The sequence below is a fragment of the Comamonas sp. A23 genome (assembly GCF_004522605.1).
GTDB classification, from domain to species: Bacteria; Pseudomonadota; Gammaproteobacteria; order Burkholderiales; family Burkholderiaceae_C; genus Comamonas; species Comamonas thiooxydans.
Map to the genome: position 1 here is coordinate 680,845 of NZ_RSDT01000001.1, position 55,464 is coordinate 736,308.

60 protein-coding genes (1 of these 60 only partly in view) are annotated in these 55,464 nt (G+C 60.6%); 30 read left to right on the plus strand and 30 right to left on the minus strand.

Annotated elements, in window-relative coordinates; genetic code table 11:
- Nucleotides 1–1,010, minus strand: partial view of an AI-2E family transporter gene (locus tag EIC84_RS03150; RefSeq protein WP_057092194.1) — the 5' portion only. It extends 166 nt beyond the left edge of the window; 1,010 of the gene's 1,176 nt are visible here — the first part of the coding sequence; it begins with the start codon at nt 1,008–1,010; its stop codon lies beyond the left edge, outside the window.
- Between the two features lie 220 nt (nt 1,011–1,230).
- Here EIC84_RS03150 and EIC84_RS03155 point away from each other — a divergent pair, with 220 nt between their 5' ends.
- From EIC84_RS03155 to EIC84_RS03175, 5 genes are all read left to right on the plus strand, one after another.
- Nucleotides 1,231–4,110, plus strand: coding sequence for a 2-oxoglutarate dehydrogenase E1 component (locus EIC84_RS03155; protein WP_003055529.1), 2,880 nt, complete (start codon nt 1,231–1,233; stop codon nt 4,108–4,110).
- 63 nt (nt 4,111–4,173) lie between these two features.
- Nucleotides 4,174–5,418 (plus strand): 2-oxoglutarate dehydrogenase complex dihydrolipoyllysine-residue succinyltransferase, encoded by a 1,245-nt coding sequence (gene odhB, locus EIC84_RS03160; protein ID WP_003069881.1) that lies wholly within the window; start codon nt 4,174–4,176, stop codon nt 5,416–5,418.
- An 81-nt stretch (nt 5,419–5,499) separates the two neighbouring features.
- Nucleotides 5,500–6,927 (plus strand): dihydrolipoyl dehydrogenase, encoded by a 1,428-nt coding sequence (gene lpdA / locus EIC84_RS03165; protein WP_003069884.1) that lies wholly within the window; start codon nt 5,500–5,502, stop codon nt 6,925–6,927.
- 151 nt (nt 6,928–7,078) lie between these two features.
- Nucleotides 7,079–8,176: a cell division protein ZapE gene (gene zapE, locus EIC84_RS03170; protein WP_003069887.1), complete on the plus strand. Its 1,098-nt coding sequence runs from the start codon at nt 7,079–7,081 to the stop codon at nt 8,174–8,176.
- A gap of 67 nt (nt 8,177–8,243) precedes the next feature.
- On the plus strand, nt 8,244–9,005 hold the full coding sequence (locus EIC84_RS03175; protein WP_034363215.1) for a hypothetical protein: 762 nt from the start codon (nt 8,244–8,246) through the stop codon (nt 9,003–9,005).
- A gap of 106 nt (nt 9,006–9,111) precedes the next feature.
- Here the strand turns inward: EIC84_RS03175 and EIC84_RS03180 are convergent, their stop codons facing one another.
- Nucleotides 9,112–9,885 carry a PP2C family serine/threonine-protein phosphatase gene (locus tag EIC84_RS03180; protein WP_003069894.1) on the minus strand — a complete coding sequence of 258 codons (774 nt, stop codon included), beginning with the start codon at nt 9,883–9,885 and terminating at the stop codon, nt 9,112–9,114.
- Nucleotides 9,886–10,020: 135 nt separating this feature from the next.
- On the opposite strand from EIC84_RS03180, the gene EIC84_RS03185 reads away from it, so the two are divergent.
- On the plus strand, nt 10,021–12,090 hold the full coding sequence (locus EIC84_RS03185; protein ID WP_050789009.1) for an ATP-dependent DNA helicase: 2,070 nt from the start codon (nt 10,021–10,023) through the stop codon (nt 12,088–12,090).
- 65 nt (nt 12,091–12,155) lie between these two features.
- On the opposite strand, the gene EIC84_RS03190 is transcribed toward EIC84_RS03185, so the two are convergent.
- Nucleotides 12,156–12,947, minus strand: coding sequence for an outer membrane protein assembly factor BamD (locus EIC84_RS03190; RefSeq protein ID WP_003069900.1), 792 nt, complete (start codon nt 12,945–12,947; stop codon nt 12,156–12,158).
- 240 nt (nt 12,948–13,187) lie between these two features.
- On the opposite strand from EIC84_RS03190, the gene dnaE reads away from it, so the two are divergent.
- The 3 genes from dnaE to clpA all read left to right on the plus strand — a co-directional run bounded on the left by dnaE (nt 13,188) and on the right by clpA (nt 19,672).
- Nucleotides 13,188–16,721 carry a DNA polymerase III subunit alpha gene (gene dnaE / locus EIC84_RS03195; protein ID WP_012838217.1) on the plus strand — a complete coding sequence of 1,178 codons (3,534 nt, stop codon included), beginning with the start codon at nt 13,188–13,190 and terminating at the stop codon, nt 16,719–16,721.
- Between the two features lie 198 nt (nt 16,722–16,919).
- Entirely contained in the window at nt 16,920–17,285 is a 366-nt protein-coding gene (gene clpS, locus EIC84_RS03200) for an ATP-dependent Clp protease adapter ClpS (protein WP_034349666.1), read from the plus strand.
- 62 nt (nt 17,286–17,347) lie between these two features.
- Nucleotides 17,348–19,672: an ATP-dependent Clp protease ATP-binding subunit ClpA gene (clpA, locus tag EIC84_RS03205; protein WP_003069911.1), complete on the plus strand. Its 2,325-nt coding sequence runs from the start codon at nt 17,348–17,350 to the stop codon at nt 19,670–19,672.
- Between the two features lie 351 nt (nt 19,673–20,023).
- On the opposite strand, the gene EIC84_RS03210 is transcribed toward clpA, so the two are convergent.
- From EIC84_RS03210 to cyoA, 9 genes are all read right to left on the minus strand, one after another.
- The gene (locus EIC84_RS03210; RefSeq protein WP_003069914.1) at nt 20,024–20,275 is read right to left on the minus strand and encodes a hypothetical protein; all 252 of its coding nucleotides are present in this window, start codon (nt 20,273–20,275) and stop codon (nt 20,024–20,026) included.
- A 150-nt stretch (nt 20,276–20,425) separates the two neighbouring features.
- A complete protein-coding gene (locus tag EIC84_RS03215) occupies nt 20,426–20,854 on the minus strand; it encodes a hypothetical protein (RefSeq protein WP_003069917.1) in 429 nt (142 codons plus the stop codon).
- A gap of 156 nt (nt 20,855–21,010) precedes the next feature.
- The gene (locus tag EIC84_RS03220; RefSeq protein WP_003069919.1) at nt 21,011–21,547 is read right to left on the minus strand and encodes a response regulator transcription factor; all 537 of its coding nucleotides are present in this window, start codon (nt 21,545–21,547) and stop codon (nt 21,011–21,013) included.
- 15 nt (nt 21,548–21,562) lie between these two features.
- On the minus strand, nt 21,563–22,864 hold the full coding sequence (locus EIC84_RS03225; protein WP_134737296.1) for an ATP-binding protein: 1,302 nt from the start codon (nt 22,862–22,864) through the stop codon (nt 21,563–21,565).
- A gap of 121 nt (nt 22,865–22,985) precedes the next feature.
- A complete protein-coding gene (locus tag EIC84_RS03230) occupies nt 22,986–23,768 on the minus strand; it encodes an SURF1 family protein (protein WP_003067191.1) in 783 nt (260 codons plus the stop codon).
- Nucleotides 23,769–23,776: 8 nt separating this feature from the next.
- Nucleotides 23,777–24,202 (minus strand): cytochrome o ubiquinol oxidase subunit IV, encoded by a 426-nt coding sequence (cyoD, locus tag EIC84_RS03235; protein ID WP_003067192.1) that lies wholly within the window; start codon nt 24,200–24,202, stop codon nt 23,777–23,779.
- On the minus strand, nt 24,203–24,835 hold the full coding sequence (gene cyoC, locus EIC84_RS03240; RefSeq protein ID WP_003055501.1) for a cytochrome o ubiquinol oxidase subunit III: 633 nt from the start codon (nt 24,833–24,835) through the stop codon (nt 24,203–24,205).
- Nucleotides 24,828–26,834, minus strand: a complete 2,007-nt coding sequence (cyoB, locus tag EIC84_RS03245) for a cytochrome o ubiquinol oxidase subunit I (protein ID WP_003067194.1) — start codon at nt 26,832–26,834, stop codon at nt 24,828–24,830. The genes cyoC and cyoB overlap by 8 nt, the downstream gene beginning before the upstream one ends.
- 62 nt (nt 26,835–26,896) lie before the next feature.
- On the minus strand, nt 26,897–27,952 hold the full coding sequence (gene cyoA, locus EIC84_RS03250) for a ubiquinol oxidase subunit II (protein WP_034362470.1): 1,056 nt from the start codon (nt 27,950–27,952) through the stop codon (nt 26,897–26,899).
- A 338-nt stretch (nt 27,953–28,290) separates the two neighbouring features.
- Between cyoA and EIC84_RS03255 the strand changes: the two genes are divergently transcribed.
- Nucleotides 28,291–29,631 (plus strand): MFS transporter, encoded by a 1,341-nt coding sequence (locus EIC84_RS03255; RefSeq protein WP_003067197.1) that lies wholly within the window; start codon nt 28,291–28,293, stop codon nt 29,629–29,631.
- Nucleotides 29,632–29,748: 117 nt separating this feature from the next.
- Here EIC84_RS03255 and EIC84_RS03260 read toward each other — a convergent pair whose 3' ends face one another.
- Complete coding sequence (locus EIC84_RS03260) at nt 29,749–30,747, minus strand: tripartite tricarboxylate transporter substrate binding protein (protein WP_003067198.1); 999 nt, start codon at nt 30,745–30,747, stop codon at nt 29,749–29,751.
- 188 nt (nt 30,748–30,935) lie between these two features.
- On the opposite strand from EIC84_RS03260, the gene EIC84_RS03265 reads away from it, so the two are divergent.
- Nucleotides 30,936–31,847 (plus strand): LysR family transcriptional regulator, encoded by a 912-nt coding sequence (locus tag EIC84_RS03265; RefSeq protein WP_003055493.1) that lies wholly within the window; start codon nt 30,936–30,938, stop codon nt 31,845–31,847.
- A 145-nt stretch (nt 31,848–31,992) separates the two neighbouring features.
- On the opposite strand, the gene EIC84_RS03270 is transcribed toward EIC84_RS03265, so the two are convergent.
- Nucleotides 31,993–32,781, minus strand: a complete 789-nt coding sequence (locus tag EIC84_RS03270) for an IclR family transcriptional regulator C-terminal domain-containing protein (RefSeq protein ID WP_003067200.1) — start codon at nt 32,779–32,781, stop codon at nt 31,993–31,995.
- Nucleotides 32,782–32,961: 180 nt separating this feature from the next.
- Here EIC84_RS03270 and pobA point away from each other — a divergent pair, with 180 nt between their 5' ends.
- Together pobA and EIC84_RS03280 are read left to right on the plus strand one after the other, a co-directional pair.
- Nucleotides 32,962–34,137 (plus strand): 4-hydroxybenzoate 3-monooxygenase, encoded by a 1,176-nt coding sequence (gene pobA / locus EIC84_RS03275; protein WP_003067202.1) that lies wholly within the window; start codon nt 32,962–32,964, stop codon nt 34,135–34,137.
- A gap of 197 nt (nt 34,138–34,334) precedes the next feature.
- Nucleotides 34,335–35,114: a 2OG-Fe dioxygenase family protein gene (locus EIC84_RS03280; protein ID WP_003067204.1), complete on the plus strand. Its 780-nt coding sequence runs from the start codon at nt 34,335–34,337 to the stop codon at nt 35,112–35,114.
- Nucleotides 35,115–35,347: 233 nt separating this feature from the next.
- Here EIC84_RS03280 and EIC84_RS03285 read toward each other — a convergent pair whose 3' ends face one another.
- From EIC84_RS03285 to EIC84_RS03355, 15 genes are all read right to left on the minus strand, one after another.
- Nucleotides 35,348–35,983, minus strand: a complete 636-nt coding sequence (locus tag EIC84_RS03285; RefSeq protein WP_003067206.1) for a phage virion morphogenesis protein — start codon at nt 35,981–35,983, stop codon at nt 35,348–35,350.
- Entirely contained in the window at nt 35,980–37,173 is a 1,194-nt protein-coding gene (locus EIC84_RS03290) for a phage minor head protein (RefSeq protein ID WP_003067207.1), read from the minus strand. Before EIC84_RS03290 ends, EIC84_RS03285 begins: the two co-directional genes overlap by 4 nt.
- A gap of 8 nt (nt 37,174–37,181) precedes the next feature.
- A complete protein-coding gene (locus EIC84_RS03295) occupies nt 37,182–38,711 on the minus strand; it encodes a DUF935 domain-containing protein (protein ID WP_100086412.1) in 1,530 nt (509 codons plus the stop codon).
- Nucleotides 38,704–40,116: a terminase large subunit domain-containing protein gene (locus EIC84_RS03300; protein WP_003067211.1), complete on the minus strand. Its 1,413-nt coding sequence runs from the start codon at nt 40,114–40,116 to the stop codon at nt 38,704–38,706. The genes EIC84_RS03295 and EIC84_RS03300 overlap by 8 nt, the downstream gene beginning before the upstream one ends.
- Complete coding sequence (locus EIC84_RS03305) at nt 40,113–40,373, minus strand: hypothetical protein (protein WP_003067212.1); 261 nt, start codon at nt 40,371–40,373, stop codon at nt 40,113–40,115. The genes EIC84_RS03300 and EIC84_RS03305 overlap by 4 nt, the downstream gene beginning before the upstream one ends.
- On the minus strand, nt 40,373–40,915 hold the full coding sequence (locus EIC84_RS03310) for a phage protein Gp27 family protein (RefSeq protein WP_034362472.1): 543 nt from the start codon (nt 40,913–40,915) through the stop codon (nt 40,373–40,375). The genes EIC84_RS03305 and EIC84_RS03310 overlap by 1 nt, the downstream gene beginning before the upstream one ends.
- Nucleotides 40,916–40,918: 3 nt before the next feature.
- Complete coding sequence (locus EIC84_RS03315) at nt 40,919–41,236, minus strand: hypothetical protein (RefSeq protein WP_003067216.1); 318 nt, start codon at nt 41,234–41,236, stop codon at nt 40,919–40,921.
- Entirely contained in the window at nt 41,233–41,583 is a 351-nt protein-coding gene (locus tag EIC84_RS03320) for a hypothetical protein (protein ID WP_003067217.1), read from the minus strand. The genes EIC84_RS03315 and EIC84_RS03320 overlap by 4 nt, the downstream gene beginning before the upstream one ends.
- The gene (locus tag EIC84_RS03325; protein ID WP_003067219.1) at nt 41,573–42,124 is read right to left on the minus strand and encodes a DUF2514 family protein; all 552 of its coding nucleotides are present in this window, start codon (nt 42,122–42,124) and stop codon (nt 41,573–41,575) included. Before EIC84_RS03325 ends, EIC84_RS03320 begins: the two co-directional genes overlap by 11 nt.
- Nucleotides 42,125–42,341: 217 nt before the next feature.
- Nucleotides 42,342–42,884 (minus strand): lysozyme, encoded by a 543-nt coding sequence (locus tag EIC84_RS03330; RefSeq protein WP_034362475.1) that lies wholly within the window; start codon nt 42,882–42,884, stop codon nt 42,342–42,344.
- A 99-nt stretch (nt 42,885–42,983) separates the two neighbouring features.
- On the minus strand, nt 42,984–43,514 hold the full coding sequence (locus EIC84_RS03335) for a hypothetical protein (RefSeq protein WP_003067224.1): 531 nt from the start codon (nt 43,512–43,514) through the stop codon (nt 42,984–42,986).
- Nucleotides 43,515–43,542: 28 nt separating this feature from the next.
- Nucleotides 43,543–43,926, minus strand: a complete 384-nt coding sequence (locus EIC84_RS03340; RefSeq protein WP_003067227.1) for a hypothetical protein — start codon at nt 43,924–43,926, stop codon at nt 43,543–43,545.
- Nucleotides 43,923–44,492 (minus strand): hypothetical protein, encoded by a 570-nt coding sequence (locus EIC84_RS03345; protein WP_131361348.1) that lies wholly within the window; start codon nt 44,490–44,492, stop codon nt 43,923–43,925. Before EIC84_RS03345 ends, EIC84_RS03340 begins: the two co-directional genes overlap by 4 nt.
- 18 nt (nt 44,493–44,510) lie before the next feature.
- Entirely contained in the window at nt 44,511–44,921 is a 411-nt protein-coding gene (locus EIC84_RS03350) for a hypothetical protein (protein ID WP_003067228.1), read from the minus strand.
- 22 nt (nt 44,922–44,943) lie between these two features.
- Nucleotides 44,944–45,408, minus strand: coding sequence for a helix-turn-helix transcriptional regulator (locus EIC84_RS03355; RefSeq protein WP_003067230.1), 465 nt, complete (start codon nt 45,406–45,408; stop codon nt 44,944–44,946).
- A gap of 94 nt (nt 45,409–45,502) precedes the next feature.
- Between EIC84_RS03355 and EIC84_RS03360 the strand changes: the two genes are divergently transcribed.
- Nucleotides 45,503–45,754, plus strand: coding sequence for a DNA-binding protein (locus EIC84_RS03360; protein ID WP_003067232.1), 252 nt, complete (start codon nt 45,503–45,505; stop codon nt 45,752–45,754).
- A 96-nt stretch (nt 45,755–45,850) separates the two neighbouring features.
- Here EIC84_RS03360 and EIC84_RS03365 read toward each other — a convergent pair whose 3' ends face one another.
- Nucleotides 45,851–46,096, minus strand: coding sequence for a hypothetical protein (locus EIC84_RS03365; protein WP_003067234.1), 246 nt, complete (start codon nt 46,094–46,096; stop codon nt 45,851–45,853).
- A gap of 156 nt (nt 46,097–46,252) precedes the next feature.
- Between EIC84_RS03365 and EIC84_RS03370 the strand changes: the two genes are divergently transcribed.
- From EIC84_RS03370 to EIC84_RS03430, 16 genes are all read left to right on the plus strand, one after another.
- On the plus strand, nt 46,253–46,723 hold the full coding sequence (locus EIC84_RS03370; RefSeq protein ID WP_003067236.1) for a hypothetical protein: 471 nt from the start codon (nt 46,253–46,255) through the stop codon (nt 46,721–46,723).
- Nucleotides 46,720–47,034, plus strand: a complete 315-nt coding sequence (locus EIC84_RS03375; RefSeq protein WP_003067238.1) for a transcriptional regulator — start codon at nt 46,720–46,722, stop codon at nt 47,032–47,034. The genes EIC84_RS03370 and EIC84_RS03375 overlap by 4 nt, the downstream gene beginning before the upstream one ends.
- A 32-nt stretch (nt 47,035–47,066) precedes the next feature.
- A complete protein-coding gene (locus tag EIC84_RS03380; protein WP_003067240.1) occupies nt 47,067–47,963 on the plus strand; it encodes a DUF3102 domain-containing protein in 897 nt (298 codons plus the stop codon).
- Between the two features lie 9 nt (nt 47,964–47,972).
- A complete protein-coding gene (locus EIC84_RS26275) occupies nt 47,973–48,470 on the plus strand; it encodes a hypothetical protein (RefSeq protein ID WP_237704473.1) in 498 nt (165 codons plus the stop codon).
- Nucleotides 48,471–49,745 carry an integrase gene (locus EIC84_RS03385; protein ID WP_237704474.1) on the plus strand — a complete coding sequence of 425 codons (1,275 nt, stop codon included), beginning with the start codon at nt 48,471–48,473 and terminating at the stop codon, nt 49,743–49,745.
- A gap of 146 nt (nt 49,746–49,891) precedes the next feature.
- The gene (locus EIC84_RS03390; RefSeq protein WP_003067242.1) at nt 49,892–50,791 is read left to right on the plus strand and encodes an ExeA family protein; all 900 of its coding nucleotides are present in this window, start codon (nt 49,892–49,894) and stop codon (nt 50,789–50,791) included.
- A gap of 2 nt (nt 50,792–50,793) precedes the next feature.
- Nucleotides 50,794–50,943 (plus strand): hypothetical protein, encoded by a 150-nt coding sequence (locus EIC84_RS25915; protein WP_160162816.1) that lies wholly within the window; start codon nt 50,794–50,796, stop codon nt 50,941–50,943.
- Nucleotides 50,940–51,107, plus strand: a complete 168-nt coding sequence (locus EIC84_RS25920; RefSeq protein WP_003067248.1) for a hypothetical protein — start codon at nt 50,940–50,942, stop codon at nt 51,105–51,107. Before EIC84_RS25915 ends, EIC84_RS25920 begins: the two co-directional genes overlap by 4 nt.
- Nucleotides 51,104–51,688, plus strand: a complete 585-nt coding sequence (locus EIC84_RS03395; protein ID WP_134737297.1) for a hypothetical protein — start codon at nt 51,104–51,106, stop codon at nt 51,686–51,688. The genes EIC84_RS25920 and EIC84_RS03395 overlap by 4 nt, the downstream gene beginning before the upstream one ends.
- Nucleotide 51,689: 1 nt before the next feature.
- A complete protein-coding gene (locus EIC84_RS03400; RefSeq protein ID WP_134737298.1) occupies nt 51,690–52,082 on the plus strand; it encodes a hypothetical protein in 393 nt (130 codons plus the stop codon).
- 24 nt (nt 52,083–52,106) lie between these two features.
- Nucleotides 52,107–52,724, plus strand: a complete 618-nt coding sequence (locus EIC84_RS03405) for a DUF3164 family protein (RefSeq protein WP_003067255.1) — start codon at nt 52,107–52,109, stop codon at nt 52,722–52,724.
- Nucleotides 52,721–53,029, plus strand: coding sequence for a hypothetical protein (locus EIC84_RS03410; RefSeq protein ID WP_100086414.1), 309 nt, complete (start codon nt 52,721–52,723; stop codon nt 53,027–53,029). The genes EIC84_RS03405 and EIC84_RS03410 overlap by 4 nt, the downstream gene beginning before the upstream one ends.
- On the plus strand, nt 53,026–54,015 hold the full coding sequence (locus EIC84_RS03415) for a recombination-associated protein RdgC (RefSeq protein WP_003067261.1): 990 nt from the start codon (nt 53,026–53,028) through the stop codon (nt 54,013–54,015). The genes EIC84_RS03410 and EIC84_RS03415 overlap by 4 nt, the downstream gene beginning before the upstream one ends.
- Before the next feature lie 17 nt (nt 54,016–54,032).
- On the plus strand, nt 54,033–54,503 hold the full coding sequence (locus EIC84_RS03420) for a hypothetical protein (RefSeq protein WP_034362493.1): 471 nt from the start codon (nt 54,033–54,035) through the stop codon (nt 54,501–54,503).
- Nucleotides 54,500–54,934 (plus strand): regulatory protein GemA, encoded by a 435-nt coding sequence (locus tag EIC84_RS03425; RefSeq protein WP_003067267.1) that lies wholly within the window; start codon nt 54,500–54,502, stop codon nt 54,932–54,934. The genes EIC84_RS03420 and EIC84_RS03425 overlap by 4 nt, the downstream gene beginning before the upstream one ends.
- Nucleotide 54,935: 1 nt before the next feature.
- Nucleotides 54,936–55,364, plus strand: coding sequence for a Mor transcription activator family protein (locus EIC84_RS03430; RefSeq protein ID WP_003067270.1), 429 nt, complete (start codon nt 54,936–54,938; stop codon nt 55,362–55,364).
- Nucleotides 55,365–55,464 lie beyond the last annotated feature (100 nt).

Consider the following 55,464-nt stretch of genomic DNA (forward strand, 5'->3'; position numbering starts at 1 on the left):
ATGAACAGGGCGGCAATGGCGGGACCGAGCACAAAGCCCGAAAGACCGAACAAGGCCATGCCCCCCAGGGTGGAGATCAGAACCACATAGTCGGGCATCTTGGTGTCCTTGCCGACCAGCAGGGGGCGCAACACGTTGTCCACCAGGCCGATGACCAGCACACCATAAGCGGCAAGGATCAGCCCCTTGGTGACGGCGCCCGTGGCCAGAAAGTAGATAGCCACCGGCCCCCAGACAAGGCCTGCCCCCACTGCTGGCAGCAGCGACAGAAAGGCCATGACCACGGCCCAGAGTACTGCGCCCTGAATGCCCAGAATCCAGAAAATCAGCCCACCCAGCGCGCCCTGGGCGGCTGCAACGGCCAGATTGCCCTTGACTGTGGCCCGGATGACGGTAATGAACTTGATGGCCAGTTCGCGCTTGTGTTCGGGTGCGAGCGGCGTGGCTGCCCAGATGCGTGCGACCAACTCCTTGCCGTCACGCAGCAGAAAAAAGATCAGGTAGAGCATGACGCCAAAGCCCACCACAAAGCCCAGGGTGTTCTGACCCAGCCCCACAGCCTTGGTGGCGGCGAGCTTGCTGGCCTGCAGGGCGATGTTGGAGAGCTTGGTCTGGATTTCCTCCAGAGTGCCCAGGTGCAGTTTTTCCATCCATGGCGTCAGCCAGGATGGCAGTGCATTGAAGACTTGCTCCACGTAGCTGCCGGCGGACAGGTTGCCGCTGCTGATTCGATCGTAGATGGCGGCAGTCTCCTTGATGAGCGAGAGGCCTATCAGAGACAGCGGCAAAATGACCATTACCAGACTAATTAGCAAGGTTGCCAACGCGGCCAGCGTGGGCTTGTTGGGCATGCGCATCAGCAGCTTGCGGTGCAGGGGGGCGAAGACGATGGCAAACACCACGCCCCAGAAGATGGCTACGGCATATTCCTCTAGAACCAAGCCGAATCCTGCGGTTACTGCTATTAAAAGAAGAATGAATGCACGTTTGTGAAGCGGCAAAAGCGGCATGCGAGTCCTTGTTTATGGAGTTCCCGCAATGTAAGCGACTCCCAGGGGTGTAAACATCTTGTCTTTTATAAGACCAAGACTTTGAACAGTGGCACAATGGCTGCCGCAACTCAAGGCCCTTCCCCAGCCACAGTCGCATCCGCCAATCGGTACAGCCGTGTCGCGGGAGGTTCTACAAACCAGCTAATGCTTTCCGAAGGAAAGCGGAGGTCAGCGAGATATGAGCGATCAGTCAACGATCTATCAAGCCTATCAAGGCAACACCTATCTGTTCGGCGGCAATGCGCCTTATGTCGAAGAGATGTACGAGAACTACCTGGCCAACCCCGGCAGCGTTCCCGATTCCTGGCGTGAATACTTCGATGCCCTGCAGCATGTGCCTGCAGTCGACGGCACCGACAACAAGGACGTTCCCCACCTGCCCGTGATCAATGCTTTCGCAGAGCGCGCAAAGCAGGGCGGTACCAAGGTGGTGGTGGCTTCCGGCGCTGACTCCGAGCTGGGTCGCAAACGCACGGCCGTGCAGCAGCTGATTGCAGCCTACCGCAACGTGGGTCAACGCTGGGCCGATCTGGATCCTCTGAAGCGCACCGAGCGCCCCGAAATTCCCGAGCTGGAGCCTTCCTTCTACGGCTTCACCGACGCCGACCAGGAAGTGGTGTTCAACACCAGCAACACTTTCTTCGGCAAGGAAAGCATGACTCTGCGCGAGCTGATGAATGCTCTGCGCGAAACCTACTGCGGCACCCTGGGCGCCGAGTACATGTATGCCACCAATCAAAATCAGAAGCGCTGGTGGCAGCAACGCCTGGAATCGATCCGCTCCAAGCCCGTCTTCAATGCGGACGAGAAAAAGCGCATCCTGGACCGCCTGACCGCTGCTGAAGGTCTGGAGCGTTATCTGCATACCAAGTATGTGGGCCAGAAGCGCTTCTCGCTGGAAGGTGGCGAGTCCTTCATCGCCGCCATGGACGAGCTGATCAACTCCGCCAGCGCCAAGGGCGTGCAGGAAGTCGTGATCGGCATGGCTCACCGCGGCCGTCTGAACGTGCTGGTCAATACCCTGGGCAAGGCGCCCAAGGATCTGTTTGCCGAGTTCGACCACACCGCTCCTGAAGATCTGCCTGCCGGTGACGTGAAGTACCACCAGGGCTTCAGCTCTGACGTGTCTGCCAAGGGCGGCCCCGTTCACCTGTCGCTGGCCTTCAATCCCTCGCACCTGGAAATCGTCAACCCCGTGGTGGAAGGTTCGGTGCGCTCGCGCATGGACCGTCGCGACGACCCCATGGGCAAGCAAGTGCTGCCCGTGCTGGTGCACGGTGACGCAGCCTTCGCCGGCCAGGGCGTGAACCAGGAAACCCTGGCACTGTCCGAAACCCGTGGCTACACCACCGGCGGTACGGTTCACATCATCATCAACAACCAGATCGGTTTCACGACCTCTGACCCTCGCGACCTGCGTTCCACGCTGTATTGCACCGACATCGTCAAGATGATCGAGTCGCCCGTGCTGCACGTGAATGGCGATGATCCCGAAGCCGTGTGCCTGGCCATGCAGCTGGCCCTGGAATTCCGTATGGAGTTCTCCAAGGACGTGGTGGTCGACATCATCTGCTTCCGCAAGCTGGGTCACAACGAGCAGGACACACCTGCACTGACACAGCCTCTGATGTACAAGAAGATCGCTGCCCACCCCGGCACGCGCAAGCTGTACGCAGACAAGCTGGCGACGCAGGGCCTGGGCGACACGCTGGGCGACGATATGGTCAAGGCCTATCGTGCCGCCATGGACGAAGGCCGTCACACCCAGGACGTGGTGCTGACCAACTTCAAGAGCAAGTACGCAGTGGACTGGAGCCCCTTCGTGGGCAAGACCTGGACCGACGCCGGCGACACTGCCATCCCTCTGACCGAGTGGAAGCGCCTGGCCGAGAAGATCACGACCCTGCCTGCCAGCGTGAATCCTCATGCTCTGGTCAAGAAGGTGTACGACGACCGCGCAGCCATGGGCCGCGGCGATGTGAACGTGGACTGGGGCATGGGTGAAACCATGGCCTTCGGCTCCCTGGTCGCTTCCGGCTATCCAGTGCGTCTGTCGGGTGAAGACTCGGGTCGCGGCACCTTCACGCACCGTCACGCCGTGGTTCATGACCAGAAGCGTGAAAAGTGGGACGAGGGCACATATATTCCTTTGCAGAACGCTGCCGAGAATCAGGCTCCGTTTGTCGTGATCGACTCCATCCTGTCCGAAGAGGCCGTGCTGGGCTTTGAATACGGCTATGCATCGAACGATCCCAACACCCTGGTGGTGTGGGAAGCCCAGTTCGGCGACTTCGCCAACGGCGCCCAGGTGGTGATCGACCAGTTCATCGCATCGGGTGAAGTGAAGTGGGGTCGTGTCAACGGCCTGACACTGATGCTGCCTCACGGCTATGAAGGCCAGGGCCCCGAGCACAGCTCGGCGCGTCTGGAGCGCTTCATGCAGCTGGCTGCCGACACCAATATGCAGATCGTGCAGCCCACAACGGCCAGCCAGATCTTCCACGTGCTGCGTCGCCAGATGGTTCGTGGCCTGCGCAAGCCGCTGGTCATCATGACTCCCAAGTCGCTGCTGCGTAACAAGGACGCCACGTCGCCCCTGTCCGAATTCACCTCTGGTGGTTTCCAGACCGTGATCCCCGAGCAGGACGAAACCATCGTCAAGAACGCTGCCAAGGTCAAGCGCATCATCGCCTGCTCGGGCAAGGTGTACTACGATCTGGTCAAGAAGCGTGCCGAGAAGGAATCCAAGGACGTCGCCATCATCCGCGTCGAGCAGCTGTATCCCTTCCCCCACAAGGCGTTCGCCGCCGAAGTGAAGAAGTACGCCAACGCTACTGACATCGTGTGGTGCCAGGATGAGCCTCAGAACCAGGGTGCCTGGTTCTTCATCCAGCACAACATCCACGAGAACATGCGTGAAGGCCAGAAGCTGGGCTACTCCGGTCGCGCTGCGTCCGCTTCGCCCGCCGTTGGCTACGCACATCTGCACCAAGAGCAACAAAAGGCACTGGTGGAAGGCGCATTCGCCAAGCTCAAGGGCTTTGTCCTGACCAAGTAATACAGGCGACACCCCCTGTCCGAGGACAGGGGGCACAAGAAACATCTTTGGAAAGAATTCAAAATGGCAATCGTTGAAGTTAAAGTCCCCCAGCTGTCCGAATCCATCACTGAAGCCACCATGCTGACCTGGAAGAAAAAGGTCGGCGAGGCCGTGGCCGTCGATGAAATCCTCATCGAAATCGAAACCGACAAGGTCGTGCTGGAAGTGCCCGCTCCTTCGGCTGGCGTGATCACCGAAATCCTGCAAGGCGACGGCGCAACCGTGGCTGCCGAGCAAGTGATCGCCAAGATCGACTCCGAAGCCGTCGCAGGCGCCGCTGCTCCTGCTGCCGCCCCCGCTGCTGCTGCTGCGACTCCTGCTGCTGCCCCCGTGGCCGCCGCTCCTGCCAGCGCCGACAAGAGCGGCGTGGCCATGCCTGCTGCTGCCAAGATCCTGGCCGACAACAACCTGTCCGCTGCCAACGTGGCCGGCACAGGCAAGGACGGCCGCGTGACCAAGGGTGACGCTCTGGGTGCCATCAAGGCTGGCGCAGCCATCCCCACCGGCGCTCCCAAGGCGGCTCTGCCTCAGGTGGCAGCTCCCGTGACCAAGGAAAACCTGGGCGACCGTCCCGAGCAGCGCGTGCCCATGACACGTCTGCGCGCCCGTATTGCCGAGCGTCTGCTGCAATCCCAGGCCACCAACGCCATCCTGACCACGTTCAACGAAGTGAACATGGCTCCCGTGATGGAACTGCGCAAGAAGTTCCAGGACCAGTTCACCAAGGAACATGGCGTGAAGCTGGGCTTCATGTCCTTTTTCGTCAAGGCTGCAGTGCATGCCCTGAAGAAGTTCCCCGCAGTCAATGCCTCCATCGACGGCAACGACATCGTCTACCACGGCTACTTCGACATCGGTATCGCTGTGAGCTCGCCTCGCGGCCTGGTGGTGCCCATCCTGCGCAATGCAGACCAGATGAGCTTTGCCGACATCGAAAAGAAGATTGTCGAATTCGGTCAGAAGGCCAAGGAAGGCAAGCTGGGCATTGAAGAAATGACCGGCGGCACCTTCTCCATCTCCAATGGCGGCACCTTCGGCTCGATGATGTCCACCCCCATCATCAACCCCCCTCAGTCCGCCATTCTGGGCGTGCACGCCACCAAGGATCGCGCCGTGGTCGAGAACGGTCAGATCGTGATCCGTCCCATGAACTACCTGGCCATGTCCTATGACCACCGCATCATCGACGGCCGCGAAGCCGTGCTGAGCCTGGTGGCCATGAAGGACGCGCTGGAAGATCCTTCTCGCCTCCTGTTTGATCTGTAATTCAGCAGATCGAGCTTCTACAAAGCCCACCACCAAAAGCGGTGGGCTTTTTTCGAGTTAAACAGAGAAAAGATTCAAATCATGAGCAAGCAATTTGACGTCGTCGTGATCGGCGCAGGCCCCGGCGGCTACATCGCTGCCATCCGCGCTGCACAACTGGGTTTCAACGTCGCCTGTATCGACGAGTGGAAGAACGCCGCTGGCGGCGCTGCCCCCGGCGGCACCTGCACCAACGTGGGCTGCATTCCCTCCAAGGCGCTGCTGCAGTCTTCCGAGCATTTCGAGCATGCCAAGCTGCACTTTGCCGACCATGGCATCTCCACCGGCAAGGTCGAGATGGACGTGGCCAAAATGATCGCCCGCAAGGAGGCGATCGTGAAGCAGAACAACGACGGCATCCTGTACCTGTTCAAGAAGAACAAGGTCACTTTCCTCCACGGCCGCGGCTCCTTCGTCAAGGCTGTCGAAGGCGGCTATGAAATCAAGGTTGCCGGCAAGGAAGAGGAAGTCATCACCGGCAAGCAGATCGTGGTGGCCACTGGCTCCAACGCCCGTGCCCTGCCCGGCGTGGCTTTCGACGAAGAGAACATCCTGTCCAACGACGGCGCTCTGAGCCTGGGCAAGGCTCCCAAGAAGCTGGGCCTGATCGGTGCCGGTGTGATCGGTCTGGAAATGGGCTCGGTCTGGCGCCGTCTGGGTACGGAAGTGACCGTGCTCGAAGGCATGGACAAGTTCCTGCCCGTGGTGGATGAGCAGATCGCCAAGGAAGCCAAGAAGGCTTTCGACAAGCAAGGTCTGAAGATCGAGCTGGGCGTGAAGATCGGTGAAGTCAAGTCCGGCAAGAAGGGCGTGACCGTTGCCTACACCAACGCCAAGGGCGAAGCCCAGACCCTGGAAGTGGACAAGCTGATCGTGTCGATCGGCCGTACCGCCAACACCATCGGCCTGAACGCAGAAGCCGTGGGCCTGGCTCTGGACGAGCGCGGCGCCATCGTGGTGGACGATCTGTGCAAGACCAATCTGCCTGGCGTGTGGGCTGTGGGCGACGTGGTGCGTGGTCCCATGCTGGCGCACAAGGCCGAGGAAGAAGCCGTGGCCGTGGCCGAGCGCATTGCCGGCCAGCACGGCCATGTGAACTTCGCCACTCTGCCTTCGGTGATCTACACCAGCCCCGAAGTGGCATGGGTGGGTCGTACCGAGCAGCAGCTCAAGGCTGAAGGCGTCAAGTACAAGGCTGGCTCCTTCCCCTTCCTGGCCAACGGCCGCGCGCGTGCACTGGGCGACACGACCGGCATGGTCAAGTTCCTGGCCGACGCCGAGACTGACGAAATCCTGGGCGTGCACATGGTAGGTCCCATGGTGTCCGAGCTGATTTCCGAAGCCGTGGTGGCCATGGAGTTCAAGGCATCGAGCGAAGACATCGCCCGTATCTGCCACGCTCACCCCTCGCTGTCCGAATCCACCAAGGAAGCGGCTCTGGCTGTGGACAAGCGTACCCTGAACTTCTAAGTTTTTTCAGTCTTGCGCGCAGGTTTTGACATGGCTGTGAAGTGCCCGCGCGCAGGCTGAGTTTCTTTTAGAATTCAGAACAAAATGGCTGCTAACGCTTAGTGCATAAGCGGTAGCAGCTATTGTTTTTTGAGCATCTGGAGACAAGACGGTGAATGTAAGACAAGCCTACGAGGCGGAACTGGCCGCCAAGGGTTTCAAAAGCGATCCCGCGCAGTTGCGTGCAGTCGATGCGTTGCAGCGCTGTGCCGACGAGTGGGCCGTGTACAAGGGCAAGCGCTCCAATGCTCTCAAGAAACTGATCAATCACCCCGATCTGCCCAAGGGCGTCTATATGTACGGCGGGGTGGGGCGCGGCAAGAGCTTTCTGATGGAATGCTTCTTCAATGCCGTGCCCCTCAAGCGCAAGGTGCGACTGCACTTTCACGAATTCATGCGCGAGGTGCACCGCGAGATGCATCTCATGCAAGGCACGCAGAATCCGCTCGATGCCCTTGGCGCCAAGATCGCCAAGAAGTACAAGCTGATCTGTTTTGACGAGTTTCATGTCGCCGACATCACCGATGCCATGATTCTCTACAAGCTACTCGAGTCGCTGTTTGCCAACGGCGTGGGCTTTGTGACGACCTCCAACTTCGAGCCTGACGGTCTCTATCCTGGTGGTTTGCACCGCGACCGGATCCTGCCTGCGATTGCCCTGCTCAAGGAGCGCATGGAAGTGGTGAATGTGGATAACGGTACTGACTATCGTCGCCGCACTCTCGAAGATGCCAAGCTCTATCATTGCCCGTTGGGCCCGGACGCCGATGCTGCGATGCAGGAGACCTTCGATCGCCTGGCCGAAGCCCATGACGAAGAGCCGGTGATGCAGATCGAAACCCGCAAGATTGCAGCCAAGCGCCGTGCTGGCGGCGTCGTGTGGTTTGACTTCCGCGAACTCTGCGGTGGCCCGCGCTCGCAAAATGACTATCTGGAAATTGCCACGCAGTTTCACACCATCTTGCTGTCCGATGTGCCCGAGCTGCATGTGAACATGGCTTCGGCCGCACGGCGCTTTACGCTGCTGGTGGACGTGCTCTACGATCGCCATGTCAAGCTCATTCTGTCGGCTGCCGTGCCGCCCGAGAAGATCTATACCGAAGGTCCTCTGTCCCACGAGTTCCCGCGCACCGTTTCGCGCCTGAATGAGATGCGCTCCAAGGAATATCTGGCGCTTGAGCGCCGCGTGGTGGACACCAGCTTGACCTGATCGCCTGCGGGCAACTGCCTGCGGCCTTAAGATGCCAGCCTGTACTTCGAGTTCTGAGTTGATGACGATGCCCACTATCCTTGCCCAGCCGATCCGCCACCGCATTGCAGGCTTTGCACTGGCGCCCCTGGCCGCCATCTGGCTGGCTTGTGTGCCGGCAATGGCCCAGGTAAAGGTGGATTCGGCGCAGCAGATCGACAAGCAGGCGCAGAAGGAAGTTGCCGACAAGGCGCGCCAGCAATTGCACCAGCAGCGCGAAGCCGAGCGCGACGAGATTCTCGGCAAGCGCGCCGTTATCGAGCAGCAGCGGGTGGCTGATGAAAAGCTCTGCTACCAGAAATTTGCCGTGGAGGGCTGTCTGGCCGATGCCCGCAGGGCGGCACGTGAAAAAGATGCGCCGCTGCGTGCGCGCGAGCTGGAAATCAACGACGCGGAGCGCAAGGAAAAGGCGGCGGCCAAGCTGCAGGCCATTGAAGAGAAAAAAGCCGAAAACGCTGCCGTTCCCATGAAGTCTCAGCAACGCGAGAAGAATGGCAAGAGTCAGCCCCAGCCCACCGGCCCGGGTGCCAAACCTGCGGTTGACGAGCAGGCGGCGCAGGCACAGCGCCAGACCGAGGCTCAGCAGCGTGCCAGCAAACAGGCCGACTATGTGCGCCGCCACGAGCAAAACCGTGCACAAGCCGATCAGGGGCGAGCCGAGCGTGAAGCCAAGGCCCGGGCAGATCATGAGGCCAAGCTAAAGGCTGCAGCCGAACACAAAGCCAGGGCTTTGCAGCAGGCCAAGGAGCGCGGTCAGACGGCGGCGCCGCTGCCAGCACCTGCTCCCTGATACATTGAGGATCGACAGTGCTCTACAGCAGGGTGCTGCCGGGAGAATGGCTGCAAGCGCCTGTTCCCAAGGCGCTCAAGCAGTCTTGGCTGGACTGAATAGCTCTTCAAGCGTTTGCCGCTGCGGCTGAGGTGTCCAGCTTGAGTATTGCCAGCGAGAGGTTGTCACCACCCCCGGCCGCGCGCCGCCTGGCTTTTTCAATCAGAAATTGCGAGGCTTCGCGTGGCGAGAGTCCGTCGAGCACAGTGCCCAGCTCCTGTGCGGTGAAGTAATGCCACAGGCCGTCCGAGCAGGCCATCAAGCTGTCGCCCGGCAGCAGTTTCTCAATCATGTGGTGGCTCATGGGCGGCGGCGGCGCGGCACCCAGGCAGCCCAGCAAGATATTGGACTGTGGGTGGTGCTGAGCCTCGGTTTCGGTGAGCTCGCCGCGGTCGACCAGTGCCTGTACATAGGAGTGATCAAGCGAACGGTGCACGAGGGAAGAGCCGCGAAAATGGTAGAGCCGTGAATCGCCGGAGTGCATGAAGTGGCAGCGACTGTCGGGCAGGACCACAAAGACCGCGATGGTGCTGTGGGGCTCCTGTTCCGCTGCTATGGCGGTAAGGCGAATGACGGTGTGGGCATCCTGCACAATGGTGCGCAGCATGCGTGTGCAGTCTTCCTTGGCGGGCTCAAAGCGCTCGAAAACCTGGCGGGCCGTCAGCATGACCTGATCGGATGCCTTTCTCCCGCCGCTGCGCCCGCCCATGCCATCGGCTACCACGCCGAGAATGCAGCCCTTGGCATAGGGATGCGCCATGAGCAGAACCTGGTCCTGCTGGTATTCTCGGTCACCGCGATGAATGCCGGTGGCCGCCTGAATGCGGTAGCTGGATGACATGAGTGTGTGCGAATGCGCTCGCGGAGCGAGATTTAACGTTGCGTTACATTTTATCGGGCGGAGGCTGGGCCTCGGCGAATATTTGCGATCTTATGTGAGCTTGCGCTGACTTGGCTTGTTGGAAGGTGAAACGGTTTGACTCATTTGCAGGAAGCGGTCGCGCAGGTGTTTGCACAGCAAGGTGCGCTCTCGCTGGCTGAGCCCGCATTCACGCCGCGCCCAGGCCAGACCCGCATGGCGCTGGCGGTGGCTCAGGCCATAGAGGAGGGCGGGGTGCTGGTGGTGGAGGCCGGCACGGGTGTTGGCAAGACCTACGCTTATCTGGTGCCTGCCTTGCTCAGCGGTCAGCGCGTGCTGGTGTCCACGGCCACCAAGGCGCTGCAGGACCAGTTGTTTGCCCGTGATCTTCCGCGCCTGGTTCATGGTCTGGGCCTGCCTCTGCGCATGGCCAGGCTCAAGGGGCGTTCTTCCTATCTATGTACGGAGCGACTGGAGCGTGTGCGCCAGGGTCGCACGGCTCCCCAGGATCCGCAGGTGCTGCGCGCCGTGGCCGATGTGGAGCGATGGGCCAGGGTCACGCGTACCGGTGATCTTGCCGAGCTGACGGCGCTGGATGAGCGCTCCCCTGTGATGCCCTTGGTGAGCTCCACCAAAGACAATTGCTTGGGGTCTGACTGCCCGCACTGGCAGGGCTGCCATGTCAATCAGGCGCGTCAGCAGGCGTTGGAGGCCGACGTGGTGGTGGTCAATCATCACCTGCTGTTTGCCGACCTCGATGTGCGCGACAGCGGCATGGCTCATCTTTTGCCCAACACCGGCGTGGTGGTGATCGATGAAGCCCATCGGCTCAACGACATCGGCGTGCAGTTTGCCGGAGAGGCTCTGTCCAGTCAGCAGTTGGTGGGGTATGCACGCGATGCCCTCAGGCTGACGCAGGAACATGCACGCGGCATGGCCGACTGGCTGGTGCTCTGTGCCACGCTGGAGCAGGCCATGCGTGAGTTGCGCCTGCAGGCCGGCAAGCCTCCGGTCGGAGGACGGCTTGCGTGGCAAGCGGTGACCCCGCAGGGACTGGATGCGGTGAAATGGCGTGCGGCACTGGTGCGGCTGGGGCAGAGCCTGCGTGCCTTGTTGATTCCACTCTCAAGCCTGGAGGGGGCAGGGGCAGAGCTGCAGCGTCTGTATGAGCGCGGAGCAGAGTTGCTCGCGCGACTGGCACGCTTTGCTGCTCCTGCAGATGATGAATGCGTGCGCTGGCTGGAGGTCGGGGCGCAGTATCTGCGCATGCTGGAGTCTCCGCTGTCGATTGCCCGCATCATGCAGCAGCGGCTGCTTCAGCGCTCGCTGGAGGATGCCGGCACTGACAAGGGCGAGGAGCCCGATTCTTCAAGGAAGAAGGCCTGGATCTTCACCTCGGCCACGTTGGGCAATGACGCCCAGCTGAGCTGGTTTGTCGAGTCCTGCGGCCTGCGCGGAGCACAGGTGCTGCAGGTGGAAAGCCCGTTTGACTACCATCGGCAAGCCGGTGTCTATGTGCCCCAGCCCTTTGCTGCGGCCGGCAGCGCACAGCACAGCCAGCAGGTCGCCCAACTGGTGCTGGATGCAGCGCAGCGCATAGGCGGCCGCACCCTGGTGCTGACTACCACCCTCAAGGCCCTGCACGCGATCAGCGCATCGCTGCGCACCAGCCTGGGCCTGTTTGCTGATCTCGATGTGCTGGTACAGGGCGAGGCGCCCAAGCTGGCCTTGATTCAGCGCTTTATGGCCGCCGGAGCAGTCGCCGGACGAGGAGCTGTTCTGGTGGCTTCCGCCACTTTCTGGGAGGGGGTGGACCTGCCCGGCGACATGCTGCAGCTGGTGGTGATCGACAAGCTTCCGTTTCCGCCACCTGACGACCCGCTGGTCGAAGCCCGTTCGCGACTGCTGGAAAGCGTGGGGCGAGGAGCGTTTCATGATTACATGCTGCCCGAGGCGGCACTGGCCCTCAAGCAAGGGGCCGGGCGTCTGATCCGCAGTGAAGCCGATCGTGGCGTGCTGGTCATCTGCGACAGCCGCTTGATGACTATGGGCTATGGAGCGGAGTTGATGTCGGCGCTACCTCCCATGCGCGTGCTGGGCAGTCAGCCGGAGTTCGAGGCGGCGCTGGAGCAGTTGTCGGCGCAACATGCCGGGCGTGACGGTGAGCAGGCGCCGGCGCAGGATTAAGAGGTGTAGAAATGAAAAAGGATGCGCTTGACGCATCCTTTTGTCCCTTGGGCGGCAAACGCTGCTTACCAGAGCTTCCACCAGGATTCTTTTTTCTTCTCTACGCTTTGCTCGGTGTTGGCGCCATAGCTGCTCTCCAGCACGCGCTGGGCGTCGTCACGCAGCTGAGTCATGCCCAGGGCGTCATAGGATTTGACGAGGATCACCATGGCTTCGCGCACCGCAGGCACGTTCTGGTAGTCCTTGATGGCAGCCTGCGCACGGGCAATGGCCGCCACATAGGCGCCTCGGCTGTAGTAGTACTTGGCGACATGGACTTCGTACTGGGCCAGCGAGTTCACGATGTACTGCATGCGCTGGCGGGCATCATCGGAGTACTTGGAATCTGGAAAGCGGGTCACCAGTTCGCGGAAGGACTCGAAGGAGTCCTTGGCGGCTTTCTGGTCGCGTTCGGATAGATCCTGGCGGGTCAGCCAGCCGAACATGCCCAGGTTGTCATTGAAGTTGACCAGGCCCTTGAGGTAGAGGGCATAGTCCATGGCAGGGCTGGCAGGATGCAGCTTGGTGAAGCGGTCCAGCGTGGCCAGAGCCTGCACTTTTTCGCCGGCCTTGTACTGGGCATAGGCTTTTTCCAGCTGAGCCTGCTGGGCCAGTGGCGTGCCGGCGGCACGGCCTTCGAGCTTTTCAAACAGCGGCACGGCCTTGTCATAGGCGCCGGAGGAAGATTCATCGCGCGCTTCGGTATAGATGCGCTCGGGTGTCCACTTGGCCGTCGGGTCGTCCTTGGTGCTGGAGCATCCCGCCAGCGTGGCGGCGATTAACACGGCAGGGACTAGAGTCAGTGAAATACGCGGCATGGTGGACAGTTTTCTGACAATCATTAGCGGTAATAGGAGGCAGGCCCGTCGCATCTGGCGGCAAGGCGCAAAACCTACACCATACACCACCAGGCCCGGACCTTCCTGAAAAAGGATCGACGCATTGTAATGGGCCGCCGGATCGCGCTCGCGAGTTGCTGGCGTCTTTACGCTACGGCTACAGCGAATCTAGAGGCATTGAGTCCGCAGGGACGAAGCGCTCTTCCTACAATAGCGGCCATGTTTGTCCATCTGCGCCTGCACACCGAATTCTCCGTCGTCGACGGAACCACCCGCGTCAATGCCATGATCAAGGCCGCTGCCGAAGACGGGCAGGTGGCGATGGCCATTACCGACTTCAACAATCTGTTTGGCGGTATCAAGTTCTATCGCGAAGGCCGTGGCAAGGGCGTCAAGCCTCTGCTGGGCGCCGAGATCATGCTCGAAGGGCTGGGCGATGCGCCGCCTTCGCGGATCATCGTTCTTGTGCAGAGCAAGCAGGGCTACCACAATATTGCCGAGCTGCTGGCACGTGGCTGGACGCGCAATGTAGTGCGTGATCAGGCGCAGCACAAGTGGGAATGGCTGCAGGAGCTGGGCGAGGGACTGATCGTGCTGTCCGGTGCGCAAGCCGGCCCCGTGGGCATTGCCCTGACGCGTGGTGATGAAAAAGGGGCGGCCGAGATTGCCCAGCGCCTGGCCACCATGTTCCCGCACCGCTTCTATATCGAGCTGCAGCGCGCGGGCCGTGCCGATGACGAGTCGCATGTGCTGGCGGCCGTGAAGCTGGCCAGCCGCTTGAATCTGCCTGTGGTGGCGACACACCCGATCCAGTATGCCAAGCCCGACGATTACGAGGCCCACGAGGCCCGCGTCTGCATTGCCGAAGGCGAGATCCTGGGCAATGCCAAGCGGGTGCGCAAGTTCACCCGCGACCAGTATTTCAAGACCGCTGCCGAGATGGAGCAGCTGTTTGCCGACATTCCGAGCGCGATCGAAAACACGGTGGAAATTGCCCGCCGCTGCAGCCTGACGCTGGAGCTGGGCAACCCGCAGTTGCCCAATTTCCCCGTGCCGTCCGGCATGAGCATGGACGAGTTCTTCCGCCACGAGTCCTACCAGGGGCTGGAGGAGCGCCTGGTCCACCTCTATCCCGATGCGGCCAAGCGCGACGCCCAGCGCTCGCGCTATGTGGAGCGGCTGGAGTTCGAGCTGGGAACCATCATGAAGATGGGCTTTCCGGGCTACTTCCTCATCGTGTCGGATTTTATCAAGTGGGCCAAGGCCAATGGCTGCCCAGTGGGGCCGGGCCGTGGCTCGGGTGCCGGCTCGCTGGTGGCCTATGTGCTCAAGGTGACTGACCTGGATCCGCTGGAATACAACCTGCTGTTCGAGCGTTTCCTCAACCCCGAGCGCGTGTCCATGCCCGACTTCGACGTGGACTTCTGCCAGCAGAACCGCGACCGCGTGATCGACTATGTCAAGGACCGCTACGGCCGCGATGCCGTCAGCCAGATCGCCACCTTCGGCACCATGGCCGCACGTGCGGCCATCCGCGACGTGGGCCGCGTGCTGGACATGAGCTACACCTTCTGCGACGGCATCTCCAAGCTGATCCCGAACAAGCCCGGCCTGCATGTCACGCTCAAGTACCCGCCCAATCCGCCCAAGGAAGGCGACAAATACACCTATGCCATCAAGGAGGAGCCGATTCTGGCCGAGCGCATCGAGCGCGAGGAAGACGTCAAGACCCTGATCGAGATGGCGCAGAGCCTGGAGGGCATGACGCGCAACATCGGCATGCACGCCGGCGGCGTGGTGATTGCTCCGGGCAGGCTGGCCGATTTCTGTCCGCTGTACCAGCAGCCCGGCAGTACCTCGGCCGTGGCCATGTACGACAAGGATGACGTGGAGGCCGTGGGCCTGGTGAAGTTCGACTTCTTGGGCCTGGCCACGCTGACGATCCTGGAGATTGCGCGCGAATTCATCATGAAGCGGCACAAGGGCCAGGAGAACTTCCAGTTCGAGAACATTCCGCTGGACGATTACCCGACCTACAAGCTGTTCTCCGACGGCAAGACCGAAGCCGTCTTCCAGTTTGAATCGCGCGGCATGCAGCAGATGCTCAAGGAGGCCAAGCCCTCGCGTCTGGAAGACCTGATTGCGCTGAACGCTCTCTACCGCCCCGGTCCCATGGACCTGATTCCCACCTTCATTGCCCGCAAGCACGGGCAGGAAGTCGTGGAGTACCCGCATCCGCTGGTCGAGTCGGTGCTCGCCGAAACCTACGGCATCATGGTCTACCAGGAGCAGGTGATGCAGACCGCCCAGGTGCTGGGCGGCTACTCGCTAGGCGGTGCCGACTTGCTGCGCCGGGCCATGGGCAAGAAAAAAGTCGAGGAGATGGTCAAGCACCGGGGCATCTTCCGCGAGGGTGCAGCCAAGAACGGACTGAGCGAGGAAAAGGCCGACGAGGTCTTCGACCTGATGGAGAAGTTCGCGGGCTACGGCTTCAACAAGTCGCACGCGGCAGCCTACTCCCTGCTGGCCTATCACACGGGCTGGCTCAAGGTGCACTACACGGCCGAGTTCTACTGCGGCAATATGACCGTGGAAATGGACAACACCGACAAGCTCAAGGTGTTGTACGAGGACGCGCTCAAGATGGGCATCACTTTCGAGATGCCCGATGTGAACCGCGGTGTGTACCGCTTCGAGCCGGTGACCGACAAGGTCATACGCTACGGCCTCGGAGCCATCAAGGGAACGGGGCAGGCGGCCATCGAAGCCATTGTGGCTGCGCGCAACGGCGAGGGCACAGGCCCCAACGGCCACGAGAAAGGCCCGTTCAAGAGCCTGTTCGACTTCTGCCTGCGCGTGGATCGCAGCCGCATCAACAAGCGCACCGTGGAAGCCTTGATCAAGGGCGGCGCCTTTGACACGATAGACATGAACCGCGCCTCGCTGATGGCGACGCTGGACACGGCATTCGGCTTTGCTGCGACCTCGATTGCCAATGCCGATCAGGGCGGTCTGTTCGACATGATGGGCGATGATGCGCTGGGCTCGAGCACGGCGGAGCCGCCCATGGCCGATGTGCTGCCCTGGGGCGTCAAGGAAAAGCTGACGCTGGAGAAGACGGCCATCGGTTTCTACCTGACGGGCCATCTGTTCGACGAGGTCGAGGCCGAAGTGCGCCGCTTTGTGCGCACTCCTATCGGTGAGATGCGCGACAGCCGCGAGCCGCAGACCATGGCCGGCATCATCGGCGGGCTGCGCACCATCAACGGCCAGCGCGGCAGGCTCAGCATCTTCACGCTGGACGACAAATCGGCGGTGATCGAGGCCTCGGTCGACGAAAAAACCATGGCAGCCTGCGCCGATGTGCTCAAGGAAGACGAGTTTGTCGTGGTTTCGGGTCGTCTCCAGCCCGACCGCTTCAGCGGCGGCCTGCGCATGAAGGTACAGCAGATGTGGAGCCTGGCCGATGCACGCTGCCGTTTTGCGCGCTATCTGCAGGTCAGCGTCGGAGAGAAGATGCCCGATGTGCCGGCGCTGCTGCGCCAGTTCCCGGCCAAGGTCGAGGAAACCGAGAGCGGCAATATCAACCATGGCGTCAAGGTACGTCTGGACTTGATATGCCGCGACGAGCGCGGCTCGGCCAGTTGCGAGCTGGCGCTGGGAGAGAGCAGCCGCTTCTATCCCTCGGATGCCGCACTGGCTGCCTGGTATGGCTCGGCCGCAGCAGGCCAGGTCAAAGTGGTTTATGAATAGACATCATGGCTGGCCTTGAGGGCCGATTGCACTCGAATGTCGGATAAGCGCCTGATTTTTTGATAGCGCAGAGCGCTTGCTGGTTAAGGGATTTCCATGGATTTCCCTTGGTTTTGCCAAATTTGCTTCCGGTCGCCTTGAAATCCCTAACAATGCTATGCATATGCCAGCGCAAAAACATTGCAACGGCTCGCTAGAATGGATTTCATGGCTACCCAACTCCCATCAATTCCCCCGGTCTCGCCAGCGATCAGAACGCCTGACGATGGAGATTCCTTGGTGCTCGAGCGGCGCCGCCAGCGGCTGCAGCCGCCACGCATGTATCAGGTGGTGATGCTCAACGACGACTTCACACCCATGGAGTTCGTGATTGCCGTGCTGCAGGAGCTGTTCGGCAAGGACCGAGAATCGGCCACGCAGATCATGCTCAAAATTCATTTGGACGGCCGCGGTGTCTGCGGCGTCTACAGCCAGGATGTGGCGGCGACCAAGGTCGAGCAGGTACTGCAGGCGGCCCAGAAAGCGGGCCATCCCTTGCAGGCCACATTCGAGCCTGTTGAATAAGCGCAGTCCGCCCTCAGATTAGTTAGCAGAGAGTCAACCAAGCAAGCCGAAAGGAGTCGCACATGATCGCTCAAGAACTGGAAGTCAGCTTGCACATGGCGTTTGTCGAGGCCCGTCAGCAGCGCCACGAGTTCATCACCGTGGAGCATCTGCTGCTCGCCCTGCTGGACAACCCCAGTGCAGCTGAAGTGCTGCGCGCATGCGCGGCCAATATCGACGACCTGCGTTCATCGCTGTCCAACTTCATCAAGGACAACACACCTCAGGTGGACGGCACCGAAGAGGTGGATACGCAGCCCACGCTGGGATTCCAGCGTGTGATTCAGCGCGCCATCATGCATGTGCAGTCCACAGGCAATGGCAAGAAGGAGGTGACGGGCGCCAATGTGCTCGTGGCCATCTTCGGCGAAAAGGACTCCCATGCCGTGTACTACCTGCACCAGCAGGGCGTCACACGCCTGGACGTGGTCAACTACATTGCTCATGGCATCAAGAAGGGCGAGCCGCCCGAGCCTGCCAAGGCCGAGTCTCCCTCGGAGAGCGAAGAAGGCGCGGCTGGCGAGCGCAATGAAAAGGCCTCGCCGCTGGAGCAGTTCACGCTGAACCTGAACCAGGCCGCCAAGGAAGGCAAGATCGATCCGCTGATCGGGCGCGAGTACGAGGTGGAGCGCACCATCCAGATCCTCTGCCGCCGTCGCAAGAACAACCCGCTGCTGGTGGGCGAGGCCGGTGTGGGCAAGACCGCGATTGCCGAGGGTCTGGCCTGGCGCATCACCGAGGGCACGGTGCCCGAGGTGCTCAGGGAAGGCGTGGTCTATTCGCTGGACATGGGCGCGCTGCTGGCCGGCACCAAGTACCGCGGCGATTTCGAGCAGCGCCTCAAGGGCGTGCTCAAGTCGCTCAAGGACAAGCCGCATGCCATCCTGTTCATCGACGAGATCCACACGCTGATCGGCGCCGGTGCGGCCTCGGGCGGCACGCTGGACGCGTCCAATCTGCTCAAGCCTGCGCTGTCCAGCGGTCAGCTGCGCTGCATCGGTGCGACCACGTTCACGGAATACCGTGGCATCTTCGAGAAAGACGCGGCCCTGTCGCGCCGTTTCCAGAAGGTGGATGTGGTCGAGCCTACCGTGGCCGAGACCGTGGACATCCTCAAGGGCCTGAAGTCGCGCTTCGAGGAACACCACAGCATCACCTATGCGCAGGAAGCCCTGCAGGCTGCTGCCGAGCTGTCGGCCAAGTACATCAACGACCGTCACCTGCCAGACAAGGCGATTGACGTGATCGATGAGGCCGGTGCCGCCCAGCGCATCGCGCCCGAAGCCCAGCGCAAGCAGACCATCGGCAAGGCCGAGATCGAGGCCATCGTGGCCAAGATCGCCCGCATTCCGCCGGCCAATGTCAGCAACGACGACCGCAGCAAGCTGCAGACGCTGGAGCGTGACTTGAAGAGCGTGGTCTTCGGTCAGGACAAGGCACTGGAAGTGCTGTCGTCTGCCGTGAAGATGGCGCGCTCGGGTCTGGGCAAGCCGGACAAGCCGATCGGCTCCTTCCTGTTCTCCGGTCCCACGGGCGTCGGCAAGACGGAAGCTGCCAAACAGCTGGCCTATATCCTGGGCGTGGACCTGATCCGCTTCGACATGTCCGAGTACATGGAGCGTCATGCGGTCAGCCGCCTGATCGGCGCTCCTCCCGGCTATGTGGGTTTTGACCAGGGAGGTCTGCTGACTGAGGCCGTGACCAAGAAGCCGCATTCGGTGCTGCTGCTCGATGAAATCGAAAAAGCGCATCCGGACATCTTCAACGTGCTGCTGCAGGTCATGGATCACGGCACGCTGACCGACAACAACGGACGCAAGGCCGACTTCCGCAACGTGATCATCATCATGACCACGAATGCGGGTGCCGAGACCATGAACAAGGCCACCATCGGTTTCACGAACCCGCGTGAAGCCGGTGATGAAATGGGCGATATCAAGCGCCTGTTCACGCCCGAGTTCCGCAACCGTCTGGATGCCATCGTCAGCTTCAAGCCGCTGGACGAGCAGATCATCTTGCGCGTGGTCGACAAGTTCCTGCTGCAACTCGAGCAGCAATTGGCCGAGAAGAAGGTGGAGGTCACCTTCAGCGACAACCTGCGCAAGCATCTGGCCAAGAAGGGCTTCGATCCGCTCATGGGTGCACGCCCCATGCAGCGCCTGATCCAGGACACCATCCGCCGCTCGCTGGCCGATGAGCTGCTGTTCGGTCGTCTGACCAATGGCGGGCGCCTGGAAGTGGAGTGGGACGAAGCGGGCAACGAAGGCAAGGGTGATGTCAAGCTCACCATTACCGAGCTGCCCAAGGACGCACCCAAGGCCGAGCCCGAGCAGGCCGTGGCCGAATAAGGCCTTCGTCAGCGCCCGTATGGGGTGCTGGAACCAGAGACCGGCAGTGGCGACACTGCCGGTTTTTTGTTGTCCGCCTGGCCTGTGTTTGCTCTCTTTATGAGGGCTTCTATCGCTTGTTTAGCATGTAATTCAGGTGTTTTTATGCCTGAATACTGCTGGTCGCGGGCGAAGTCAGCTATGAATGATGATTCGCCCATCAGGTTCTATGGACTGGTCCTGGCGGATGCAGCAGCTGCCAATGCGGTCGTTTCGGTGCTTGTAGCCTGAATGGGCGCAGGCTTTGGCAGGATGTTTTGTCCTGCGGACCACGATAGGGCCGCACGTCAATGCCCAGGCAGGGCTGCCTGATCAATCGCGCAGGTACAGAAGCAGCATGAAGATCGGAGTGCCGATCAGAACGCCGATGATGGAGAACAGGGGGCCGTAGACGAGCAGGCTTATCTCCAGGGCGTGCATGCATTCCGCTATGCCTTCATTCAGGCAGCTGACCCCGTCGGGAGGCAGGAAGATGCTGTGAAACGGCAGAAAAAGCGCCGCCACGGCGAGACTGGCAAGCAGTGCCAGAAAGGCGGAGAAAACAAGTCGGCTCAGGGTTTTCATATCGTGCATCTCCGCGGCAACTATAGATGGCTCAGCCGTGAATGCGGGGCTTCGCGGCCGACTCGGACCGGACCCGGTGCGCTGCCCTGTCGTGACGGCCGGCCGAGGTGCTGAGCCGGACTGCCGCAAGAAAACGGCTTTGGAGCATGCCTAGGTCCTGCCTGCTGTACCGCGTGCGGCCTGGCTGATGAAGTTGAGCGCAGCGACGATGATGCCCTTGGTCAGAGGCAGCAAGGCAAAGAACAAAAAGAAGAGGTGGTTGGCCTGCCACAGCGGCATGGTGCGCAGATGTGCGAGCCAGCTTTGAACATGGCCGCCGGCCACGGCGGTCGCGATGGCGGCGGCGAGCAGGGCCAGCAGCGTGACGGCCAGGGCCTTAGTACGCTTGGATGCGCGCTCGAAGGCGAGTGTGACAGGGCGGATGAGGCAGCAGCCAAAGACCAGGGCGCAGAGAAAAGGCGCCAGGTCCACGGCTTCGCCCCGTAGCAGCCAGGGCAGGGCCGTCGCATAGGACAGAACCAGCAGAGCGAGGCCGGTGGCTCCTATGAGTCGGGGTTGCCGCTGTTGCTGCTGCTTCATGGACGTCTGCCGGTGCGCTGGAACGAGGTCGCGAAACCAATGAAAAAAGGAGCTGCTATCGCTTGCTGCATGACGATTTCAGATACTTTCATATTTGAAAGGCAATGCTGAAGAGCGGAGTCAGCTATCAACATTGCTGCTTGCGCCAGACACCAGTTACTTGACCTGGCGCTTTTCCAGCTTGCGCGCCAGCGTGCGCCGGTGCATGCCCAGGCGGCGTGCGGCCTCGGAGATATTGAAGCCGGACTCGGCCAGGGTCTCGTGAATATGCTCCCATTCCAGCGTCTTGATGGAGGTGGTCTGGCTGCTGACCTCCACGTCGGTGCGGCCTTCGACCCGCCCGAAGGCGGCTTCGATATCGTCGGTATTCGAGGGCTTGGCCAGGTAGTGGCAGGCTCCGAGCTTGACGGCTTCCACCGCCGTGGCAATGCTTGCGTAGCCGGTGAGCACGACAATCAGCGCATCGGGGTTGTGCAGATGCAGCATCTGCACGCAGTTCAGGCCCGAGGCATTGCCGGCCAGCTTCAGGTCCATGACCGCATATTGCGGCCGGTGCTGGGTCAGCAGCAGCTGCACTTCCTCGCCGCTGGTGGCATGCAGCACGCGGTAGCCCCGGCGCTCGAAAGAGCGCTTGAGGGTGCGTGCAAATGCCGCGTCATCTTCAACCAGCAGCAGTAAACGGTCTTCTTCCATGCAAACCACAATGTCTTAAATCGCGAGAGCGGACTGGGGCAGGCTGACCTCCACCAGAGCACCTCCGCCTTGCTGAGCCGGCAGATTGCCGGCATGAACGCGGCCGCCCAGGGCGCGGGCCACGTTGGTCACCAGAAACAGGCCCAGGCCGCGACCGGGGCGCTCCTGCTTGGTGGAGACATGGCACTGGCCCAGCTGCTGCAGCACGGCGGCATCGAAGCCCGGACCATGGTCGCGCACCTGGATGCGTATCTGGTCGTGATCGCTGCTCAGGGTCAGCTCCACCCAGTCGGGCGAGGCTTCGAGGGCATTGTCCAGCAAATTGCAAATCATTTGCTGCAATGCAGTATCCGAGAGCATGGCGAAGTCCTTCACGCCCTGCTGGTGCAGCGCAAAGTGCTGCAGGCTGTTATGGGTCTGCCAGTGGCTGACCACGCCTTGCACAAAGCTCGCGAAGGTGGTGCTTTCCGTGCCTTCGGCCCGGGTCTCGCCGGCCGACAGCAGCACGCCCGAGACGATGGACTTGCAGCGCAGCAGCTGGCGCTGCATTTCCTGCAGGTCCTCGCGCAGATCCTCGTCCTGCATGAGGGCCGGCATATGCTGCCAGTCGCCCAGGATCACGGACATGGTGGCCATGGGCGTGCCCAGTTCGTGGGCCGCGCCGGTGGCCAGCAGGCCCAGGCGCACGATGTGCTCTTCCTCGCTGGCGCGCTGGCGCATATTGGAGATGCGCTTGTCGCGGCGGCGCGTGTTCTCGACGATGCGCGTCAGAAAGACGATGGTCAGGATGCTGGTCAGCGCAAAGCTGATGAGCACGCCCACCACATAGAGGCTGGGCAGGCCTTCCTGACTCACGAACTGCACATGCAGGGGCTGGTGAAACAGGGTCAGGCCCAGGACTCCGACAAAAGAGGCCGCGACCACGCACCAGGTGTAATGAGCGGGCAGCAGCACAGCGCTCAGAATGCCCTGCAGCAGATACAGATAGATAAAGGGGTTGCTGGCACCGCCGCTCAGGTACAGCTGAATGGTCAGGGCCAGCACATCGGCCAGCAGCGCATAGAAGACGCTGCGCGAGGTCACGGGGCGGTGCAGGCCCTGGCTCCAGTAGATATAGGCCAGGTTGGTGGCCACCAGGGCCACCAGCACCAGCGCCATGGGCAGCAAGGGCAGTGCAATCTGAAAGCCGTAGTGCACCAGCGAGATGGTGACGACCTGGCCGATCACGGCAATCCAGCGCAGCTGAATCAGCAGCTGCATGTTCTGCCGCTCGGTCAGGCGCTGTACGCGAAACAGGGAATCGGAAATTTGGCTCACCGCGCAATTGTCACCGAGCAGGCCTGCCACGGACGCCTCTGGGGCTATGCGTTCCTGATGTAGGAACAGTTTGAATGGGCCGAAAAAAAGCGCTCCGGGGAGCGCTTTTCAGGGGGAGGCATCAGCTTTTGGCAACCGCCTTGTCGTGCCGGCGTACCAGCCAGGCCGCTCCGATCACCATGATGGCCAGCCCATACCAGGTAAGCGCATAGACCAGATGGCTGTTCGGGAAGCGGATGACCGTCATGCCGGGGCGCAGGACTTCGGTGCCGGCCTCTGCCTGGACATAGGCCGGGTTGCTGGCGGGCACACCCTGGTCTATGAAGTAGGGGGCCGGCCTGCTCAGGCCCTGGACCTGGGCAATGGCGGCGACATCGCGTGAGTACCACTGGCCGTTGGCCGGGTCGTTCTGGCGCAGAAAGCCGCCGCCGGGCTCGCTCATGCGCATCAGGCCGATGACGGTGACGGTCTCGGCGGACGGGCCGGCTTCGGCAATCTGCTTGAGCCATTGGCCGCGCAGCTTCTCGGGCGTGAAGCCGCGGTTGACCAGAACCTGTGTGCCATCGCCCAGCTGCAGCGGCGTCATGAGCCAGAAGCCCGCGCCGGCCTCGGTCAAGGCTTTGGCCAGCACGCTTTGCTTGTCCTGCCATTGGCCTTGCGCCTTGACAGGCAGGTACTCGTGGCTGGCGGCATTGATCTGCGGCCACTGGCCGGGCTCGGGCAAGGCCACGGGGGCGCTGTGCACGCGCTGCTCCACGCGCTCGATGAGATCGAGCTTCCAGGCGCGGCGCTGCACCTGCCAGGTGCCCAGAGCCATGAAGCCTAAAAACAAGGCGATGCCCACAAACGCGAGCATCGCCTTGGCGAAGGGAGAGCGCTGCCGCGCAGCGCTCTGGTTCTTCATGAGGTCAGTCAAGGTGTGACAGCTGCGGGAGCCGTGTGACCTGCGTGATCTGCATGGCCTGCAGCCTGGTGCATTTCATGACCGGGCATCATGTTGGTGTTCATGTGGAACATGACCCAAAGCGTGCCGGAGATCGCAATCGCCAGGAAGATCACCGTGAAGATGGTGGACAGCATGGTCCAGCCGCCCTGGATCTTGCCGTTCATGTGCAGGAAGTACACCATGTGCACGATCACCTGGATCACCGCGAACAGGCCCAGCACGGCCACGGCCGTGGTGCGGTCGGTGATGATGTTGTTCATGACCAGGTAGAAGGGGATGGCGGTCAGGATGACGGCCAGGATGAAGCCCTTCACATAGTCGCCCATGGTGACGTGCAGGTCGTCGTGATCGTGGTGATCGTCATGACCGGCGTGGATATCGTGTGCGCTCATTTACAGCACCCCCATCAGATACACAAAGGTGAACACACCGATCCAGACCACGTCCAAGAAGTGCCAGAACATGGACAGGCAGTTGATACGGCGCACGTTCTCGTTGATCAGGCCGTGCTTCTTGATCTGGATCATCAGGGTGATCAGCCAGACCAGACCGAAGGTCACGTGGATACCGTGGGTGCCCACCAGCGTGAAGAAGGACGACAGGAAGGCGCTGCTCTGAGGCGTCGCACCTTGATGGATCAGGTGGTGGAACTCATAGAGTTCCACGGCCAGGAAGGCTGCGCCCAGCAGGCCGGTGACGGCCAGCCACAGCAGAGTGCCGTTCACGTTCTTCTTCTGCTTTTGAAGCATGGCAAAGCCGAAGGTGATGGACGACATCAGCAGGAAAGCCGTGTTGACGGCCACCAGCGACAGATCGAACAGATCCTTGCCCGAGGGGCCGCCTGCATAGCTGCGGCCCAGCACGCCATAGGTGGCGAACAGTGCGGCAAAGATCAGGCAGTCGCTCATCAGGTAGAGCCAGAAGCCCAGCGAGGTGCCGTTTTCCGGATGAGGCTCGTGCGCGAGGTGGTACTCGCGAGTAGCCAGGGCGGCTGCGCCGCCAGCGTTGATATGTGTATTAGACATGGGCTGCTGCAAGCTGCTTGGTACGTGCTTCTTCCGATGTGGCCACTTCGGCCGCAGGGATGTAGTAGTCACGCTTGTAGTTGAAGGTATGAATGATCGAAGCCAGGATGGTCGCGGCGAACGAAGCGATCACCAGAGGCCACATATGCCAGATCAGAGCAAAGCCCAGAACGGTGGACAGGCCGGCAATCACCACGCCGGCGCCGGTATTGGCGGGCATGTGGATGGGCTCGAAGCCGTTCAGCGGACGCTGATAGCCATGCTTCTTCATGTCGGTCCAGGCGTCGATGTCGTGCACCACGGGGGTGAAGGCGAAGTTGTACTGGGGAGGGGGCGAAGAAGTGGCCCATTCCAGGGTACGGCCTTCCCATGGGTCGCCGGTTACGTCACGCAGTTCGTCGCGCTTCCAGATGGACACGGCCAGCTGGATGAAGAAGCAGCCGATGCCGGCAGCGATCAGGGCGGCACCGCAGGCAGCGATGATGAACCAGATCTGCAGCGAGGGATCGTCAAAGTGGTTGGCGCGGCGAGTCACGCCCATCAGACCCAGGATGTACAGGGGAGTGAAGGCAACCCAGAAGCCGACCAGCCAGAACCAGAACGAAGCCTTGCCCCAGAACTCGTTGAGTCGGAAGCCGAAAGCCTTGGGGAACCAGTAGTTGATGCCGGCAAACACGGCAAACACCACGCCGCCGATGATCACGTTGTGGAAGTGGGCGATCAGGAACAGCGAGTTGTGCAGCACGAAGTCTGCGGGAGGCACGGCCAGCAGCACGCCGGTCATGCCGCCGATGGCGAAGGTGACCATGAAGCCCACCGTCCACAGCATGGGCACCGAGAAGCGGATGCGGCCGCGGTACATGGTGAACAGCCAGTTGAAGATCTTCGCGCCCGTGGGGATGGAGATGATCATCGTGGTGATACCGAAGAAGGTATTCACGCTGGCACCCGAGCCCATGGTGAAGAAGTGGTGCAGCCACACCAGGTAGGACAGGATGGTGATACACACGGTGGCGTAGACCATCGAGGTGTAGCCGAACAGGCGCTTGCGGCTGAACGTTGCCACGATTTCGGAGAACACGCCGAAGCAGGGCAGGATCAGGATGTAGACCTCGGGGTGGCCCCAGATCCAGATCAGGTTCACGTACAGCATGGGGTTGCCGCCCAGTTCGTTCGTGAAGAAGTTGGTGCCGACGTAGCGGTCCAGCGACATCAGCACCAGGGCTGCGGTCAGCACGGGGAAGGAGGCCACGATCAGGGCGTTGGTGCACAGGGCAGTCCAGGTGAAGACGGGCATCTTCATCAGGTTCATGCCGGGAGCGCGCATCTTGATGATGGTCACGATCAGGTTGATACCTGACAAGGTCGTGCCCACACCGGCGACCTGCAGGCCCCAGATGTAGTAATCAAGACCCGTGCTGCCGCTCTGGTGCCCCAGGTTGGACAGGGCCAGCCAGCCGGAGGTGGAGAACTCGCCCAGGAACAGGGAGATCATGACCAGCACGGCGCCGCCGGTAGTCATCCAGAAGCTGAAGTTGTTCAGGAACGGGAAGGACACGTCACGTGCGCCGATCTGCAGAGGAACCAGGTAGTTCATCAGGCCGGTCACGAAGGGCATCGCCACGAAGAAGATCATGATCACGCCGTGGGCCGTGAAGATCTGGTCGTAGTGGTGAGGAGGCAGGTAGCCCATGTTGTCGCCGAAGGCCATGGACTGCTGCAGACGCATCATCACGGCATCGGCAAAGCCGCGCAGGAACATTACCAGACCGAGGATCATGTACATGATGCCGATCTTCTTGTGGTCGATGGAGGTGATCCAGTCGTTCCACAGCGGAGCCCAGAGGCGGAACTTGGTGATGCCGCCGACCACGACGAGGCCGCCAAGCACCACGGCAATAAAGGTCATGAGCACGATGGGCTCATGCGTCATGGGAATCTGGTCCCATGTGATACGGCCCAACAGCCAGTGGGAGGCCGGGGTTGTTGTTTCAGACATGTTGAGTCTCTTTTGTCGTATTGGAGCGGCTGAGCGCTGAGCGCATCCGCACCGTGAACTACTTATTGCTGTGCGACAGCTCCGGAGGCGGCGACTTCGTCGAGCAGGGCGACAACGCGGTCAGCGTCTTTGGAAGTGCAGACATCCAGGGGCAGGGCCACGCTGGAGGTCTTGCTGTGGTGTGCAGGTGGCTTGCCGCCGGCGGCGTCGATGGCCATTATCTCGTTCATGCACATCTTGCCGTCTTCCACGCAGCGGTTGAGGACCTTGTGGTACAGGCCTTCGTCCACGCTGGCGAAGCGTTCAACGGGGTTGCGCTCGCTGGGCTTGGCCAGATCGATATAGGCGTCGCGTGTCAGAACCTTGCCTTCGGTCTTGGCCTTGGCAATCCACTGATCGAACTGCTCGTTTTCCAGACCGTGGAACTTGAAGGTCATGCCCGCAAAACCAGCGCCGCTGTAATGAGAGGACTTGCCGCCATAGACACCGGGCTTGTTGATCACGGCGTTCAGCTCGGTCTGCATGCCGGGCATGGTGTAGATCATGCCGGCCAGATCAGGAACGTAGAACGCGTTCATGGTGTGGGTGGAGGTCAGCTTGAAGTGAATGGGGCGATCCACCGGGGCAGCCACTTCGTTGACGGTGGCAATGCCTTGTTCGGGGTAGAAGAACAGCCATTTCCAGTCCAGCGACACGACCTGGATCTCCAGAGGCTTGACGTTGGGGTCCAGAGCCTTGGTGGCGGAGATGCGGTCCAGGGGACGATAGGGGTCGAGCTTGTGGGTGCTGATCCAGGTAATGGCGCCCAAAGCGATGATGATGAGCAGGGGAACCGTCCAGATCACCAGCTCCAGCGCAGTGGAGTGGTGCCATTCGGGGTCGTACTTGGCTTCGGTGTTGGACTGGCGGTATTTCCAGGCAAACAGCAGCGTCAAAAAGATGACGGGGACGATGATGAGCAACATCAGCAAAGTGGCCGTAATGACCAGATCGCCTTGCTGCTTGGCGACATCGCCAGCTGGGTTGAGGACGACGGCCTTGCTGCAACCGGCGAGGGTTGCGGTCAAAGCGGCCGCTGAGAGCCACGCGGGCCCACGGATTTCCTTGATTTTTAACATGCTTTGGGCGTGACAAAGTCGCGCTTAGGTGTAAACGCGGATTACTGGATCTCGGCAAATGTAATACCAAACAGGGGCTTGTCCATTGGACATTTTGTCCAAGGTCAACAGCTCGGGATTGGAAATGCGCTATGCGACAAGGGTTTAGCGGCTTTGGCGTGTGGACAAACTTTGAGCTGACAGGGCTTGAAATTGTCAAATCAGCCCTCAAAAACGGGGCCTGCACAGGGCTGGGCTGACAGTGCTCAGGGCAAAAACTCTATTGCAGCTGCACATGCTTGGGCGTAGAACGGAAAGCGTCCCCGGGACTGAAAAGTAAGACAAGGAGTTGTACCTTTATGACAAGCATGAACCCGTCCGTTGGTCTTACTCAGCAAGACTATGAGAACTCGGAAACCCTGGCCTACGCGGATACCGACGAGGATGTGACCCCCGGCGAGATTGCCGTGGGGGTGATCATCGGGCGCTCATCCGAGTACTTCGACTTCTTCGTGTTCGGCATTGCCTGCGTGTTGGTGTTTCCGTCACTGCTGTTTCCCGATCTGTCCAAGCTCGATGGCACGCTGGCGGCATTTACCATTTTCTCGCTGGCCTTTGTGGCCCGTCCTGTCGGCACGGCGCTATCCATGGCCGTGCAGCGCCGCTGGGGGCGAGCCACCAAGCTCACTCTGGCCTTGTTGCTGCTGGGCGTCTGCACCGTGGGCATGACCTTCCTGCCCAGCTATGAAGTCGCTGGCATGAAAGCGGTCTGGGCGCTGGTGATCCTGCGCGTCGGGCAGGGCCTGGCTCTTGGCGGTACCTGGGACGGTCTGCCTTCGCTGCTGGCCATGTCGGCACCCAAGGACAAGCGCGGCTGGTATTCGATGATCGGGCAGTTGGGGGCTCCGCTGGGCTTCATCATTGCCGCAGCGCTGTTCGCTTATCTGTATTCGAGCCTGAGTGCCGACGATTTTCTCAGCTGGGGCTGGCGCTTCCCGTTCTGCGTTGCCTTTGCGATTAACGTGGTGGCCTTGTTTGCTCGTCTGCGCCTGGTTGTGGGCCAGTCCTATACACAGGCGCTGCAGGAGCGCGAACTGGAGCCTGTCAGCGTCACACGTTTGATGGCCAGCGAAGGCCGCAATGTGATGATCGGCGCATTCGCGGCGCTGGCCAGCTTTGCACTGTTCCATCTGGTCACCGTGTTCCCGCTGTCCTGGATCTCGATGTACTCGAATCAGTCGGTGACCGATGTATTGGTGGTGCAGATCATCGGCGCACTTCTGGCGGGGATGGCCATCATGCTCTCTGGCTGGCTGGCCGACCGTGTGGGCCGCCGCAATACGCTGGGCACCATGGCTTGTCTGATCGGCATCTTCAGTTTCCTGGCGCCCTGGCTGCTGGGCAGCGGTACGGTGGGCAACAATGTCTTCATCATTGTGGGCTTCATCCTTCTGGGATTGTCCTACGGGCAGGCATCGGGTACCGTGACCTCCAACTTCTCGCCTCACTTCCGCTACACCGGTGCGGCCTTGTCCACCGATATGGCATGGTTGATCGGTGCGGCGTTCGCTCCGTTGGTGGCCTTGGGTGTCTCGGCAAAGTTCGGCCTGGTGGCTCTGGGTATCTATCTGCTGTCGGGCGCCTTGTGCACGCTGGCGGCCCTGGGCATCAACCGTGCCATCGAGGCGCGCGAACAATAAGAAGTCAGTGAACTTCCCTGAAAAACGCCCGGTGCTTGCATCGGGCGTTTTTCTTGATACCAGAGGACATGAAAAAGCCGCCTGCAAGAGGCGGCTTTTTATCGATTGGAAGACGGATCAGTCCAGAGCCAGACCGGCCTTCTTGATGACATCACCGAAACGCTTGCTCTCGGAGGCCATGAAGGCCTTGAACTCGGCAGGCGTGGGATTGAAGGATTCGTAGCCGAAGGCTGCGAACTTGTCCTTGACGTCCTGGCCTGTCAGGGCCTGGCGCACATCGGTGCGGATCTTTTCGATCACGGCGGGGGGTGTACCGGGGCGCACGGCCAGGGCGTTCCAGCCGATGGCAGTGAAGTCCTTGGGGCCGCCCGATTCGGACACTGTGGGCACGTTCTCGAAGCCGGCAATACGGCTGGGAGCTGCCACGGCCAGGAAGCGCAGCTTGCCGCCACGCACCAGCGGGCCTGCCGTGCCCAGGGAGCCCAGGGCAAAAGTCAGCTCGCCATTGGCAACGCCCTGGTACAGCTGGCTGGTTTCCTTGTAGATCACATGCTCCATCTTGGTGCCGGTCTGGTTTTCCAGCAGGGCCGAGCCCAGGTGAACAGGGTTGCCCACGGACCAGGAGCCGTAGTTCAGCTTGCCGGGGTGCGCCTTGGCGTCGGCAATCAGGTCGCCGATGGTCTTGTAAGGGCTGTTGACGGGCACGCAGACAAAGAAGAAGTTGCGGAACAAGGGCATCAGGATTTCGAAGTCCTTGTTCAAGTCATAGGGCAGCTTCTTGAACAGGTGGGGGTAGGCGGCGATATGGACGTTGTCCAGCTGGATCATGTCCGTACCGTCGGTGGCGCCGCGCTTGAATTCATTGATGGCGATGAAGCCGTTGCCGCCGGGACGATTTTCCACCACCACGGGCTGACCCCAGGCGCGGCCCAGCTTGTCGGCCACCAGGCGCGACAGGCCATCGGGGCCACCGCCTACGGGGAAGGGGTTGATGATGCGTGAGGACTTGGTGGGCCACTTGTCGCTCTGGGCGAAAGAGGGGGCTGCCACGGCTGCGGCAATGGCGCCGAGTGCGAATGCAGCTTGGCGACGGCTCATATTGAGCTGATGGGTCATTTTGTCTCCCTGGAAGGATGTCGATGATGAATTGCGTGTGGACCACGCATTGTTGATATCGTCGGCTGTTATTTTTAGATATTCAGGCCCAGTTGATTACATTGTGTCACTTGGGGCATAAACACCTAGGTCTAGCTGAGGCTAGCAGCTATAGCAAAATAGCATAGCTTGTTTTGAAAGGTGTGAGCATGAATCTGCAGCAGATAGAGACCTTTGTTCGGGTGGCCGAAGTGGGGAGCTTCAGCAAGGCTGCGGTATTGCTGGACACCGCCCAGCCGGCGCTCAGCCGTCAGGTGCGGGCCCTTGAAACCGAGTTGCGCGAGACCTTGCTGATCCGCACCGGGCGCGGCGTGACGCTGACCGATGCGGGGCGCCGCCTGCTCGAGCATGGCCATGCCATCATGCAGCGCGTGGCCATGGCCAAGGAAGACCTGGGCAGTCAGCGCGACGAGCCCGTGGGGCGTATCACGGTCGGCTTGCCGCCGAGCCTGGCGCGGCGCCTGACTTTGCCCCTTATCGACGGCTTCAGCCGCGAAATGCCCAAGGCCAGGCTGGCGGTGGTCGAAGGTTTTTCGATGAATATCTCGGAGTGGCTGACCTCGGGGCGCATGGATCTGGGCCTGGTTTACACGCCGGAGCCGCACCCGCAGATCGAGGTCTCGCCCGTGCTCGAAGAGCGCCTGTGCCTGATCGGCCCGGCCAGCACGCTGGCAGGGCGCACCAGCATTCCGTTCGAGCATCTGGCCGAGTTTCCGTTGATCATGCCCCAGCACGGGCAGATTTTCCGCAAGCTGATGGAGGCCCAGGCCACGCTGTCCCAGGTCAAGCTCAATGTGGTCTGGGAGGTTTCCAGCGTGCCCGCCATTCTGGATCTGGTGCGCGGCGGCTATGGCTATGCGGCGCTGACCGATAGCGCCATGCACAGTCATGCCACGGATGCATCGCTGGTGGAGGTGCCCATCAAGTCGCCGCATATCGTCAGCACCTTGTGCCTGGTGCAGCCTGCCAAAAAGAAGTCCACGCCGCTGATGCGCCGCACGGCCGAGCTGCTGCGCCGCCTCAGCATGCAGGTGTGCTCGGTGGAAAGCGGACATATCTGAACGACTGGCCTGCTCCGGGGCACTGCCGCTGCTGGTTCATGCTCCTTTTAGGGGAGCTGGTTGCGCTTGTTGAATAAGGATTTCAAACTTGTTTGTACATGAAATCAATGAATGGTAAGCGCAATAAGCTTTGATATTGATAGCGTCAAAGCTGAGGGCGCAAGGTTCTGGCGGCTTCCTGCAGCAGCGGCAGTATTTCCTGCTGCATGGTTTGCGGGCTCATGCGTTTGGCCGATGTCACCACATTCAGCGCTGCCACGGTGCGCCCGCGCATATTGCGCAACGGCACGGCCACGGCCTGAATGGCCAGTTCATGCTCCTCAAGCGCCATGCAGTAGTCGAGACGGCGCACCTCGTCGAGCAAGGCCTTCAGCGCCGCACCATCGGACACCGTGTGTGCCGTCAGCTTGGGCAGGTCATAGCTGGCCAGCCAGTCGTCGAGCTCCGAGCTTGAGAGCGAGGCCAGCAGCACCCGGCCGGTGGACGTGGCGTGCGCCGGCAGGCGCGTGCCCAGATGCAGTCCGTGGGCCATCAGGCGCTCGCCCTTCTCATGAACGGCGCTGCGCGCGACGATGACGACTTCGCGGCCCTCGCGCACCACGCAGGAGTAGGACAGTCCGGTCTGCGCGGCCAGCCTGTGCAGCACGGGTTGCACGATGCGCGGCAGCCGGGCCGAGGCCAGATAGCTGCCCGACAGGCGCAGCACCTTGGGAGCCAGCCAGAAATAGCTGCCATCGGTTTCCAGATAGCCGAGATAGGCCAGGGTGAGCAGATGGCGCCTGGCGGCAGCGCGCGTGATGCCGGCGCGCTCGGCGGCCATGGTGGCATTCAGGCGCTGGCGCTCGGTGTCGAAGCTTTCCAGTACGGCCAGGCCCTTGGCTAGGCCGGCAATGAAGTCTGCCGGGGCGATGGAGGGGGAGCCATGGTCATTCATGGAGGCTTCCGCAGTTCTTGTTTTGCGCGATCATCATTCTCATTGTGCGATTATCGCGCAAACAACGATTCTCTCCTTTGTCTTGACGCAGCACAAAACTTAGTCTTGCTGCACAGCGCAACCGGCGTCGTCACGCTCGCCGGTTGAGAGGTTTTTGAGCCATAACAAGGAGTCATATTCATGCGTACACAAGTCGCCATCATCGGTGCCGGTCCCTCGGGTCTGCTGCTGGGGCAACTGCTCTACAAGGCAGGAATCGACAACATCATCATCGAGCAGCGCAGCGCCGACTATGTGCTGGGCCGCATCCGCGCCGGCGTGCTGGAGCAGGTGACGGTGGATCTGCTCAAGCAGGCGGGTGCCGACAAGCGCATGAACGAGGAAGGCCTGCCCCACGACGGTATCGAGCTGCTGTTCAAGGGCAAGCGCCACCGCATCGACCTGAATGGTCTGACCGGCGGCAAGCGCGTGATGGTCTACGGCCAGACCGAAGTGACCCGTGACCTGATGGAGGTGCGGGCTCAGGAAGGCCTGACCACGGTCTACGAGGCCAGCAATGTGCAGCCTGTGGACTTCGAGAGCGACAAGCCCAAGGTGCGCTACGAAAAAGACGGCCAGGTGCATGAGATCGAGTGCGACTTCATCGCCGGTTGCGACGGCTTTCACGGCATCTGCCGCGCCAGCGCTCCTCAGGACAAGATCAAGACCTTCGAGAAGGTCTATCCCTTCGGCTGGCTGGGCCTGCTCTCGGATACGCCGCCCGTGTCGCACGAGCTGATCTACGCCAACACCGAGCGCGGCTTTGCCCTGTGCAGCCAGCGCAGCGCCATGCGCAGCCGCTACTACCTGCAGGTGCCGCTGACCGACAAGGTCGAGGATTGGAGCGACGAGGCGTTCTGGGAAGAGCTCAAGAAGCGCCTGGACCCCGAAGCCCGCGCCAATCTGGTGACCGGGCCATCGCTGGAAAAAAGCATTGCGCCGCTGCGCAGCTTTGTGACCGAGCCCATGCGATTCGGCCGCATGTTCCTGGCAGGCGACGCCGCGCACATCGTGCCCCCCACCGGCGCCAAGGGCCTGAACCTGGCGGCTTCCGACGTGGGCTATCTGTCGCAAGCCTTTGTCGAGTACTACAAGGAGCAGTCCGAAGCCGGTATCGACCGCTACTCCGAGCAGTGCCTGCGCCGTGTCTGGAAGGCCGAGCGCTTCTCCTGGTGGATGACTTCCATGCTGCACAACTTCCCCGGCGAGGGCGAGTTCAACACCAAGGTACAGGAAGCCGAGCTGGACTACATCGTCCACTCCGAAGCCGGCTCGACCTCGCTGGCCGAGAACTATGTGGGTCTGCCTCTGGTTTAAGCCCGAGACCGCCTTGCCTTCGTCACCGTGGTGATGAAGGCCCGGTGCCCGATCACGGCACCTCGCGTTCTGCCTGCATTGCTGTGTGCGATGCAGGCATTTTTTCATCCATGCAATTTGGTTGATGCTGCCTTGCGTAAATTTTGATGCCGGGGCACAAGCCAGCCGGGCCTGCGAGGAGTAAGCTTGCCGACCTTATGGCGCACATCATGTTTTCCCCTCCCTATATTGCCGCTGCCGAGGCAGCCCAGTCCTTGCGCACGCGCGGCTATGCCGTGCTGCAGCCCGAGGACTTCGCCCAGTGGATGGGCCTGAGTGTGGCCGATCTGCACGCCATGGATGCGGACTGGCAGGGTCTGCCGCCCGATGCCTTCCTCAAGGATGGAGGCCGCTATCGCCGCCGCCGCCATTCCTGCTTTGTCAGCGAAGGCGATCAGGTGCAGCAAGTGCCCCACCGCGCGCACTGGCAGCCGGTGGAATACAACGCGCTGCATGGCGGCATGCAGCGCATGTTCGAGCCCATGCTGGAGAGCACGACGACGAGCGCGGCATGGCTGGAGATGATCAATGCTCTGGGGCAGCTGGCCGATCAGGTGTTCTGCACCGACGAGCTGCATGAGCGCTGGTTTGTCGAGGCGCACCAGTTCCGCATCGACACCACGGACGGCATCGGCCGTCCCACGCCCGAAGGCGCTCACCGCGACGGCGTCGATCTGGTCGCCGTGCTGCTGGTGGGACGCAAGGGCGTCAAAGGGGGCGAGACCCGCGTGTTCGAAGCGACCGGCCCCAATGGCCAGCGCTTCACGTTGACCGAGCCCTGGTCGGTGATGCTGCTCGACGATGCGCGCATGATTCATGAGACCACGCCGATCCAACCTGCCGAGCCCGGTGGTGTGCGCGACACGCTGGTGCTGACCTATCGCCGCGGCAACTTCCAGGGGGCCGAGCTCCAGGGGCAGCAGGGCCAGGCCGCTTGAGCTTGATTGGGCCGGACGGCTTTGTTCTGAAAATTTGAGCAAAACTGTAACGTGCTCAATGCATCAAAGTGACGCCCTCGACACTGCATGATGCAGGCTTGTTGCGGCGAAGCTTTCTGAATGAGAGTGAGATAAAGAAAGAGTGGGCGGCGCGATAAAGTGAGTTTTTCCGGGTTGAGGTCGGTCTATCCGGGTTCAAAGTTATAAAAACTCTTTTGCACTGCAAAACTCAGTCACTGACCGAACGCACCTCTTAAAAATCGGTCAACCACATCCATGATTGAGGTCTCGGCCTCGGGTTGCAGTATAGGAGCCTCGGGCGGCCCGCTGAAAGGTAGATACGGTCGAGCTGGGATCTTGATGGTGAACTCGCCGACCTCATGCCAACTCTCCCGCGCCCGCTTGTGGCTATCTCGGGCAAAGACTGCCAAGTTGGGATTTCCGGCCTGGCGCAGCAGATTGCCCTTGGCATCCGTGCGCAGCCGCACCTTGGTCGAATAGGCCGCCCGCTTGATCTCGCCACCAAACTGCTGGATGGCCGCATAGTCTGAGGCCGCGCCGCCAGCTGCAATCAAGGCAAAGTCGGCGCCAAAATCGGACGTGACGCTGGCGGCCAAAATGCCGCTGTCCTGCAGCATCATCAGCGTGGAGCTGCCCTTATTACGGCGCGTGCGCTCCTGAATAGTGGACTTGGCCAGCGGGGCCCAATGGGGCCGTCCTTGGGCCTCAAAGTTGCCCTCCGTCACACTCTCCAGGCTCTGCGCGATACCCCGGTAAAGGTCAGTCGGGCTGTCCAGGACCGCAGCAGCTCGATCCAGCCGGCGAACGGCATCGCCGATATCAATGACGATGTCGATTAGGCCGCTCATAGCGCTGCAGCGATATCGGCGTCGGCCATGGCCTGCTCCAAGGTGAGCCTCTCCACGCTGACCACTGCCAGGTTTTCGCCAGAAGCCTGGGCCCGAACAACCGAAACCGTCTCACCCTGGCGCAACACGTAGATCAACTGGCCGGCGCTGCGCACCAGAATGCCTTGCTCGATCACCAGCTGCGCACCCGCATAGTCAACAGAGGTAGATCCTGCAGCCCGCACCACGGCGCTGGCCAATGTGCCAATACGTGAGGCAGCCCCAATGGACTCAGCATCTGCAGGTGGAACAGACACAAGCGGCCAGGCACCCGTGGGGGCCTGCAACCATTGACCAAACTGTGGCTGGCCCGCCATATCACGCACTGCAGCCTGGCTGATGGCAGGCGCTGCCTGTTCCAGCTTCCCGGCCATGACGCGGTCCAGGTTGGCCTGAGATGCCACGCCTGGGTTGTAGTCCCAGCCCGGATCTGGCCGAAACGTGCGTGGCTGGCCACGTTCGTCGATGTAACGAACAACTTGCACGTCCATCGTGTCGCCGTCCTTATTGACCGGCACTCGGATCGTGCTGATTGCCTCGCTGCCATCTTCAAGCGGCACGCCCAGCGCCTGGAACTCGGCTTCTGTCATCGCCTGGACGCGGCACCGGCATCCCCAGCCGTTGGGCGGCCAGATCACCTGCCATATCGGATCGTCCCAGCGCCACACCTTGCCATGTAGTGCGCGATGGGCCGGCCGCGTGCGGCCGTCCAGGATGGCCACATAGCGCCAGTACGGCCGGTTTTCCACATCGGCCAGATATCGCTTGTAGCGGCCGGCCATATAGGCGGTCTGCACGTTGGTCTGGAAGATGGTGCGCAGCCGCCGGTTGCTGCCGAGTTGGACCGTGGTCAGCTCGCCGGTCTCACCGTCCAGTACCTCCTGGCGCCCCCACCAGCCCAGATCCTGCAGCCTTGGGCGCAGAGCCTTTTTGAAGGCCTCGAAGGACTGGCCTTCGCTAACGGACTTCTCGATCTCAGAGTGAATCGCAGACAGGACATCCAGCGTCGTGGCCTTGGCCACCGTGAATTTCGCGGCATGCGCCTCGCGCGTCATATCCGTCCAGGACCAGGTCACCTGCAGCCCCTTGGCGCGGAAGTACTCCGTTGCCTCGGCCGGCTGAAGTTTCAGATTGGCAGCAATGGTCGCCATGGCGTCCCCTATGCCTCGACGGCTCGGCCGTAGGCCTGGCCGCCAAAGATCGCCGAGGCGACCAGAGATTGCAGCTTCGCGCTGTCCATCTTCGGAAAGGCCTTCTGCACCACGGCCAGGGCATCCTCAAAGTTATCCGTCGCCTCAATGGCTTCAAACAACGGCTCCAGCAGGCCGCGCATGGCATCCTGCAGCTCGGCATCGCCAATGGATGCCAGCGCCTGGTCGATGGCATCCTGGCCTTGAACGCCGCTTGCTTCGGCAAAGGTGGGGCTTGCAGGACCGGCATTGGGCGTAGCCGGATCTGCGGCTGGCGCGCCTTGCTTCTTGGTCCAGCCGTCGCCATAGCGCTCCTGGATGTAAGCCTCCGATGCCTCAAAGCCCAGGTCCGCCACGTTCTTGTCGGTTTCCGACTGCGCCTTGGTATCTTCATCGGCCTTGATCTGGCGATATACCTTGCAGGGCTCCAGGCCGTTGAAGTAGCAGATGTGGTCGAGCAGCTGCTCCTTCAGCGTTTCTGTCAGCAGATCGCTGTCGCCCTTGGTCAGGCCCAGGCGCACCGACTCACGCTCCTTTGCTGCAGCGGCCACTGCACCACCGGCCTTGCCGCGTGGGGACTCGCCGGTCCAGACAGCCGCAATCCAGTCGTCCATGTATTCGGCCAGCTCACGTTCTGAGCTGATGCTGCCACTGGATGCCATCTTTGACTCAAGCAGTGTGATGTCCATCCCTTGGGGCGTCATCAACACGCCATCGCTGCTCAAAGCTCGCAAGGCAGAGAACAGCGTGCCTTTATCAGCGGGCCCTGCATTGTTCGGGTATTTGCCCCATGGCACAGGAGAGCCCGAACGCGCCAAGCGCTTGTTCCAGGCCACGATACCGGCTCGTTTGAAAAACACCGGCCAGTAAGTCTGCAGACCCAACCCCATGCCGTAAGGGTTGTCGTCTTGCGGATTGACCCGATGCACGATGAATTTGCGCTCTGGGAGAGCACGGCCGCGCAGCATGTCTTCCCGCGTCAGCATCCGCAGCTCTGGGGGGCGCTCGGCTGTGTCCTGAATGTAGGTAAAGCGCCGTTGAGCCCGCTGCGCAAAGCGCTTGGGCACCCACATGCCATCCGACACGGTCCACATGATCTCGCAGACCTCCATGCCGGTGAGCAACGCATCCATCAGCTGCTTGCAAAGATTGTCAAAGCCGCAGCCATCCAGAATGTCGTGCATCGTGCGGGCATCATCATCGGCCTTGGTGGACGATGTAATGGGCGTCACGGTCCAGTCATAGCCAACCAGAGCCAACTGGCGCTTTTGCAGGGAAGAGAACACCTTGCCGTCACGCTTCAGGTCGCGGTAAATCTCGATACTGCCCTGGCCACGTTCCAGCAGCAGCGGGTCATTGGTGCGCAGAACACCAAGGTAACTAGACTCAAAAGGGTCCACCAGACGGTTGGCGATCTCAGTTTCCAGCTCCTGCCGTGTCACATAGTTGTTCACGTCAGGTGTTGGGCGGGATCCCCTGCGACCGATACGTTTAACCATACATAAATCCGTTCATTTCTTGAGTGCCCGCCAGCGGACCACTGCTGGTGTATTCAAAAGGCGCTGCAGGTGAATTGCCCGCCTGCAAGGCCAGCGCCAAAGCCCAGAATCGGTCGGCGTGGCCGTCGGGCGTGCTTTCCGCCACGAATCGAATGTTTCCTGCTGAGGTGGTGACCTTCTGCACCTTGCGCAGATCGGCCCGGATCTTTGGGTCTTCTGGTATGCGGATCTTTCGATCCTCCATCGCGCCCTTGAGCGGATAGGCCAGTGCTTCTTTGACCTGGCCGGTGAAGCTCACGCCCTCAATGCGGTGCTCGCCAAACTTGTCCTGAGCATCGTCAGTCCATCCGATACCTAGACCAGTGGAGTCGATACAGACACGGTCGCAGATAGCGAACCATGGCCACAGGATCTTCTCCTGGTCGCTCTTGCGCATCTTCTCCATGGTCTCGACATGGCGCGTGTAGAACACATCGCCCAGCTGCTCGACCACCCACAGCACGGTCAAGTCCTTTTTGCGCCCGATATCGACGCCGCAGAACAAACGGCCCTGGAATGGTCCCTGCAGACCGCGCTTCCAGTCCGTGCCGCCCAGGTACTCGCAGGCCGTGATCAGGCCGTATTCCAGGAACTTGCTGTCATCGTCGGCCGGAATGCACATGTATTCCTGGTCAAACGATTCAGCGTCGGCCGCGCCGTTCTTCACGAAATCGAAGTAATCGGCTTCGTCCATGGCCTGCTGCTCGGCGTCTGCAGGTAGAGACTGCTGCAGCTTGAACAAAAAGCCTTGCTCCAGCGCATCCTGCAGGGTGACCCGATGCAGGCTGATACGCTTGGGGTTGCCGCCATGGCGGGCTTCGCGCACCAGAGAGTTAAAAAAGCTGTGCGAGCCCCGATGAGTGCTGATCAGCTCCATATTGCCGCCCCAAGTGATACCGGGATAGGCAATGGCCCACAGCTTGCGCTGATCAGCATGCAACGCGAACTCGTCCAGGATACGGCTGCCGCGCTTGCCGGCCTGGGCATCTGGGTTGCTGGACATGCTGTGAATACGGCGCCCACTGGCGAACTGCAGCACATAGGCGCTGAGCTTCTTCTCAGCATCCAGCACCACCTCGCCCAGGTCCCTGGCGGCCATATTCATGATGCCGGCCCACAGCTTGCAATCCTCAATGAACAGGCGTGCCTGGATGTCGTCACGGCTGCTGACCCATTCATCGTGCCGAGCACCTGCAGCTGCAGCCCGTTCATCGGCCGCATAGGCCGTGGACCAACTGATGCCAATCTGGCGAGACTTCTCCATCAGCTTCAAGCGGGATTCATCCTTGATCCAACGCGACTGAAAGGGTAGAAAGATGGCGTCCCGATCATTGGGGATGCATTTGGCGCGGCCCTTGAGAATCATTTCTTGATCTCCCCAGTCACCAGCATCGAAAACATCGGCTCAAAATTTGGAATCACCACCGATGCCACCCAGCAGAAAAGCCCGAATAGCGCTTCAACTGCCCAGGAGTACCACTCAGGGACCCAATTGCGCTCCACCACCACAGGTGCATCAGAGTCAACATCAGCCAGGTACACCGGCACCAGGCCAAGAAACCAGCCGTAATGGGTGTACTTGGTGCCCAGCTCAGCAGAGGGAACAGGTTTGAGCAGGCTCATCACCGAATCCCCAATGCTTCGCGGATGGCCAGGCGTGTCTCGGGTGTCACGCCACCCTTGTTGCCCAGGGCATCCAGTTGGGCCTTCTGCTCCTCCAGCAGCTCACGGCGGGCCTCTTCCTTGATGGCCGCACGCGCTTCCATGCTGAAGCGCTTCTGCGACACACTGGCTTTGCCGATCTCGGCCGCATTCTTGAAGAGCTTGTTGACATCCACTTCCTCCGGGTTGATGTCCAGCTCCATCAGCAAGTTGAAAATCTTCTCCTGGGTCATGCGAATGACGGCCGCACCGAGCTTGTCTTCCTCATCGGGTGTGGCATCCACCAAGGCTCGGGCCTGCTCGCCGGCCAGCTTCAACTGGGCCAGTTTTTTCTCGAAGGGCGAACCATAGCGCTGCAGGGACGAGCGAGACACATCGGCGCCGCGGGCCTTCAGGTCCGCAGCCAGTTGCTCGTAGTCGCTGAAGCCACGGGCCATCAGCTCGTTATCCAGCCACTCCTTGAGTTCAGCCGGAAGAGAGTGCACTTTGCTACGGGGTGGCATAGGTCAGCCCTGCGTGATCGTGGGGCGAGCAATGCCTGGCTGCGCGTCGATGGTGTATTCCACGTAGTCGATGCCGCAGCGGTTCAGTTCCACAAACCAGCGGTCGATGGGGTCGCGTTGGATCTTGCACAGCTCGCGCTCTTCCAGATAGTCCAGCTCGCGGCGCACCTCTTGGTGCGTGGCATCGGGATACACCGACTGGATGATGGGCAGCAATGCCTCGGTATAGATACCCACGGGACGCGACACATTGATGGCCGACAGCAGGTGCCAGCGAATGGCTTCACGGCGAGCCTTCAGAATGGCTGGCTGATAGTTCATTGGTTTTTCCCTCCGGGGAGATTGCGCACTGCGGCCTCAATGCGCAGCGCAAAGTTATCGATACGGGTATTGATCGTGGCGATCACTTGGACAAAGTCATCCCGGCGCACATAGTCCCTGGCCACCTCGGCCTGGAACCGCAACTGCGAGAGCTCAAGAGAGCGGATCTGTTCAGACTCCTTGCTGACAGCTCTGGTCAGGTCAATCAGTGACTTTTGCAACTGGTCAAACTTCTCGTCCGAGCGCTTCTGCGCCTGCACCGCAATGGCTTTCAAGATCGCCCACATGGCCATGCAAAACAGGCTCATGACCGTCAGCACATTGGTCAGCGTCATCTCAAAAACCATCAGTGCCTCCTGCCTGGCCTTGCTTGGTGACCGAGCGCACATAGTCCTGCAGGCCGGTCACTTGACCTGAGAGCCGGTCAGCAACGCCTCCCAGCGCTGTGTATCGGCTGCTGCACTCTCCGAGTGCTGTGCGGGCGGCGGTAGCTCCATCAATGTCGCTGGCGGAGCAGGATTGCGGGCCGGTGCCGGACAGCTTTGCAGCGGCTGCGTTGGCGTTGAGCTGGGCGATAGTGGTGAGCAGGCTGCGATTGCGAGCAGCGGCAGTGTCCAAAGCAGTGCGCGCAGCCTGCTCACGTTGGGCTTGTTCATGGGAGATCCTTTCGGTTTCCTTTTGTTTGGCCGTCTCGGTCTCGCGCTGCGCGAGTTCGGCCTTTGCGCGTTGCTGGGACTCCGTGACCTTGCGTTTTTCTTCGACCTGGTCCCAGGCCTGCTGCACGCGTGCGGCACCCTGAGCGTCGCCTTGGGCGACTAGATGGCCATTCCAGGCACGCAGGCCAAGCACTGCGGCAAGCGTTGCAATCACAATGAGCACGGCTTTCATGACGTGCCCCCGATCTGCCGCACGCAGCCTAAATAGACCAGGTTGCGCCAGTACGGCAGCTTGCTGCGACCTGGTGCGTAGAACTCATAACGGAGGCCAGCGCGCACCCAGATGCAATGCCAGCGGCCAGTGCGCGTGCGCACGAAGGAAATGCGTGTTTGAGCTGGGTGCAGTACCCGTGCCACCAGAGCAGCAACGATGCAGTTGCAGGGGAATTTCATGGCATGGGCTCCCCAAGGCACATCGCGCGCAGAGCCTTGCGGTCCGTCCAAACGCCCCGGCAAGTGCGGTTGTCTGGATGGCTGCAGCGGTCCTGGGGTTTGTTGACCGGCCCAGCGCGGTCATAGAGCAAGATGGCCTCACAGGCACCTGAGTAGTCGCCGGCCTGCAGACGGCGGGCAATCGTGCTGGGCCCATTGCGTTCGTTGTTCCAGCACACAGCGGCCGCCCCTGTGTTGTAGGCCAGGCCCACAAAGGCATCAAACTCGCGCTGATGCATGGGCACGGCCAGGCAGCGTTTCACGGCCAGTTCGTATTCCGAGGCATCGGCACGCAAGCGCACCAGGGCACGCACCGGCGCCATGGTGTCGCCCATCTTCACACCCTGGGTCGTGCCAAAGCCCACCGTGGGCACCTTGGTGCCATGCACGGGGTCTGGGTAGGCTTTTTCGACATAGCCCTCGCGCTGGGCTATGTAGGTCAACCCGGTGGCAGACAGCACCAGGGCAACGATTCCAATTCGAGCGCTATCAATCGCCATAAGCCCCCCTTGCGCTGGGAGGGCTCTTGCTGGCCGTGGTTGGGTAAGTCATGCACGGCAGGATGCCGCGCAGGTCGACTTTGAGTTGAGTAAAGCGCTTTACTTATTGGGGATAGGCGTCAAATCTTCAGTGCTTCTTCGCCTGAGAAGATTCGCCTCTTGGATTACTGCTGCTTCTACCAGGTCGAAGGCTTTGCGCCATTCAGGAACCAACTTTCCAGCGTCGTGCTTCTTGTCATCGTGAATTGCTGTATCTACCGTTGCGCAAGCCACGCAGTAATCGTGCGCAATCGCTCGCAAGTTTGGGATCATCACCAGCGCGATGGCATATGCCCGCGTCGCAGCAGTCGATATTGCCCCCTCAGAAAACTTGTCCAACTTAGGCTTGGAATTTATGCCGTCAAGTAGGCGATCTTGAGTTTCAACAATCGCTCGCCAGAAATCCTGGAGGTTTTTCTCGGCCTCCTTCTGCAATCTGATGGTCTCGTTTCGCTGCCATTGCAGTGCCTCCTGTTGGATTGCCCGCTCAGCCTGCTTTGCGGTGTTTCGCATCACCAATAGCTGCGTCATAAGAGAAGCAACGATTACGCCACTGGCACTGATAAGCGCAACCCATACAACGTCACTCATGCAGTTGGTCTCCCTGATTAATCTGCAATTACTTAAAGCAGTAGGCGTTCCAGTAAACCTTCTCAAAAGTCGTAGGTTTGCTTTCTGTGGGGTCATCCAGTTCCATGATGGAGATGTCGAGTAGGTCACCACCCTGCAGACCTCTGACCACAAAGCGAACGCCGCCTGTATAAGCTCCAAAGCTGTTTTTCCCGTCGATAGTTCCGCATGCAACCACCTCGGAAATGCCGAGTTCATTAGCCGGTTTGCGAACGATGAATGTCTTTCCAAATTTTGCTGAATCAGGGTCCTTTAGCTTTCGCGCAATGTTCTTTTCAGCGGTCCATTTGAAGTTCTCATCGGCGGACCCACAACCGGCCAATGCAGTAGCAATGGCTACGCCGACAGAGGTTTTGATTAGTGCTCTTCTCACGCTTGCCTCCCTTTATTCGATTGAAATTCACTAGCATCGTGCTCTGTGAGCGCTTGAATACGACAGTTACAGAAAAGTCGTTCGCATGGCAATTCACGCTTGCGCCAAAAATCGGAGTCATACCTATGCAATGCCGTTGAAGCGGCCAGGCACTCTGGATAAACGCGACCATCGGCAACCACTACGAGCCTCCACCATGGGGCGTAATCCGCATCAATCAGATATCTTGCCTGGCGCTCAGCCATGTAGCTGGCTGATAGGACACGATGCAGTAGCAGTTCCCAAGGCTGTTCGGCACAGACAACGCCAGGCGGGTCATCATCGTCAGAACTGTCTGGATCTGCAAAGTCCCAGTATTGGATGTATGCCTGATATCGAGGCCAAGGTGGGCGGTGCTGTTTGAAAAAATCCTGGTATTCGCGCTGAACAATCCTCTTGCTCAGATCACCAGCCATATGACGTTCTGTAGAAGGCCAAAGCTTCAGATATGCATCCAGATGGTCTGGAAAATCGGTACCCCCAATCCTGAGAAATGCTTGATGCCGCAAGTCATCTTGAGTATTCATGGCCCTTATCTATCCACCTCATGGCGCAGGCCTTCTGGAGCTCGCCGCCATGTTTCGTGCGATCTTGGCGGCATACAAGCGTACTTCCTGCAGTTGATCAGGTCTGAGTTCACGCACCATGCGGGTATGGAACTTTCGCTCCATGAATCTGAATACTGATTCGCCTTTGCTCTGAGGCAAGTTGCGAATCATTCGGAAAACCTCCTGCCACCCATCTGCAGGTAGTTTCTCATTTGTCCGAATTGGCGCTGGCGCAGGAGCCTTTGCAGGCTCTGGAGCCATCATAAAAATGTTGTAGACCGCTTGAGTGTGGCTGTGATGCAGATCACCTTCCACACGACCAGCCTGGAGACTACCGTTGCCGTTCTCCTGCATCTTCTGTTGCGGCAGCAGCTTGAGCAGCCACTGCATCATCTCCTTCAACTTCACCGCGCCTCCATCTCAATTGGGCCTATTTCGTTTTTTTGCGGAGCGAAGGCTTTGGCGGTACAGCCGAGTAGCTGCCGCCTATAGAGCCGATCTGCACATTTCCATCGCCTAAGTTGGACATGTTCATCGAAGCACCCATACCACCTGCCTGCCCGGACAGCAATGCTGCCATCGCAGCCTTACGCACTGCAGGTTGAGCCTCACGGTAGTAATCCAGCAGCAGTCGCTCATCGTCCTTAAGTGACGGTGCAGGGGGGACTCCCCCGGCGTAATTGCCTGTCACAACGTAGAGCGCATCCATACCAAGCTTTGCAAGTACCTCCAACTGGACAGCCGTGGGAGATGAAGCTCCCTTCTCCCAATTAATCACAGTGGTCTTACCTACCGAGGTGAGCACGGCGATTTGAGGCTGTGTGAGACCTAGGCGCTCACGCTCGGCTTTAAAGCGCTCATGCAAGCTCATAAAAATATTCGCACCATAAGTCATTGCATGGTTCAAATATTTGAACCATAATTCGTTCCAACAAGTTCAACGCAACCGGCATCTGCGCCAACAGATGCCAACAAACTAGGAGCCCGACATGGCACTCAAAACCAGAGCCCAGATCCGTGAAGAATTCGCCAGCCGTGGCTGGTCTATCACTGGCTGGGCCCGTCAACGTGGCTATAGCCCCGTTTTGGTCAGCGACATCATCAATGACGATGAGCGCAACCCCAAGCGCAAATGCCTGCGTGGTGAAAGCCACAACATCGCCGTTGAGCTGAAGCTCAAGGACGGTATGGTTTCCCGCCCCGCCAATGTGACCGCGTTCAACCTGAGCGCCGCAGCTTGAGGCCAGCCATGCCTACTCCGGCCATCAATGTAACAAATTTGACGGGCTCTCAAACCGTCCAAATTGACACACATGGTTTTCCCGTGAATGTGCCACTCATTGGTACGCCTGACGGTTATCACGCGCTGCGTCTAGTTGCTCTGCCATCTGCAGCAGCACCTTGCGTGATGCCTGCAACTGAACGCCCAGCGCCAAGTGCTCAGGTCTTGCCTCACGCCAGGCCTGCGTTAGTCGAGGGCCAAGCATGAAGCCATCCATCTCTAGCTGTGCCGTCAGCCTGAGCACGGCCTGCGCCACGCCATCAATGCGTCCTGCCAATTCATCCAAGCCTGCTGATTCCATGTTGCACCTCCCGTGCCCTGTGATCGATGGCTCAACTTTGCCAGCGCATCGGTGTTTTTCACTGTTTCCAGAGGGCTATTTGTTTGGATGCCCCTGCCGACCCACTTCTTCCAAAACATCGCGGCCTCTGGAAATGCCGCAGACAGGAGCTCTGTGATGCGCCGCAACTGGAAAAAAGAGCGCTTTAACAGCCTGACCGATGCTCTTCGCGGCTGCACTGAATACGCCATGGACAAGGAAGCCAACCTGTCCCAGAGTCGTATCGCAGACCGCATGGGCATCTCGCTGGACAGCCACTACAAGTACCTTTCCACGGGCCGCTTGCCAGCCATCCTCATACCTACGCTGGAGATGGCTTGCGGCAACAACTTTGTCAGCACTTGGCTGGCTACCAACGCGGGCAAGCTGGTCATTGACCGCCCCAAGGGCCGCAAGGCAGCGGCCACTGACCTGGTTGAGTTCCACACCGGCTTTGCCGAGGCGCTTCGGCTGCTGGGCGAATTTCACCAGGGCAAGGCCACAGCCCAAGACACGCTGGCCGCACTACAGCGCCATTTAGAGGCTGCCGCCTGGCACCACACCAACGTGGTCCAGCACGCGACCCCTGAGCTGGACTTTGAAGCATGAGCAACAGCAGCAAAGCCCTGGCGGGCTCCATCCGCAAAGCAAATGCCTTGTATCGCCTGTTGGCCGGTCATGAACTGCTGGGCCTGAGCCCTGGCGAGATTGCCAAAGGCATCGACGTATCACCCAGCTGGGTCTCCCTCAATCTGCCCGCATTGGCCGAGGACGGCTTTGTGGAGCTGGTGCAAGGCACCAACCGCTGGCGCCTGGGTGTGCAGTTTGTGCGCATCGCAATCACCGTCAGCACCAATCTCAACCAGGCCAAGCGCCAGCTGGATGACCTGACCCAACGCTACGCCGTCCCTCTCAACTGATTTCAACGCAACCCCGAAAGGAAAACAACAACATGGCCCGTAACACCACCCCCGCACCCGAAAGCAAGGAAGTGCCCGCCAACGAAGTGGTGATCGCCGAGGAGTTCAATGCCGCCAATCAGTTGGCCGTCATGACCATTGAAGCCAATGAACAAGCGATGACCATCGCCAAGCAAGTTGGTTATTCAGGCGCCGTCACCGTGGGTGCCTTGGAAGATGAAATCCGCTTCTACCAGCGTCGCACAGTAGAAGCCGTGCTGGAGACAGGCAAGCGATTGCTCGTTCTCAAGGAGCTGACGCCCCATGGTGAGTTCACCCAGCGCGTTGAAATGTTGGGCTTCAGTGATCGCACCGCTCGCCGCTTTATGCAAGCAGCGTTGAAAACAGCTAAATCGGCCAATTTGGCCGCTTTGGGCAACCAAGTGAAATCGGCCAGTGCCTTCCTGGAGCTGGTCACCCACGACGATGATGTGCTGGAAAACCTGGCTGAAATGGACGATATCGACCGTCTGAGCGCCAGTGAACTGCGCACTCGCCTGCGTGAAGCCAAAGCAGAAAAAGACGCCAGCGACAAGCTGCTTGAGAACAAGAACAAGCAGATCGACAAGCTGGAGCGTGAGAAGCAGCGTATCGCGCAGATGGCACCTGATGAAGCTCTGGCTGATCTCAAGACCGCCGCAACCCGTATTGCCAACGATGCGGTGGGTGCCATTCAGGGTGGCGTCCGTCAAGCCCTGATCAAGCTGCGTGAATTGCCCCAGGGCACCTCTCAGACGGCCTTTGCCGCTGGCCTGCTAGGCGAGCTGCAAGCCGAAATCAATGCACTGCGCGAAGAGTTTGGCTTGCCAGACATTGCCAGCGCAGCCGAACGCGAACTGGCAGCAGACACCCAAGCCTGGGCTGGCGGCGGCGAAGCAGTCGAGGCTTGAGGACGGGTCATGAGCCTCAGTGCAACGCTCACCCAGCGCCTTGTGCAGGTGGCTGCTCAGGCAGCAGCCGCACCCGCAGGCGGTAAGCAGGCCGTCTACAGGGCGGCTTGCCAAGAGCTGAGCATCAGCCTGCCCACGCTTTACCGTCACCTGGACAAGATCACCGTGAAACCCGAACGTAAACAGCGCAGCGATGCAGGGGCTGTCAGTCTGCCCCGTGAAGAAGCTGTCGTCATCAGTGCCTTGCTCATGGTCAGCCACCGCAAGAGCAACAAGCGCCTGATGTCCATTGGCCAAGCCCTGGACATCTTGCGCGCCAACGGGGAAGTGCGTGCCGAGCGCACCGACCAGTCAACAGGCGAAGTCCTGCCTTTGTCTGAAAGTGCTGTGGCCCGCGCTCTGCGTAGCTTTGGCTTGCACCCCGACCAGCTCAACCGCGCCACTCCCGCAGTTGAGTTGCGTAGCCTGCACCCCAACCATGTCTGGCAGGTCGATGCATCACTGTGAGTGCTGTACTACCTCAAGGACAGCAGCGGCAAGGAGAGTGGCCTGCAGGTCATGGAGCATGACAAGTTCTATAAGAACAAGCCTGCCAATCTGTCCCGCATCGCGGCTGACCGAGTGTGGTCCTATGAACTCTCGGACCACAACAGCGCGTCCATCTACCTTGAATATGTGATGGGCGCTGAAAGCGCGGCCAACCTCACCAATGTGTTCATCAATGCAATTCAGCAGCGCACTGGTGAGCCGTTCTATGGGGTGCCACGTATTCTGATGATGGACATGGGCAGTGCCAATACCTCTGGCCTGTTCAGCAACCTGGCGCGCCGCCTGCAGATTCAGCTGATTGCACACGCGGCAGGCAATGCCCGCGCCACCGGCCAGATTGAAAAAACCCGCGATCAGATTGAGCGCAGCTTTGAAGCAGGCCTGCGCCTGGCGCCGGTTTCCAGCCTGGACGAGCTTAACCGCCAGGCACGCCGCTGGGCCAAGTGGTTCAACGCTAACAAGATCCACTCCCGCCACGGCCGTACACGCTACGACCAGTGGATGACCATCACCACCGAGCAGCTGCGCCTGGCCCCCAGCGTGGAGCTGTGCCGCGAGTTGCTGACCCATGAGCCAGAAGCCCGCAAGGTCAGCGACACGCTCAGCGTCGCCTTCAAGGGCCGCGAGTTCGACGTGCGCAATGTGCCCAATGTGATGGTCGGTGAAAAGCTCATGCTGGCTATCAACCCCTGGGTGGCTGACGCTGCCATGGTGGTGGATACCGATTCCGAGGGCAATGAGCTGTTGATCTCTGTGCCAGTGGTCGTGCGTGATGACGCCGGCTTCCGCGAGGACGGCAATGTGATTGGCGAAGACTGGGCCCGCCCTGCGGATACCCAGCTGGATACCAATCGCAAGGAGGTCGCCATGGCGGCTTACGACGCCAGCACCCTGGAGGAGCTGGAAGCCAAGCGCAAGGCCAAGGCTCTGCCATTCAGCGGCCGCATCGACCCCTACAAGCCTATCGAGCAGGCTCCAGAGCGCACCTTCATCCCCAAGCGCGGCACCGAACTGGTGACCAATGTCACCACAAGCACCAGCGCTTCGGCCCGTCTGCTCAATGCCTTTGAAGTTGCCAAGGCGCTCCAAGGCATGGGCATGTCCATGGATCGTGAAAAAGCCGCCCAGCTGCGCGCCTGGTACCCCGATGGCGTGCCCGAGGACGAGCTGCAGGCTGTTCATGACCGCTTGACCATGCGCGGCCAGCTGCGTGTGGTGGCAGGAGGTGCCTGATGCCCCAGACCGCAACTTGCGAAATTTCGCAAATTCGCCATCTCCGGGCCAATGCCAGGCCCACAAACAAGTTGGCCCCGGTGTGCTCTCAACACACCGAGGCCGCCCCAGAAACTGATTTCAACGCAACCCCTGAGGAGGAACCAATGCTACTGCAAAACGAATCCCTGAGCACCAACGCTCGAAAGCACTTCAATCTGCCCCGCAATCCGTTCCTGGACGATGTGCAGACCCCTGACGATGTCTATCAGACGCCCAGCGTGCGCTATGCCCGCGTGGCCCTGACCGATTGCGCCCGCCACCATGGCTTCATGGCACTGGTCGCAGAGTCCGGCGCTGGCAAGTCCACGCTGGCCGAAGACCTGGAAGAGCGGGTGCGCAAGGACTCCACCGAGATTGTGGTGATCCGTCCCTATGTCCTGGCCATGGAAGAAAACGATGTCAAGGGCAAGACGCTCAAGAGCGCATCCATTGCCGAGGCCATCATCTTCGCCCTGGACCCGCACGCCAAGCCCAAGATCAGCAGCCAAGCACGCTTTCGCCAGGCGCACGAGCTGCTGCGCGCCAGCGCCCAGTCCGGTCACCGCCATCTGCTGCTGATCGAGGAGGCCCACAACCTGCCCGTGGCCACGCTCAAGCACCTCAAGCGCTGGATCGAGCTCAAGGACGGCATGCGCCGCCTGCTGGGCATTGCTCTGATCGGCCAGCCCGAGCTGCGCCGCCGCCTGAGCGCCCAGAACCCCGAGGTGCGCGAAGTCGCCCAGCGCTGCGAAATCGTGGAGTTGGACCCGCTGAACACCGAACTGGAGGGCTACCTCAAGCACAAGTTCGCCCGCTTTGACCTCAAGTATGAGGACGTGTTTGCGGCCGATGCTGCAGATGCCATCCGCTCTCGCCTGATTTACCTGCCGCGCGGCGGCAAGGACGCCGACATCACCAGCATCTGCTACCCGCTGGTGGTCAACAACCTGGTCTGCCGTGCCATGAATGCTGCGGCCGAGGCTGGCTGGGACACGGTCAACGCCGAAGTCATCAAGGGGTGCTGAGCATGTATCGCTACCAGATCACCATGGCCCTTGAGGGCCGCGCCCTCGGCCTGGCCTATGGCAACTATCCCAGCGACTGGCAGGCCATTGACGCCGCTCTCTCTATGTTCCACGACGCGCGCTGCGTCACCGTGCGAAGGATTGCCCAATGAAGCGTGAACATCATTTCACCCCTGGCGTGATCGAGTACCCCGAGCCGCCCCGTTTTGTGGAAAAACTCTCCCGCGTCCTGCTGGTCATTGCCTTTCTGGTGACGCTGGGCGTGGTCGGAGGCCAGATTTACACGCACCTGATGTGGGAGGTGTTGGGTCTATGAGTGCGGATCTGTCCTGCCCCACCTGCGGCAGCGAGTTTGACCTGGTCACGGCCTTTGCGCACGAATGCGACCAGCAGGCTCTGGCCCGCCTGGTTGCCGTGAGCTTTCCCATTGGCACTCGCGTGCTGCAGTACGTGGCGTTGCATCAGCCCGCCAAGCAGCGCCTGACGGCCGCCAAGAAAATCAAATTGCTGCTGCAACTGCTGCCCGATCTGGAACGTGAAGCCATCCACCACAAAGGGCGCGACTGGGTTGTCCCACTCAAGCTCTGGGCCGACGCCATCGAGCAACTGCTGGCTAGACGCGATAACGACCGCATCGATCTGCCTCTCAAAGGCCATGGTTATCTGTATGCGGTGCTGGCCGGCATGGCCAGCGACCACGAGGCCGCCACCGAAAGCAAGCGCGAAGAGGATTTGCGGAATGCAGGCCGCCAGCACTCCAGTGCCACCCCCACCAGCGTTGGCGATCTGCTGCAAAACCCCGCCCCCCGGCCGCAGCTGGCGCCTGCCCAGCCTGCAGGTATGTCCCCCACCGTGCGAGCCATGCGCGCCGCGCTTGAGAAGAAACAAGGAGTTTGAGATGCTGAAAACCTCTCGCTTGAGCGAATCCAGCAAGCGATTCATTGCGCAGATGCGCAAGCACGGCCCCCAGACCCTGGAGCAACTGCGCCCCTTGATCGGTGACTCTGACGGCGAGATCCGCAAGAGGCTGCGCAACCTCTGCACATCCGGCTGGCTGGAAAAGATCGAAGGAGCCGAGCCTCGCTGGGGCATCCGCAGTGCAGCTTCTGGGCTGTTTGAGACGGCCAAGGCGCCCCGCAAGGCCAAGAAATCTGCCCCACCGATGGGCGAGTTTCCTCTGCCGCGCCAGATCGACGTGATGAACACGACTTACAAGCCTGAGCCTTTCACGCCGCCTCGTGCGGGCTCACAAGCCTATCAATCCATTGCCAGCCGTGGCCAGCGCTGCTGATCGACACCAACCCAAGAGAGCACTATGACGACTGAAAACACCATTCCCCCTGGCTACTGGAAGAACGCCCGTGGCGACCTCGTGCCCGAATCCCGCGTGACCGATATCGACAAGCTGCGCGACCAGGTCGTGCGTGATCTGTGCGTAATGGCCAAGGAACGCAGTGTCGGCCTGCGTGACTTCAAGCTCAACAGCATGCAGAACGTGGCCACGCTGGTCACCATCAGCATGGAGCAGTACGGCGTCAAGAGCGGCGGCGACAAGGGCAATGTGACATTGACCACATATGACGGCGGCTTCAAGATCGTGCGCCAAATGGCCGACCACCTGGTCTTCGGCGAGCAGCTCCAGGCCGCCAAGGAGTTGATCGACCAGTGTGTGATCCGCTGGGCCAAGGATGCTGACGACAACATCAAGGCTCTGGTCACCCATGCCTTCCAGACCGACAAGGAAGGCAAGATCAATACGGGCCGTGTGCTGGGCCTGCGTCAGCTCAAGATCACTGACGAAGACTGGCTAAAGGCCATGCAGGCCATCACTGACAGCATCAAGGTGGCCAGTACCAAGCCCTATATCCGCTTCTATGAGCGCAACGCCCAGGGCGGCTATGACCCGATCAACCTGGACCTGGCGGCGGTATGAGCGAATCAATGAAGCGCAAGGTGCGCGTCACCATTACCAAGGAAATCGAGATCGAGCTGACTCCAGCTGTGTTTGGTGGACTCAGCCAGGAACAGTACCTGGAAGAGTTTCGCAAGAGTCTCTGGCAGATCGAAGGCATAGACGACGTATTCACCTACGCCGCAGAAATGGCGGCTCACCACGGTGGGGGCTATCAGCATGACGGCCTGGGCCTGCTGAGCGAGCACTTCAGCACCCACCCACGCGTTCCGGATGTGAAGTTCAACGTGTTGGAAGACGACACTGAATCGGAGTTCATCGAATGATCAAGAACGCCATTACCTACCGCATTGCTAAAACATGGGTGCCTGACCTGCAGACCCTGGAGGCTGCTCTGCAAAAGACCCCGTTTGCCGAGTGTGGCGCAACCCAGGAGCGCTCGGTCGGCTGGGTGCCACCTCGGGGCGAGCAGCATGGTCTGCTGGCCGAATCCGTCGCTGGCCAGTGGATGCTGCGCTTCATGACTGAAGCCAAGCCGATCCCGGCCAGCGTGCTCAATCGCAAGGTCAACGAGAAGGCCGAGCACATCGAAAAGACTGAGGGCCGCAAGCCCGGCAAGAAGGAAAAGCGCGACCTCAAGGACGAGGCCAAGCTGGATCTGCTGCCAGCGGCTTTCGCCAAACAGAGCAGCATGTGGGTCTGGATCGACCCACAGGCCCGCTTGCTGTTGCTCGATACCAGCGCCCAAGGTCGTGCAGACGAGATCGTGTCGCTGCTGGTCGAAGGCCTGCCAGGCTTTGCGCTGGCCCTTGTCGATACACAGACCAGCCCGCAAGCCGCCATGGCCCATTGGCTGGTCACGCAGGAGCCTCCGGCTGGTTTCTCGATTGATCGCCAGTGCGAGCTGGTAGCTGCTGACGAGTCCAAGGCCGTGGTGCGCTATGCACGCCACCCCCTGGATATCGACGAGGTGCGCAAGCACATCGAGCACGGCAAGCTGCCGACCAAGTTGGCTATGACCTGGGATGACCGCGTGAGCTTTGTGCTGACCGACAACTTGCAGCTGCACGGCATCACGATGCTGGACGCGGTCATGGATGGGCAGTCTCAGGACGATGCCGGCTTTGACACCGATGTGAGCATTACCACGGGCGAGCTGTCGCGCATGCTCCCGGATCTGATCGAAGCCCTGGGCGGCGAGGGCCGAATCGGCCTGGGTAATCTGCCAGCGTCGTTACAGGCCACAGTGACCGGGCCGAGCAGTGTTGCCACCGATGCATCCGACAGCTCGGCACCTTGGGAGGCTGCATAGTGTCCTTCAATGCGTCAATGAACGATTTGGACAGGGCTGCAAGCGCAGCTTGTGGTGCGGTCAGTACCAGCGCTAGTCCCAAGGGTTCCGAGCGCTCCTACGGCCCGGATTCCATGCCTGCCGATTTGCTTGAGTTTGTGCGCGGGCAATCCGTTCGCCAAGCTGCTGATGCACTGCGCCTTTCGTTGGGCACCGTCCACCGCTTGGTGCAGGGCTATTGGCCCCAAGACCCCCGCAAGATCATCGAAGCATGGACGGCACACAAGGGGCGCTCGGGTCGCATTGCATCGTCCTGGTTCCTGCGCCGTGTACGGGCGGGCGGCATGGTCAGCCACGCCGGTCAGCAATGGACGGCGCCAGGGATGGCCACCCGTTGCGGCGAGCTTCTGGCGGTAGCCAGGGGTGATGATGGCAGTTTGCTGGCTCAGACGCTGGAGCTGCCTGCCAAGCGTTTGCAGCTTTCGAAAGTGGTGGGAGGTGCCATTTGACCGCCACTTACACCGCTGCCATTCACACGATCAAGTCAAAGTTGAAGCTCAGCGATGAGGACTACCGTGCACTGCTGATGAACCTCACGGGCAAAAGCAGCAGCAAGGAAATGACCCAAGTTGAGCAACGCAAGGTGCGCGACCATCTGCAGAGCCTGGCCGAACGGATGGGCGTGGCCCAGCCCACGCGCCGCCGTCCGCTCAGCCAGACAGAGTTCGACCAGGTCAAAAAGCAAACCAGCCCCAAAGAGCGAAAGCTCTGGGCCTTGTGGCACCAGTTGGGCCGCGATGGCCTGGTGCAGAACACCAGCGCCCAGGCTCTCAATGCCTGGGTGCAGCGCCAGGTGGGAGTCACCGCCTTGCGCTTTTGTACCTCGGCACAGCTGGACACCCTGATTGAAGCTGCCAAGTCCTGGCAGGAAAGGAGCTGAAATGGCACGCAAATTTCTGAGTGCAGCCGAAGCCGATGTCCTTACCGCGATCCTTCCGCCCGGAATGACCCGTGAAATGAAAGATGTTGCCTACTGCCTGTTCGAAGCGCTGGCCCTGATGGACGGTCGCGCCGGCCAGGCCAAGCCAGACCAGGCTTGGGCGCAGAAGCTGCAGGCCGTTGCCAATATGTCGGTGGTGCAGCTGCAGCACTTGGCCCACGAAAAAGGTGGCCGTACCATCTACCTGTCGCGCGGCCTAGCAATGCAGCTCAGCGCCCGCGACCGCGAGATGTGCGCAAAGTTTCGGGGCAACTACGACGAGTTGGCTGACGAGTACGATCTCACTCCGATGCGCGTGCGCCAGATCGTGGATACCTACCAGCGAGAAACGTTTCTGAGCCGTCAGCAGCAGCTGCCCGGCCTGGACTGATCCAGAGGGCGGCGCGCAACGCGCCAGCCCATCGCCCGGTGCAATGCCTGGCGAAATTTAGTAAAGCGCTTTACTTATAGCGAAAGCCCCGTCCGCAAGA

Bases quoted from the DNA above. Each gene is read 5' to 3' on its own strand.
- EIC84_RS03310 (WP_034362472.1), bottom strand. From the start codon at position 40,915: ATGCCACCCCGTAGCAAAGTGCACTCTCTTCCGGCTGAACTCAAGGAG.
- pobA (WP_003067202.1), top strand. From the start codon at position 32,962: ATGCGTACACAAGTCGCCATCATCGGTGCCGGTCCCTCGGGTCTGCTG.
- EIC84_RS03270 (WP_003067200.1), bottom strand. From the start codon at position 32,781: ATGAATGACCATGGCTCCCCCTCCATCGCCCCGGCAGACTTCATTGCC.
- clpS (WP_034349666.1), top strand. From the start codon at position 16,920: ATGGATTTCATGGCTACCCAACTCCCATCAATTCCCCCGGTCTCGCCA.
- EIC84_RS03285 (WP_003067206.1), bottom strand. From the start codon at position 35,983: ATGAGCGGCCTAATCGACATCGTCATTGATATCGGCGATGCCGTTCGC.
- EIC84_RS03315 (WP_003067216.1), bottom strand. From the start codon at position 41,236: ATGAACTATCAGCCAGCCATTCTGAAGGCTCGCCGTGAAGCCATTCGC.
- EIC84_RS03290 (WP_003067207.1), bottom strand. From the start codon at position 37,173: ATGGCGACCATTGCTGCCAATCTGAAACTTCAGCCGGCCGAGGCAACG.
- EIC84_RS03400 (WP_134737298.1), top strand. From the start codon at position 51,690: ATGCTGAAAACCTCTCGCTTGAGCGAATCCAGCAAGCGATTCATTGCG.
- EIC84_RS25920 (WP_003067248.1), top strand. From the start codon at position 50,940: ATGAAGCGTGAACATCATTTCACCCCTGGCGTGATCGAGTACCCCGAG.
- EIC84_RS03405 (WP_003067255.1), top strand. From the start codon at position 52,107: ATGACGACTGAAAACACCATTCCCCCTGGCTACTGGAAGAACGCCCGT.
- EIC84_RS03255 (WP_003067197.1), top strand. From the start codon at position 28,291: ATGACAAGCATGAACCCGTCCGTTGGTCTTACTCAGCAAGACTATGAG.
- EIC84_RS03370 (WP_003067236.1), top strand. From the start codon at position 46,253: ATGCGCCGCAACTGGAAAAAAGAGCGCTTTAACAGCCTGACCGATGCT.
- EIC84_RS25915 (WP_160162816.1), top strand. From the start codon at position 50,794: ATGTATCGCTACCAGATCACCATGGCCCTTGAGGGCCGCGCCCTCGGC.
- EIC84_RS03410 (WP_100086414.1), top strand. From the start codon at position 52,721: ATGAGCGAATCAATGAAGCGCAAGGTGCGCGTCACCATTACCAAGGAA.
- EIC84_RS03265 (WP_003055493.1), top strand. From the start codon at position 30,936: ATGAATCTGCAGCAGATAGAGACCTTTGTTCGGGTGGCCGAAGTGGGG.
- EIC84_RS03190 (WP_003069900.1), bottom strand. From the start codon at position 12,947: ATGCCGCGTATTTCACTGACTCTAGTCCCTGCCGTGTTAATCGCCGCC.
- EIC84_RS03360 (WP_003067232.1), top strand. From the start codon at position 45,503: ATGGCACTCAAAACCAGAGCCCAGATCCGTGAAGAATTCGCCAGCCGT.
- EIC84_RS03320 (WP_003067217.1), bottom strand. From the start codon at position 41,583: ATGGTTTTTGAGATGACGCTGACCAATGTGCTGACGGTCATGAGCCTG.
- EIC84_RS03365 (WP_003067234.1), bottom strand. From the start codon at position 46,096: ATGGAATCAGCAGGCTTGGATGAATTGGCAGGACGCATTGATGGCGTG.
- cyoD (WP_003067192.1), bottom strand. From the start codon at position 24,202: ATGAGCGCACACGATATCCACGCCGGTCATGACGATCACCACGATCAC.
- EIC84_RS03430 (WP_003067270.1), top strand. From the start codon at position 54,936: ATGGCACGCAAATTTCTGAGTGCAGCCGAAGCCGATGTCCTTACCGCG.
- EIC84_RS03280 (WP_003067204.1), top strand. From the start codon at position 34,335: ATGGCGCACATCATGTTTTCCCCTCCCTATATTGCCGCTGCCGAGGCA.
- EIC84_RS03305 (WP_003067212.1), bottom strand. From the start codon at position 40,373: ATGAGCCTGCTCAAACCTGTTCCCTCTGCTGAGCTGGGCACCAAGTAC.
- lpdA (WP_003069884.1), top strand. From the start codon at position 5,500: ATGAGCAAGCAATTTGACGTCGTCGTGATCGGCGCAGGCCCCGGCGGC.
- EIC84_RS03375 (WP_003067238.1), top strand. From the start codon at position 46,720: ATGAGCAACAGCAGCAAAGCCCTGGCGGGCTCCATCCGCAAAGCAAAT.
- EIC84_RS26275 (WP_237704473.1), top strand. From the start codon at position 47,973: ATGAGCCTCAGTGCAACGCTCACCCAGCGCCTTGTGCAGGTGGCTGCT.
- EIC84_RS03380 (WP_003067240.1), top strand. From the start codon at position 47,067: ATGGCCCGTAACACCACCCCCGCACCCGAAAGCAAGGAAGTGCCCGCC.
- dnaE (WP_012838217.1), top strand. From the start codon at position 13,188: ATGTTTGTCCATCTGCGCCTGCACACCGAATTCTCCGTCGTCGACGGA.
- EIC84_RS03325 (WP_003067219.1), bottom strand. From the start codon at position 42,124: ATGAAAGCCGTGCTCATTGTGATTGCAACGCTTGCCGCAGTGCTTGGC.
- EIC84_RS03230 (WP_003067191.1), bottom strand. From the start codon at position 23,768: ATGAAGAACCAGAGCGCTGCGCGGCAGCGCTCTCCCTTCGCCAAGGCG.
- EIC84_RS03180 (WP_003069894.1), bottom strand. From the start codon at position 9,885: ATGTCATCCAGCTACCGCATTCAGGCGGCCACCGGCATTCATCGCGGT.
- cyoC (WP_003055501.1), bottom strand. From the start codon at position 24,835: ATGTCTAATACACATATCAACGCTGGCGGCGCAGCCGCCCTGGCTACT.
- EIC84_RS03260 (WP_003067198.1), bottom strand. From the start codon at position 30,747: ATGACCCATCAGCTCAATATGAGCCGTCGCCAAGCTGCATTCGCACTC.
- EIC84_RS03415 (WP_003067261.1), top strand. From the start codon at position 53,026: ATGATCAAGAACGCCATTACCTACCGCATTGCTAAAACATGGGTGCCT.
- EIC84_RS03155 (WP_003055529.1), top strand. From the start codon at position 1,231: ATGAGCGATCAGTCAACGATCTATCAAGCCTATCAAGGCAACACCTAT.
- cyoB (WP_003067194.1), bottom strand. From the start codon at position 26,834: ATGTCTGAAACAACAACCCCGGCCTCCCACTGGCTGTTGGGCCGTATC.
- clpA (WP_003069911.1), top strand. From the start codon at position 17,348: ATGATCGCTCAAGAACTGGAAGTCAGCTTGCACATGGCGTTTGTCGAG.
- EIC84_RS03220 (WP_003069919.1), bottom strand. From the start codon at position 21,547: ATGGAAGAAGACCGTTTACTGCTGCTGGTTGAAGATGACGCGGCATTT.
- EIC84_RS03420 (WP_034362493.1), top strand. From the start codon at position 54,033: ATGAACGATTTGGACAGGGCTGCAAGCGCAGCTTGTGGTGCGGTCAGT.
- EIC84_RS03210 (WP_003069914.1), bottom strand. From the start codon at position 20,275: ATGAAAACCCTGAGCCGACTTGTTTTCTCCGCCTTTCTGGCACTGCTT.
- EIC84_RS03345 (WP_131361348.1), bottom strand. From the start codon at position 44,492: ATGAATACTCAAGATGACTTGCGGCATCAAGCATTTCTCAGGATTGGG.
- EIC84_RS03395 (WP_134737297.1), top strand. From the start codon at position 51,104: ATGAGTGCGGATCTGTCCTGCCCCACCTGCGGCAGCGAGTTTGACCTG.
- EIC84_RS03335 (WP_003067224.1), bottom strand. From the start codon at position 43,514: ATGAGTGACGTTGTATGGGTTGCGCTTATCAGTGCCAGTGGCGTAATC.
- EIC84_RS03355 (WP_003067230.1), bottom strand. From the start codon at position 45,408: ATGACTTATGGTGCGAATATTTTTATGAGCTTGCATGAGCGCTTTAAA.
- EIC84_RS03215 (WP_003069917.1), bottom strand. From the start codon at position 20,854: ATGAAGCAGCAGCAACAGCGGCAACCCCGACTCATAGGAGCCACCGGC.
- EIC84_RS03175 (WP_034363215.1), top strand. From the start codon at position 8,244: ATGCCCACTATCCTTGCCCAGCCGATCCGCCACCGCATTGCAGGCTTT.
- EIC84_RS03295 (WP_100086412.1), bottom strand. From the start codon at position 38,711: ATGGTTAAACGTATCGGTCGCAGGGGATCCCGCCCAACACCTGACGTG.
- odhB (WP_003069881.1), top strand. From the start codon at position 4,174: ATGGCAATCGTTGAAGTTAAAGTCCCCCAGCTGTCCGAATCCATCACT.
- EIC84_RS03330 (WP_034362475.1), bottom strand. From the start codon at position 42,884: ATGGCGATTGATAGCGCTCGAATTGGAATCGTTGCCCTGGTGCTGTCT.
- EIC84_RS03390 (WP_003067242.1), top strand. From the start codon at position 49,892: ATGCTACTGCAAAACGAATCCCTGAGCACCAACGCTCGAAAGCACTTC.
- cyoA (WP_034362470.1), bottom strand. From the start codon at position 27,952: ATGTTAAAAATCAAGGAAATCCGTGGGCCCGCGTGGCTCTCAGCGGCC.
- EIC84_RS03300 (WP_003067211.1), bottom strand. From the start codon at position 40,116: ATGATTCTCAAGGGCCGCGCCAAATGCATCCCCAATGATCGGGACGCC.